46 protein-coding genes and 1 pseudogene (2 of these 47 cut by a window edge) are annotated in these 57671 nt (G+C 72.1%); 23 read left to right on the plus strand and 24 right to left on the minus strand.

Features of this window, described 5'->3' with window-relative positions; all coding sequences use genetic code 11:
- From ACFYMP_RS11660 to ACFYMP_RS11675, 4 genes are all read left to right on the plus strand, one after another.
- Positions 1-88 carry the 3' portion of a tyrosine-type recombinase/integrase gene (locus tag ACFYMP_RS11660; RefSeq protein ID WP_388854436.1) on the plus strand. Its footprint begins 545 nt before the window's first position, so 88 of the gene's 633 nt are visible here — the last part of the coding sequence; its start codon lies off the left edge, out of view; the stop codon is at positions 86-88.
- A 233-nt stretch (positions 89-321) separates the two neighbouring features.
- Entirely contained in the window at positions 322-528 is a 207-nt protein-coding gene (locus tag ACFYMP_RS11665) for a helix-turn-helix domain-containing protein (RefSeq protein WP_097873668.1), read from the plus strand.
- Between the two features lie 61 nt (positions 529-589).
- The gene (locus ACFYMP_RS11670) at positions 590-1678 is read left to right on the plus strand and encodes a tyrosine-type recombinase/integrase (RefSeq protein WP_388854440.1); all 1089 of its coding nucleotides are present in this window, start codon (positions 590-592) and stop codon (positions 1676-1678) included.
- A 178-nt stretch (positions 1679-1856) separates the two neighbouring features.
- On the plus strand, positions 1857-2999 hold the full coding sequence (locus ACFYMP_RS11675) for a hypothetical protein (RefSeq protein WP_388854443.1): 1143 nt from the start codon (positions 1857-1859) through the stop codon (positions 2997-2999).
- Between the two features lie 884 nt (positions 3000-3883).
- Here the strand turns inward: ACFYMP_RS11675 and ACFYMP_RS11680 are convergent.
- From ACFYMP_RS11680 to ACFYMP_RS11710, 7 genes are all read right to left on the minus strand, one after another.
- Positions 3884-4693, minus strand: coding sequence for an ABC transporter permease (locus tag ACFYMP_RS11680; RefSeq protein WP_388854446.1), 810 nt, complete (start codon positions 4691-4693; stop codon positions 3884-3886).
- Entirely contained in the window at positions 4690-5667 is a 978-nt protein-coding gene (locus tag ACFYMP_RS11685; RefSeq protein WP_388854449.1) for an ATP-binding cassette domain-containing protein, read from the minus strand. Before ACFYMP_RS11685 ends, ACFYMP_RS11680 begins: the two co-directional genes overlap by 4 nt.
- A gap of 288 nt (positions 5668-5955) precedes the next feature.
- Positions 5956-6702: an SDR family oxidoreductase gene (locus ACFYMP_RS11690; protein WP_388854452.1), complete on the minus strand. Its 747-nt coding sequence runs from the start codon at positions 6700-6702 to the stop codon at positions 5956-5958.
- An 843-nt stretch (positions 6703-7545) separates the two neighbouring features.
- Positions 7546-8451 carry a hypothetical protein gene (locus ACFYMP_RS11695; protein WP_388854455.1) on the minus strand — a complete coding sequence of 302 codons (906 nt, stop codon included), beginning with the start codon at positions 8449-8451 and terminating at the stop codon, positions 7546-7548.
- Complete coding sequence (locus ACFYMP_RS11700) at positions 8448-9269, minus strand: hypothetical protein (RefSeq protein ID WP_388854457.1); 822 nt, start codon at positions 9267-9269, stop codon at positions 8448-8450. The genes ACFYMP_RS11695 and ACFYMP_RS11700 overlap by 4 nt, the downstream gene beginning before the upstream one ends.
- Positions 9269-10585: a putative T7SS-secreted protein gene (locus tag ACFYMP_RS11705; protein ID WP_388854460.1), complete on the minus strand. Its 1317-nt coding sequence runs from the start codon at positions 10583-10585 to the stop codon at positions 9269-9271. Before ACFYMP_RS11705 ends, ACFYMP_RS11700 begins: the two co-directional genes overlap by 1 nt.
- Positions 10586-10587: 2 nt before the next feature.
- On the minus strand, positions 10588-10905 hold the full coding sequence (locus ACFYMP_RS11710) for a hypothetical protein (protein ID WP_388854463.1): 318 nt from the start codon (positions 10903-10905) through the stop codon (positions 10588-10590).
- Positions 10906-11419: 514 nt separating this feature from the next.
- Here ACFYMP_RS11710 and ACFYMP_RS11715 point away from each other — a divergent pair.
- The 4 genes from ACFYMP_RS11715 to ACFYMP_RS11730 all read left to right on the plus strand — a co-directional run bounded on the left by ACFYMP_RS11715 (position 11420) and on the right by ACFYMP_RS11730 (position 16078).
- Positions 11420-11764 (plus strand): DUF3140 domain-containing protein, encoded by a 345-nt coding sequence (locus ACFYMP_RS11715; protein ID WP_388854466.1) that lies wholly within the window; start codon positions 11420-11422, stop codon positions 11762-11764.
- 143 nt (positions 11765-11907) lie between these two features.
- Positions 11908-13158 carry a spore photoproduct lyase family protein gene (locus ACFYMP_RS11720; RefSeq protein WP_388854469.1) on the plus strand — a complete coding sequence of 417 codons (1251 nt, stop codon included), beginning with the start codon at positions 11908-11910 and terminating at the stop codon, positions 13156-13158.
- A 233-nt stretch (positions 13159-13391) separates the two neighbouring features.
- Positions 13392-14660 carry a ricin-type beta-trefoil lectin domain protein gene (locus tag ACFYMP_RS11725; RefSeq protein WP_388854472.1) on the plus strand — a complete coding sequence of 423 codons (1269 nt, stop codon included), beginning with the start codon at positions 13392-13394 and terminating at the stop codon, positions 14658-14660.
- Positions 14657-16078, plus strand: a complete 1422-nt coding sequence (locus ACFYMP_RS11730; RefSeq protein WP_388854475.1) for a lectin — start codon at positions 14657-14659, stop codon at positions 16076-16078. Before ACFYMP_RS11725 ends, ACFYMP_RS11730 begins: the two co-directional genes overlap by 4 nt.
- 91 nt (positions 16079-16169) lie before the next feature.
- Here the strand turns inward: ACFYMP_RS11730 and ACFYMP_RS11735 are convergent, their stop codons facing one another.
- Positions 16170-17258: an alanine racemase gene (locus ACFYMP_RS11735; protein WP_388854478.1), complete on the minus strand. Its 1089-nt coding sequence runs from the start codon at positions 17256-17258 to the stop codon at positions 16170-16172.
- Between the two features lie 442 nt (positions 17259-17700).
- Here ACFYMP_RS11735 and ACFYMP_RS11740 point away from each other — a divergent pair, with 442 nt between their 5' ends.
- Positions 17701-18519, plus strand: a complete 819-nt coding sequence (locus ACFYMP_RS11740; protein ID WP_388854481.1) for an oxidoreductase — start codon at positions 17701-17703, stop codon at positions 18517-18519.
- A gap of 91 nt (positions 18520-18610) precedes the next feature.
- Positions 18611-19300: a TetR family transcriptional regulator gene (locus tag ACFYMP_RS11745; RefSeq protein WP_388854484.1), complete on the plus strand. Its 690-nt coding sequence runs from the start codon at positions 18611-18613 to the stop codon at positions 19298-19300.
- Between the two features lie 78 nt (positions 19301-19378).
- Here the strand turns inward: ACFYMP_RS11745 and ACFYMP_RS11750 are convergent, their stop codons facing one another.
- From ACFYMP_RS11750 to ACFYMP_RS11780, 7 genes are all read right to left on the minus strand, one after another.
- On the minus strand, positions 19379-19963 hold the full coding sequence (locus ACFYMP_RS11750) for a hypothetical protein (protein WP_388854487.1): 585 nt from the start codon (positions 19961-19963) through the stop codon (positions 19379-19381).
- 97 nt (positions 19964-20060) lie between these two features.
- Complete coding sequence (gene htpX, locus ACFYMP_RS11755; RefSeq protein WP_388854490.1) at positions 20061-20972, minus strand: zinc metalloprotease HtpX; 912 nt, start codon at positions 20970-20972, stop codon at positions 20061-20063.
- A 234-nt stretch (positions 20973-21206) separates the two neighbouring features.
- Complete coding sequence (locus ACFYMP_RS11760) at positions 21207-24176, minus strand: GH92 family glycosyl hydrolase (RefSeq protein WP_388854493.1); 2970 nt, start codon at positions 24174-24176, stop codon at positions 21207-21209.
- Between the two features lie 254 nt (positions 24177-24430).
- Positions 24431-24679 (minus strand): hypothetical protein, encoded by a 249-nt coding sequence (locus ACFYMP_RS11765; protein ID WP_388854496.1) that lies wholly within the window; start codon positions 24677-24679, stop codon positions 24431-24433.
- Positions 24680-24974: 295 nt separating this feature from the next.
- Positions 24975-26168 carry an NUDIX domain-containing protein gene (locus tag ACFYMP_RS11770; RefSeq protein ID WP_388854499.1) on the minus strand — a complete coding sequence of 398 codons (1194 nt, stop codon included), beginning with the start codon at positions 26166-26168 and terminating at the stop codon, positions 24975-24977.
- A gap of 250 nt (positions 26169-26418) precedes the next feature.
- On the minus strand, positions 26419-27195 hold the full coding sequence (locus ACFYMP_RS11775; protein WP_388854502.1) for an SDR family oxidoreductase: 777 nt from the start codon (positions 27193-27195) through the stop codon (positions 26419-26421).
- Between the two features lie 445 nt (positions 27196-27640).
- The gene (locus ACFYMP_RS11780; protein ID WP_388855145.1) at positions 27641-28513 is read right to left on the minus strand and encodes a SigB/SigF/SigG family RNA polymerase sigma factor; all 873 of its coding nucleotides are present in this window, start codon (positions 28511-28513) and stop codon (positions 27641-27643) included.
- 933 nt (positions 28514-29446) lie between these two features.
- Here ACFYMP_RS11780 and ACFYMP_RS11785 point away from each other — a divergent pair.
- From ACFYMP_RS11785 to argF, 7 genes and pseudogenes are all read left to right on the plus strand, one after another.
- The gene (locus tag ACFYMP_RS11785) at positions 29447-29851 is read left to right on the plus strand and encodes a cell division protein SepF (protein WP_388854505.1); all 405 of its coding nucleotides are present in this window, start codon (positions 29447-29449) and stop codon (positions 29849-29851) included.
- 139 nt (positions 29852-29990) lie between these two features.
- Positions 29991-31136: pseudogene (locus ACFYMP_RS11790) on the plus strand (hypothetical protein); the annotation flags it as partial.
- 457 nt (positions 31137-31593) lie between these two features.
- On the plus strand, positions 31594-32052 hold the full coding sequence (locus tag ACFYMP_RS11795) for a nucleotide pyrophosphohydrolase (protein WP_388854508.1): 459 nt from the start codon (positions 31594-31596) through the stop codon (positions 32050-32052).
- Between the two features lie 674 nt (positions 32053-32726).
- Positions 32727-33212, plus strand: coding sequence for a DUF6099 family protein (locus ACFYMP_RS11800; protein WP_388854511.1), 486 nt, complete (start codon positions 32727-32729; stop codon positions 33210-33212).
- A gap of 184 nt (positions 33213-33396) precedes the next feature.
- Positions 33397-34320 (plus strand): LLM class F420-dependent oxidoreductase, encoded by a 924-nt coding sequence (locus ACFYMP_RS11805; protein WP_388854514.1) that lies wholly within the window; start codon positions 33397-33399, stop codon positions 34318-34320.
- A 140-nt stretch (positions 34321-34460) separates the two neighbouring features.
- Positions 34461-35693: an arginine deiminase gene (locus ACFYMP_RS11810; protein WP_388854517.1), complete on the plus strand. Its 1233-nt coding sequence runs from the start codon at positions 34461-34463 to the stop codon at positions 35691-35693.
- 306 nt (positions 35694-35999) lie between these two features.
- Complete coding sequence (gene argF, locus ACFYMP_RS11815; protein ID WP_388854520.1) at positions 36000-37043, plus strand: ornithine carbamoyltransferase; 1044 nt, start codon at positions 36000-36002, stop codon at positions 37041-37043.
- A 133-nt stretch (positions 37044-37176) separates the two neighbouring features.
- Here the strand turns inward: argF and ACFYMP_RS11820 are convergent, their stop codons facing one another.
- From ACFYMP_RS11820 to ACFYMP_RS11840, 5 genes are all read right to left on the minus strand, one after another.
- Positions 37177-37650, minus strand: coding sequence for an ATP-binding protein (locus ACFYMP_RS11820; protein WP_388854523.1), 474 nt, complete (start codon positions 37648-37650; stop codon positions 37177-37179).
- A 200-nt stretch (positions 37651-37850) separates the two neighbouring features.
- Positions 37851-38564, minus strand: a complete 714-nt coding sequence (locus ACFYMP_RS11825; protein ID WP_388855149.1) for a DUF4389 domain-containing protein — start codon at positions 38562-38564, stop codon at positions 37851-37853.
- A gap of 265 nt (positions 38565-38829) precedes the next feature.
- Positions 38830-39738, minus strand: a complete 909-nt coding sequence (locus tag ACFYMP_RS11830; RefSeq protein WP_388854526.1) for an NAD(P)H-binding protein — start codon at positions 39736-39738, stop codon at positions 38830-38832.
- A gap of 120 nt (positions 39739-39858) precedes the next feature.
- Entirely contained in the window at positions 39859-40212 is a 354-nt protein-coding gene (locus ACFYMP_RS11835; protein WP_388854529.1) for a hypothetical protein, read from the minus strand.
- Between the two features lie 29 nt (positions 40213-40241).
- Complete coding sequence (locus ACFYMP_RS11840) at positions 40242-42005, minus strand: high frequency lysogenization protein HflD (RefSeq protein WP_388854531.1); 1764 nt, start codon at positions 42003-42005, stop codon at positions 40242-40244.
- A 459-nt stretch (positions 42006-42464) separates the two neighbouring features.
- On the opposite strand from ACFYMP_RS11840, the gene ACFYMP_RS11845 reads away from it, so the two are divergent.
- From ACFYMP_RS11845 to ACFYMP_RS11865, 5 genes are all read left to right on the plus strand, one after another.
- Positions 42465-44204, plus strand: a complete 1740-nt coding sequence (locus tag ACFYMP_RS11845; RefSeq protein WP_388854533.1) for a DUF4331 domain-containing protein — start codon at positions 42465-42467, stop codon at positions 44202-44204.
- 146 nt (positions 44205-44350) lie between these two features.
- The gene (locus ACFYMP_RS11850; RefSeq protein ID WP_388854536.1) at positions 44351-44989 is read left to right on the plus strand and encodes a class F sortase; all 639 of its coding nucleotides are present in this window, start codon (positions 44351-44353) and stop codon (positions 44987-44989) included.
- Between the two features lie 58 nt (positions 44990-45047).
- Positions 45048-46400, plus strand: a complete 1353-nt coding sequence (locus ACFYMP_RS11855; RefSeq protein ID WP_388854539.1) for a hypothetical protein — start codon at positions 45048-45050, stop codon at positions 46398-46400.
- Positions 46401-46464: 64 nt separating this feature from the next.
- Positions 46465-47163 (plus strand): hypothetical protein, encoded by a 699-nt coding sequence (locus ACFYMP_RS11860; protein WP_388854542.1) that lies wholly within the window; start codon positions 46465-46467, stop codon positions 47161-47163.
- Between the two features lie 178 nt (positions 47164-47341).
- Positions 47342-48142, plus strand: coding sequence for an SAM-dependent methyltransferase (locus tag ACFYMP_RS11865; RefSeq protein WP_388854545.1), 801 nt, complete (start codon positions 47342-47344; stop codon positions 48140-48142).
- 70 nt (positions 48143-48212) lie between these two features.
- On the opposite strand, the gene ACFYMP_RS11870 is transcribed toward ACFYMP_RS11865, so the two are convergent.
- Entirely contained in the window at positions 48213-49214 is a 1002-nt protein-coding gene (locus tag ACFYMP_RS11870; protein WP_388854548.1) for a GlxA family transcriptional regulator, read from the minus strand.
- A gap of 147 nt (positions 49215-49361) precedes the next feature.
- Here ACFYMP_RS11870 and ACFYMP_RS11875 point away from each other — a divergent pair, with 147 nt between their 5' ends.
- The gene (locus ACFYMP_RS11875; protein WP_388854551.1) at positions 49362-49946 is read left to right on the plus strand and encodes a cysteine hydrolase family protein; all 585 of its coding nucleotides are present in this window, start codon (positions 49362-49364) and stop codon (positions 49944-49946) included.
- Positions 49947-50164: 218 nt separating this feature from the next.
- Here ACFYMP_RS11875 and ACFYMP_RS11880 read toward each other — a convergent pair whose 3' ends face one another.
- The 3 genes from ACFYMP_RS11880 to ACFYMP_RS11890 form a co-directional block, all read right to left on the minus strand.
- Entirely contained in the window at positions 50165-50611 is a 447-nt protein-coding gene (locus ACFYMP_RS11880) for a hypothetical protein (RefSeq protein ID WP_388854554.1), read from the minus strand.
- A gap of 69 nt (positions 50612-50680) precedes the next feature.
- Entirely contained in the window at positions 50681-57241 is a 6561-nt protein-coding gene (locus ACFYMP_RS11885; RefSeq protein ID WP_388854557.1) for an RHS repeat-associated core domain-containing protein, read from the minus strand.
- A 93-nt stretch (positions 57242-57334) separates the two neighbouring features.
- Positions 57335-57671 carry the 3' portion of a LamG-like jellyroll fold domain-containing protein gene (locus tag ACFYMP_RS11890; RefSeq protein ID WP_388855152.1) on the minus strand. Its footprint extends 3305 nt past the window's final position, so the window shows 337 of its 3642 coding nt (coding positions 3306-3642); the start codon falls outside the window, past its right edge; it ends in the stop codon at positions 57335-57337.

Consider the following 57671-nt stretch of genomic DNA (forward strand, 5'->3'; position numbering starts at 1 on the left):
GTACTGCTTCCGTCTCGAAGCGACAGAGATCGACTGGGAGCGCCTTGCTCAGGTGACTCGCCTGCAAAAAGAGCCGACTGACCGATGAACCGGGCGGCGCTTCGGCAGATCAGCGGAGCGCCGCCATCCGCGACCCATTTCCCCACGCCCTCCGGTTCGCCGCCGAGAGAGTTCTGCCTGGCTCCTGTGCGCAGGAGCCCTGCCGTCCCGCGACGTGCTACGCCCCGCCCTGACCGGGCTTGCGGCCTTCGCCACGGACTGGACTGGCTTGGCGGCAGCCTCGCCGCCGCATCCCTTTGCGCCCCCGTCAAGGACTCACCCATGCCTGCACGCCTGCTGTCCATCCCTGCCGTCGCCGCCGTTCTGGACGTCGACCGCCGTACGGTCTACCGCTTCATCGCCGTAGGTGACCTTCCAGTCGTCGATCTGCGCACCGGCACAGGCCGCTCGCGAATCCGCGTCCCCGCCGCCGGACTCGACGAGTTCATCTCCAGCCGCGTCGTCGCCGCACCGAGACCGCGCCGCTGATCCCGGCCCGCGAGAGGGGCCTTCCATACTGACATGAGGAGTTGGGCTGTACCTACGCAAGTTGAAGACCGGCAACTGGCAGGCGACGGTTCGCAATCGGCTCGGTGACCGGTTCAGCGAATCGTTTCCCCTCAAGACGCAGGCGCGTGCCTGGGGACTGGAGATGGAGACCCAGTTCGCCCGAGGGGGACTGCGCGACCCACGGGTCGGCGAAACGTCCTTCCGTGACTGGCACGACCGGTGGTGGGACGCCCGCGTCGTCGAGCCTCACACCCTCCGGGGAGACGGGTCGAGTATCAAGAACCACGTCATGCCCTACTGGGCCGACTGGGAGATGCGAGCCATCACCCGCATGGATGTACAGAGCTGGATCCGTTCCCTGATTGACAAGGGCGCTGGGGCCGCGGCCATCAAGCGGGCCTACAACCTGACGTCCTCCATCATGCGCGCGGCCGTCGACGACGACGTCATCGCGGTGAGCCCCTGCCGCAGCATCGACCTGCCCCAGATCGCCGTCAAACCGCCGCAGTGGTTCACGCTCGACCAAGCGCAGAGCCTGCTAGACGAGCTCCCCATCGTGTGGCGGACGATGTGCCTGCTCGGCTTCTACACCGGGCTGCGCTGGGGCGAGCTCTCCGGGCTGCACCGCCACCGCATCGACCAGCGTCGCTCCCGCCTGTTCGTCGTCGAGGTCAACACCAAGAGCGGCATCAAGGAGTACCCCAAGAGCTCCAAGAGCCGCCGCGAGGTACCGCTCTCGCCACACGTCCTGGAGGCGCTGGAGCGCCACATCCACCGCCTCGACCGTGACGCGGTAGTTTTCACCACCCTCACCAAGGGCCGGGCCGGCCGCCTCCTCAACGACGGCAACTGGAGACGGCAGACATGGTGGCCGACCGTCGACAGCGCCTACTACTTCAACGATGACGGCGAGCAGCAGCTCGTCCCGCACTACCCGCCGCACTCCATGCGCCACACCTGCGCCTCATGGCTCGTACAGCAGGGCGTCTCCCTCTACGAGGTCCAACACCTCCTCGGCCACGAGAGCTTCCAGACCACCCAGCGCTACGCCCATCTCCAGCCAGACGCCCACAAGGCCGTGCTCGGCGCCTGGGAACGCATGGAGTCCCCGCTCACCATCGCTGCATGAGTTTTCTTCGCCCCGTCCACAGTGGACGGGGCGAAGGCGTACGCGGGTGCACGGGTGAGCGGCCGGAATGGCACCGTCGCATGAGGCTCCCCGAGGGTTCCGCTGTCGACGAGACCGTTCGACGCTTGTGTCAAGCGGCTGGCATTCGACCGCTGTAATGCGGGATCGTTGCTTCCTGATGATCGACGACAACTCTGTGGTTGCTGACGGCGGTGAGCCGACGAAGCTTGCGCAGCCTCGGTCGCCCTATAGCGAGCGGCCCGTCGCGCGTGCCAGGCGGAAGAAGGCGCAAGAGCTGATCGAGCGGCTCGTCACCGAGGGGCGCGTGCGGATCTCTGAGCCGGATCACGACGAGGTCGCGGAGTGGCGGCGCGTCATCAATTACGCGAAGCGCCACGGCATGGAGCCGGCGGGCCGACGTATCGAGAAGGTCCCTTACAGTGGGCCGGGACTGGAGCTTTTCCTTGCTGACGGCCCGCATCCCAACGCGCGGAGCCAGCGGCCGAAGGCAGCCGGAGAACCAATACCAGTCCCCGCACGTCTGGGAAATCTACATCCGGCGGTGGCGAAGCTCAAAGACGATGAAAGTCGGCTGGCGATGCCACCTTCGTTGCGCCGCAGGTCGCTTCTGCTGCTGCAGGGGCTCGCGGCTGAGGCAGTACGGCGAGGGTACGAGGTGTGGAAGGCGAGGTCCGCTTTTCACCCGCGCGAGGGGGGAGTGGACGTCGCTGTCGACGGCTTCGCGTACACCGTCTCCGCTAGGCAGGAGTTCCCAGAGTCCACGAATCCGGAGCGCTCTGCCCGTCTCGTCTTGGAGCTCGCCCATGGTCTCGGAGACAGGCTCGGTCGCTGGCGGGATAGGAAGAGCAGGACACTCGAAGAAGCCCTGGGTTCGATCCTCGGGGAGATTGAAACGCGAGCCGCCGAGGACACTCAGCGTCGGCAGGATGAACAGCAGGCCAAGGCAGAACGTGAGGTTCGCTGGGAGACGGCCTTGGCTGTGGCGAAGCAACAAGCTGTTCGCGAACAGCTTGCCCATGTGCTGGGTGAAGAGGCCAGGGGGTGGCAGGAAGCAGCCGCCCTCAACGCGTACTGCATGGCGTTGGAACGCCGTATCCAGGAACTGGCTGGCACCGCGGACGAGCCGGCACTGGACTCAGCCCGACGCTGGCTGGAGTGGGCAAGGGCATATGCAGAGGCGGTGGACCCTCTGACTGGACTTCCCGGCATGCCCCACACACGTGAACCCACGCCGGAGGAGCTGGAACCACACCTCAGGGGATGGAGCCCCTACGGACCGGAACGGCGTGGCCGAGGGTGACGTGAGCCCGTTCGCCTGCGCCTACGGGCGGTGCGACGGCCACCGGCCGACGCCCTGTCGGCAGACCTGGTCGAAGCCACTACGTGAAGAAGCTTCTCCGGCCTGTAGTGACGCTCATTTGACGCTCACAGCACCCGAAGGCTCCCTTGGCAGGTCGAAAACTGGTACCTGACCTGCAGGTATGCCATGTCCCTCGTGATGTGACGTGTTTCCTATGACGCGGCACGTGGAGTGCGTGGCGATCCTTGAACCCGTCGCGAAGGGTGCCTGACCCGGACTTTTGCGCTTGCGCCTTATGCGCAGTGTGGGCGTTACGGGCGATGTCTTGCCGCTGAGACGACGCCCGTGACGCTCATTCGACGTCTCTCCTGATGGGTGCCAGGGGGGCGTGGCGCAGGTCAGGACCTGCCGAGGTTGATCGACCGACAGCACGGGCTCCCTGGGGCGCCTGCTCGCCGGCCACGTTGACCTGACGGGTTCCTGTCGTACTCACGACAAATCGTGCCCACGACAAACGCCCACGCTTTCCGCGGCGGGCCGTCATCGAGGTATAGCGACTGGCCCCGCCGTGTCGCCCATAAGCCGCGGCCTGGAAGCCCGTATGTCCGAGGAGACGGCCGCGTCCGTCACCGCCGAGATCATCACCCACGTCAACGGGGCGCGTGACCTGCCGCTTTCGCTGTGTACCGACCCCATCCACCGTTCGGCTAGTGTGCCGGACGGGGCTCGTGCGGCGGGGGTATCCGCGGGACACGGGAGTGCGGGTTGGACAGCTCCACGCCGGCCCCCGCCGGCCCCCGTCGGGGCCCGGCGGGAGCGCGGCCGCCTCCGTCACCGCCGGGGCGGGGGAGGAGTGGGGCGTCGGCCGGTGAGGGGGACGGGGGTCAGTGGCTGAGCCGGGCGAAACGGCGCAGGGCCAGCGGGAAGAAGACGGCGAACAGTGCCGTCGGCCAGAGGACGGCCGTCAGGACGTGCCCGGACGCGCCGTCGACGCCGCCGAACAGGTCCCGTACCGCCGTCGCGGTCCGGGACATGGGGCTCCACAGCACCACGGTGCCCAGCCAGTCCGGCATGGACGTGGGGGTCGCGATGGCGTTGGAGAGGAAGCCCACCGGCCAGATCAGGATCTGCACGGCCTGCACCATCTCCGGTTTCCCGGCCAGCAGGGCCAGGTAGATGCCGATCCACAGCATCGCGAACCGGAACAGCAGCAGGAGGCCCAAGGCGCCGAGAAACCCCTCCGCCGTCGTGTGCGCCCGCCAGCCGATCGCGTATCCGACGCCGGTCATCGCGGCGAGACTCACGGCGGACTGCAGCATGTCCGCCGCGGAACGGCCCACCAGCACAGCGCCGTTGGCCATCGGCATGGACCGGAACCGGTCGATCACGCCCTTGTTGAGGTCCTGGGTGAGCGCGAGCACCGTGCTCTCCAGGCCGAAGGCCATGGTCAGCGCGAGGATGCCGGGCACCAGATAGTCGATGTAGTCGCCGCCCACGTCACGGCCGCCGCCGATCAGGTAGCCGAACATCAGCAGGATCATCACGGGGAAGGCCACGCCGACGGCCACCCGCACCGGCTGCCGGCCCCAGTGGGCGAGTTCCCGCCGCGTCATCGTCCAGCAGTCGCTCAGCGCGAGGGCGAGACCGCCGCCGCCGCTCCCGCGCACCTCGTTCGTCGTGCCCACCGCGTTCATACCGCCTCCCCGGCCCGGGGCGCGTCCGGCGCCGGGGCCTTCTCGGAGCGTGCCGTCAGTCGTAGGAACACCTCGTCCAGGGTGGGCCTGCGCACGGCGATGTCCTCCGCCTCGATGCCCGCCGACTCAAGCGCCCGCACCACTTGGGTGAGCGCGCTCATCCGGTCGGTCACGGGCGCGCTGAACCGCCGGCGGTCGGCGTCCACCGTGACGTCGGCGGCGGCGAAGGGCATCAGGGCCACCGCGGCGGTCAACTGGGCCGCGTGGCGCAGGACGACGTCGACGCGGTCGCCGCCGGTACGTGCCTTCAGCTCGTCGGCGGTGCCGTCGGCGATGACGCGCCCGCGGTCGACCACCGAGATCCGGTGGGCGAGTTGGTCGGCCTCCTCCAGGTACTGGGTGGTCAGCAGCACCGTGGTGCCGCCGTCGACCAGTGAGCGCACCGAGGCCCAGACCTCCGCCCGGCCGTGCGGATCGAGCCCGGTGGTCGGCTCGTCGAGGAAGAGCACCTCCGGCCGCGTGATCAGCGAGGTGGCGAGGTCGAGCCGCCGCCGCATGCCGCCGCTGTACCGCTTGACCTGCTTGGCGCCGGTGTCGGTGAGCCCGAACCGTTCCAGCAGTTCTTCGGCGCGGGCGCGGGCCCGCCGGGCGCCGAGGTGGTGGAGTCGGCCGAACATCTCCAGGTTCTGCCGGCCGCCGAGCTCCTCGTCGAGCGCCGCGTGCTGGCCGAGGAGTCCGATGCTTGACCGCACCCGGTCGGCCTGCGTCACCACGTCGTACCCGGCGACCGTCAAGCGGCCCGCGTCCGGCCGCAGCAACGTGGTCAGGACGCGGACCGTCGTCGTCTTGCCCGCGCCGTTCGGGCCGAGCAGGGCGTGCACGGTGCCGTGTCCCACCCGGAGGTCCAGTCCGTCCAGAGCGGCCTTCTCCCCGTATCTCTTCCGTACGCCCTCGGCATCGATCGCGTCGGTCATGCGTCTCCTCCGCTCAAGTGGTCAAGCTTGACTACTGTCCGCCGAGGCAAGGTAATGCGCGTTGGAGCGGTAGTCAAACTTGATTACATGGGGAGGTGCGGTGCCCCACTCCACCCGGGGCGCTGTACTGCGACAGCGCGCCGGAGTCGGCCAAGTGGTCGACGTGTCGCGGGAGGCCGGGGGCCCGGGACCCGGGGCGCGGTGGCTCGTCGGCCGTCGAGCCGGTGGGGACGGCCAGGTGACGGGGTGTCCGCCGCCCACCGGGCCTGCTTGTGGTGGCGGCAGGTGTCAGAGGCCCGGGTTGACGGCGGCGACCATCTGGTCGTAGGCGCCGTTGACCTCGGCGAACCGCATCGGTTTGACGGCCTCGACGAGGATCTCGGTCGGGTCCGGCTGCGCCCGCAGTAGCGCGATGACCTCGTCGGCGAACGCGTCCAGCGGGAGGAAGCCCTCGAACTCGGTCTGTCCCGGGGTGAGTTCCGTGCGGACGCCCGGCGGGACGAGCTCCACGACCCTTACGGAGGACCCGGCGAACTGCAGGCGGATGGTCTCGGTGAACTGGTGGATGAACGCCTTGGACCCGTTGTAGCTCGGGAAGGCCGCCAGGGGGGTGTGCGCGAGCCCGGACGAGACGGTGACGATCGCCGCCTCGGGCCGGGTCTGCAGGTGCTCGGTGAAGGCCGCGACGAGCCGGATCGGGCCGAGCACGTTGGTGATGACGGTGTCCTCCGCCGTGGCGAGGAACTCCGGGGTGCGGATGTCCTCGGCGACCATGATCCCGGCCATCGCGATGAGTGTGTCGAGCTCCGGGTGCCGGGCGATCACCTGATCGCGGGCGGTGCGGACGGACGCCGGGTCGGCGGTGTCGATACGGACGGTGGCGAAGCCGTGCTCCTCGGCCAGCTGATCGAGCAACGCGGTACGACGCCCCCCGATCACGACCGTACTGCCCGCCGCTTGCAGCCGCTGGGCGAGCGCCAGACCGATACCCGAGGTGGCGCCGGGGATGAAGACCGTTCGGGTGGAGATGTCCATGGGGACTTCCTTCGTCCTTGGGGGGTTGGCCCTGGGTGGCTCCAGCTTCAGTCACCGATCCCGGCACCGGGAGAGGAGCGCCTGTTGGAGGACTCGTACTCCCCCTTTCGGAGCTGCCGACGGTGTACCGCGGAGGCGGGGGACCGCCGTAGGCTCGCCGGTTTCCCCGGCAGGGACGAAACGCTCCGCGTGCGGGGTGGCGTCGAAGGCGTACCGCGCCCGGACCGCCCCTCTCAGGGTTCCCTTCCGCGTTCCCTCTCGCGCGCTCCGCGTCGTTTCCTTCCGCGCGCTCCGCGTCACGGGATCTCGGTATCTCGGGATCTCGGGCGATGAGGGTGGCGGGGAGACGGCCGGGGACCGGGACCACCGTCCGGGTTCACACCGGCGGTCCACGGAACCGGCCTAGCGTCGGCCGATGGTCTTCCCGTCGCGTTCGCCGTCGTCGGGTTCGCCGTCGCTGGATTCGCCGTCGCCGTATTCGCCCGCCCACCGGCTGACCCGCGCGCGCGTCGCGAAGTCGCGCGGGGAGGCCCTGGGTACGTGAACGTCCGCCCCCTCATGCCGCTGCGCGAGCGCTCGTACCGTGAGCTGCTGAGCTGCTGAGCTGCTGAGCTGCTGAGCAGCTGAGCTGCAACCGAGTACCTCAGCGAATGAGCACCGGCGTCCCAGCCGCCCCGCCGGACGGGTCGCCTCGCGACGAGAGGCTCCATGAGTGACCCGACCGGGAGGTGCGCGCCGCCCGGCCTCCGGTGCCGGGGCGGGCCGTGACCGGTCCGGCCTCGCCGGGCACAGGCGAGGCGCCGGGGCGGACGGCTGTGCGGCCCCCGTCCACAGCGAGGCCGCTCAGTCGTGCGGGACCTCCTCGATCACGGTCTCCCCGAAGCGCCAGGAGCCCCGGTCGCCCGTCGCCTCCGCGCGCAGGCCCGTTTCCCAGGCGATCCGGGCGGCGCGCCGCTGGGTCAGGTCGGGGTGGTCCTCGGGTCGCACCTTGATGTAGCCGTGGCGGTCGGCGGGGTGGGTGCGCAGGGCCTCGCGGAGCTTGTCCTCCTGTTCCTCCCGGGAGGGGCGTCCTCCGGTGACGGCCGCGTTCGCCTCGCGTGTGCCGGCCGAGGGCTTCGCGGTGCGGCGGCGGCGCCTCGCGGTGTCCGAGCCGCGCCAGGTCATCCAGCCGACCGCGCCGAGGGCGGCGAGGGCGAAGGCGCCCGATCCGAGCGCCTCGCCCCTCGCGTCCGCCTGGCCCGGGGTGCGGGGGCGCAGCGCGCCTCGCGGGTCCTCGATCACCGTCACCTCCCCGCCGAGGCCGTAGCGGTCGGACGGTGTCTTCAGGGCCGGGCCCGGTACCCGGGTGCCGTCCTGGTGCTCCAGCGTGTAGTTGTAGTCGCGGGCCTTGCGTCCCTCGGCGGGGTCGCGCCACTTCTTGACCACCGTGGCCGTGACCCTCTCCCCGCGCTGCTGGAGCGTGAGATCGTCGCGGGCCATCGCGGCGACGTACACGGACATCAGCGAGGCGGCGACGACGAACAGCGCCGCGTACGTGCTGGACTCCCGGGCGCCGAGCTTCCGGATCAGCAGGACGAGGAGTACGCCGTGCGCGATCCACAGGGGCACCAGCGCAGCGGGCCCGAGCCGGTCGGCCAGGAGGAACAGGCCCACGATCGCGGCGAGTACGTAGCAGCCGGTGAGCACCGCGAGCGGGACGGGGTGGCGCGCGCGGGTCCTTCGCGCCTCGTCCTCGGCAGCACCGTTCATTCCCGCTTCTCCGTTCTTCCCTCGGTCGGGCCGTCTCTTCTGCCGGCCGGACCGTCCCCACTGGCAGCCGGACCGTCCCCACTGGCAGCCGGACCGTCCCCACCGGCGGCCGGACCGTCCGGGTCCGGTTCGTCGTCCCCGCGTCCCCGCGGTTCGTCCGCCGCGAGCGACTTCATGACGCCGATGAGCACCTCCAGGTGCTCGGGCCAGTGCGCGACGTCCTCGGTCGTGAAGACGAGGAGGGCCGATCCGGGGCCGGTCCGCAGCGGGAGGCACAGTTGCAGCTGCCGGACCGTGGCCGGGACGGGGTCGTCCAGGCCGAACAGCGCGCCGGGTACGCGCAGTTCCTGGTCCCGTATGCAGAGGGCGGCGATACCGTACGGAAGCATGACCAGCCCGGTCTCGGCGTCCGGGTGCAGTTCGCGCCAGCGCCCGGCGGTGCGCCGGGCCGTTCCCTGCCGGTCCTGGCTCCGCGGTCCGCCGTCCGGGCTCTCGACGAGTACGCACAGCGTGCCCTGGGACAGCTCCCCGTCATCCATGCGCAGGAAGCAACTGGAGACGTGCTCGGCGCCCGCCTCGACCATCGTCCGCAGGATGTACTCGCCCGACACGACGAGGCTGAACCTCTGCTCGGGCGTGGCGGTGGCGAAGAGGGCGGCGGTCGCGTCAGCCATCCTCAGCATGCGCGCCTCCGCTTCCTCGGCGAGGTCGAACTCCATGTAGCCGGGCGGTAGTTCGAACCAGAGGTCGGGCTGGACGGTGACGCGGGCGGCGGCCCGGGGGGAGTCCTGCGCCGTCGGCGCGGGGGAGGGGCTCATCAGTCCGTCAGCTCCCAGGCGCCCAGGCCCACGGCGCTGCCGATGGCGACGAGCCCGCCGAACCTGCCGCCGCCGGTGCCGGTGGCGACGTTGGCCACGCCGGTGCCCCAGGTGGCGGCGTCGTACCGGCCGGTGCTCGTGGCGTAGGCGTTGAGCGCGGTGGGGGCGGTCCAGGCGAGCGAGGCGGCGGCCTGGATTCCCTCGGTGGCGGTCAGGGCGGCGCCGCGCGACACGCCCAGTCTCGTGGCCACGGCCATCACCGGCTTGTCGATCACCGCGGCGACGGGGTCGGCGCTCTTGATGACGTTCTTCGTCACCGTACCGGCTGTCCTGATACCGACTCTGGTGCCCGCGACGGCGCCTTCGGTCGCCCGTCCGGCCTTGAACCCCGCCGTGATCCCGGACTTCGCGGCACCGACCCCGGGCACCATGCCGAGCGCGTCGCCGCCCAGGGTGAGCCAGTTGCCGATGCGTTCACCGGTGGGCGGGAACAGTCCGCTCACCCCGTAGGAGGAGGCGTGCGCCAGGAAGGCGACGGCGCTCAGCCCGATGGCCAGCGGGGCCAGCACCGGGCAGAAGACGGCGATGACGCCCACGACGGAGGCGGCGACGGTGATCCAGTCGGCGTGGGCCTTGATCCAGCCGCCGACGTCGGCCAGCAGGTCGCCTACCCGTCCGGGCAGATCGGCCAGAGCCTCACCGAGACCCTCGATGGCGCTGCCGAGCCTGTCCCACAGGCCGGGCTCGTCCGGAGCGATGTCCATGGCGGTCTTGAGGCGTGCGGCGACGTCCTTGCCGTACTCCTGGTAGCTCTTGGCCATCCGGTGGCCTTCGCGTCGGATCTCCTCCAGCTCCAGTTCCCGGGAGTTCACCGCCCGGTTCGCGTCCTGGACCTCGTCCCGGTGGTCCTCGGCCTTCTTGGTGTCCTGGCCGGCGTGGCCGAGCCTGTCGGCCTTCTCGTACGCCCTGCCCAGCCGCGCGTTGGCCTCGGCCGCCCGGACCTCCAGCTTCGCGGCCTCCTTCTGCTTGCGCTCCATGTACGACGCCCAGTCCTCCAGGGCGGTGGCGGCCTTGGCGAAGGAGTCGCGGGCGTCGTCCATGCGTGGCCGGAACTCGTCGTCGAACTTCTCCCGGAAGGCTTCCGCGGCCTTCCCGCTCCAGTCGCCCGCCCCGGTGCCGTGCAGCACCTGGCAGATCTCGTTCAGCGCCTTCGCCGTCCTGCGGACCGTCCGGGCCACGTCGTCGGCTGTCGTGGAGTCACCGGGGCAGGGGACGAAGCCCAGGCCCGGGAACTTCTCCAGCTCCGCTTCGGCCATGGCTACTTCCCGGCCCTCTCGGCGTCGCCCTTGCCCTGGCCCCTGTTCGCCTCGGCGAGTTCGTGGTCCAGCTTCTCGAAGGACTCCTTGATCTTCAGCAGCGCCTGGGAAGCCTTCCCGGAGAACTTCGTGAGCTGCTTGATCCCGTACGACCACTCGTCACCGAAGTCGTCCATGCGTCCGGCGAGTTCGGGCACCCCCATCGAGTCGCCGTTGACCTGCTCCATCTCCCGGCCGGGCCTCTTCATCAGCTCGGCTATGTGCTCCAGGTTGTTTCGCACGCGGTTCAGCACCGCGTAGTCGACCGACAGGTCGCTCACTGTTCCCCCGCTCCCCGTTCCCTTTCCTGTCCCCCGCTCCCCTTCCTCTGCCGGTGGCGTCCGGTCGTGTCCTCGTCGGCGGCCCAAGCGCGCGAACGCGGTACGGGAGGCCCTCAACGGGCCGGGCGGCGCACCCGGAGTCCCCCGCGAGGGGCGACTCGGTCGAGGCGGGAAACAGCTCAACCGGATCAACGCTATCCAAGGGACGTGTGGGGACACCAGGGTGGATTGCGGAGCGGCCGAGCCCGCCGCTGGAGGACGTCGCTCTGACCGGGGCTGTCGCCGCGTCCGGAGCGCGACCGACCGCGTACACATCGTGGCTGGAGGACTCGGGGGAGGCGGGAGGGGTCCTCCGGCCGGAATGCGTGGAGCCCTCAGGGGCGGGACGATGGGGAGCGGCGTGATCTCCCGGGCCGGAGAGACCCCCGTGATCCCCCCGGCCGGAGCGGAGGGACGCCGTGCGGATCACGGCGAAGGGGGAGTCCGGTGGGGGTGACCAGGAGGGTGGCGGCTCATGAGCGGGAAAAACGACGGGACCGGTGAGGACACGGTCGGGGAGTTCCACGAGGCCGTCAACATGAGTCCGAAGGAGCTGAGGGAATGGCTGGCCACGGACGCGTCACGGAGTGTGGGGCAGTCCGACGGTTCGGGTGAGAGCGTGGGGCACGCGTCAGGGCGCCGCATAGTGGAGCTGCTGGCGAAGAAGAAGGGTGAGCTGACCGAGGACGACCTCGCGCACATGCGCAAGGTGGTCGGCTACGTACACCGGCACCTCGGGCAGCGGCCCTCCGGTGACATCACGGAGAGCCGGTGGCGGTACTCCCTCATGAACTGGGGGCACGACCCGGCCTCGTCGTGAGGTGAGCCGGAGGGCGCGTGCTCCGCGGCGGGCGCGTACGGCCGCCGGTACGACCTCGCCGGCATCGGTACGCGGCGAAGGCCGGTCCCGAAGGCCGGGCCCGCAAGCCGGGTGAGAGAAAGGCAGAGCGTGTGGAGGAGCCGGTGACCGGACCCGTGCCGGAGGGGACCACGCCCGGCCCGGACGGAACCGCACCCGCCCCGGACGGAACCGGACCCGCCCCGGACGGAACCGCGCCCGCCCCGGAGGGGACCGGGCAGCAGGCGCTCTTCGAGTGGCCGGACAGCCCCTCGGCCGGAGGCGCGTCGCACGGGGCGTTCCGGGACAGCCCGCAGGCGCGCCGGCTGCTCGACGTGCGTGAGGTGTACGCGGAGCCCGCGGCCCTCGACTCCCCGCGCGGCAGGCAGATCATGGCCCGGCTGCCAGGGGTGCGCGTGACCGAGGTCGCCGGCCACTGGGGCATTCCCTCTCTCCACGGCAACGACGGCAACATCGCCCGCTGGGTCCGTGTCAAGACCGAGACGCTCGTCCTCGGGGTCAAGCACACGCTCGTGACACGCCCGAACGGCAGATCCGCGGACTGGATCGCCCCCGGCGCCTCGAACGGCTGCGCGATGGCCTGTGCCTACTGCTACGTCCCCCGCCGTAAGGGCTACGCCAACCCCATCACGCTGTTCACCAACATCGAGGCGATCGTCGCCCACGTGAAGCGCCACGTCCGGGCTCAGGGGCCCAAGCCGGCCCCCAACCAGTGCGATCCGCGGGCGTGGGTCTACGACATCGGTGAGAACGGCGACTGCTCCGTCGACGCCCTGGTCTGCGACAACACGGCCGACCTCGTCGCCGCCTTCCGCGGGCTGCCGACGGCGAAGGCGTCCTTCGCGACCAAGTTCGTCAACCCCGACCTGCTCGCCCTCGACCCGCGGGGCCGTACCCGGGTGCGCTTCTCCCTCATGCCGCCCGAGGAGTCGCGGCTCCTGGACATCCGTACCAGCCCGGTCGGCGAACGGATCGCCGCGGCCGCCGACTTCCTCGACGCCGGATACGAGGTCCACTTCAACCTCTCACCCGTCGTGCTGCGCCCGGGGTGGCAGCGGGACTGGGCCGAACTGCTCACCCACCTCGACGACGTCCTGCCCGCGCGTGTCAAGGCCCAGGCGGCCGCGGAGATCATCATGCTGACCCACAACCAGTCGCTGCACGAGGTGAACCTGGGCTGGCACCCCCGCGCGGAGGAGGTGTTGTGGCAGCCGGCCGCCCAGGAGACCAAGCGCTCCGGGAACGGGGCCCTGAACGTGCGCTACCGCCGTGAGATCAAGCGCCAGTCCCTCGCGCGCCTGCGGCAGTTGATGGCCGAGCTCACCCCGTGGCTGCGCGTCAGGTACGCCTTCTGACCGGTTCTCCTCCGGTCGGGCCCCTCGTGGTGGCGGCCCCGCCGGGCCGCGCGTCCGCCTGCCCGCCCCGAATTGGTCCAGACGAATGTCTTGACGGGCACATGCGCTCGCTCTTGAATCAGGACTGCGTCAACAGTTGAACGAAGCGTGCCCCCCGGTTTCCGTCGTGGCTTCACTTCATGGTGCGTTCTGTCATGAGCATGCCACCCCCCACGAAAGCGATGTGATGCTCCATGCACACGTCCTGGCGGCGCAGGCCGCTGACCTGGCTGGCTGCCGCCGCCTGTCTCGGTGCCGCCGCGCTCACCCCGGTGGCCGCCGAAGCCGCCCAGGCTCCGGTGGCCGCGCCTTCCGCCGCCGCTGCCGCGACCTTCACCGAGGACTTCGACGGGCCCGCGGGGTCCGCTGTCAACGGCTCCCGGTGGCAGGTCGAGACCGGTGACAACGTCAACAACCACGAGCGGCAGTACTACACCGCGGGCAACAACAACGCGGCCCTCGACGGGCAGGGACACCTCGTCATCACCGCCCGCAAGGAGAACCCGAACAACTACCAGTGCTGGTACGGGAGGTGTGAGTACACCTCGGCCCGGCTCAACACGGCGGGCAAGTTCACCACGCAGTACGGGCACGTCGAGGCCAGGATGAAGCTCCCGCGCGGACAGGGCATGTGGCCCGCGTTCTGGATGCTCGGCAACGACCTCGGCTCGGTCGGCTGGCCCAACTCCGGCGAGATCGACATCATGGAGAACGTCGGCTTCGAGCCCTCCAGCGTGCACGGGACGATCCACGGACCGGGTTACTCCGGCTCGGGAGGCATCGGCGCCGGCTACAGCCTGCCCGGTGGTGCCGCCTTCGCCGACGCCTTCCACACCTTCGCGATCGACTGGAGCCCCAACTCCATCAGCTGGTCCGTGGACGGCAACGTCTACCAGCGGCGCACCCCCGCCGACCTCGGTGGCAAGCAGTGGGTCTTCAACAAGCCCTTCTTCGTCATCCTGAACCTGGCCGTCGGCGGCTACTGGCCCGGCGACCCGAACAGCTCCACCACCTTCCCGCAGCAACTGGTGGTCGACTACGTGCACGTCACCACCGACGGCGGCGGCTCCGACCCCGGCAGTGGCGCCAAGACCATCAAGGGCCTCGGCGGCAAGTGTCTCGACGTCGCGGGGGCCAGCTCCGCGAACGGCTCGGCCGTGCAGCTCTACGACTGCAACGGGACGGCCGCGCAGCAGTGGAACGTCAACAGTGACGGGACCCTGCGGGCGCTCGGCAAGTGCCTGGACGTGACCGGCAACAGCACGGCGAACGGCGCCAAGCTCCAGCTGTGGGACTGCGGGGGCGGGGCCAACCAGAAGTGGACGGTCACCGCCGCCAAGGACATCGTCAACCCCCAGGCGGACAAGTGCGTGGACGTCACCGACAACTCCTCTGCCAACGGCAGTCGCGCCCAGCTGTGGACGTGCACCGGTGGCGCCAACCAGAAGTGGACCGTCTCATGACCTCCGTACCCCCCACCGGCCTCCGGTCCCGCCTCAGACGCGCGGGCGGCTCCCGCCTGGTCCGGCTGCTGCCCGTGGCCCTCGCCCCCGTCCTCGCCCTCGGAGTGCTCCAGGCTCCCGGCGCCTCGGCCGAGACCGGGACCATCAAGGGCCTCGGCGGCAAGTGTCTCGACGTCGCGGGGGCCAGCTCCGCGAACGGTACGGCCGTGCAGCTCTACGACTGCAACGGGACGAGCGCGCAGCAGTGGAACGTGGGCGCCGACGGTACGGTGCGGGCGCTCGGCAAGTGCCTGGACGTGACCGGCAACAGCACGGCGAACGGAGCCAGGCTCCAGCTGTGGGACTGCGCGGGCGGGGCCAACCAGAAGTGGACCGTGTCCGCCGCCGGTGACATCGTCAACCCGCAGGCCGACAAGTGCCTCGACGTCGTCGACCGCAGCACCGCCAACGGCGCGCGTGTCCAGCTGTGGACCTGCACCGGCGCGAGCAACCAGAAGTGGACCGCGCCGGCCGCGGGCGGCGGCAACCCCGGCAACCCGGGCACCGGAGCGCCCGCCGCCGTCGCGCCGTACCTCTACAACGGCTGGGGCAGCCCGCCCAACCCCACCACGGTCATGAACGCCACCGGCGTCAAGTGGTTCACCCTCGCCTTCGTCCTCAGCAACGGCACCTGCAACCCCCAGTGGGACGGCAGCCGCCCGCTGACCGGGGGAGTGGACCAGCAGACGATCAACACCGTGCGCGGGGCCGGCGGCGACGTCGTGCCCTCCTTCGGCGGCTGGAGCGGCAACAAGCTGGAGAGCTCCTGCACCAGCGCGAGCGCGCTCGCCGGCGCCTACCAGAAGGTCGTCGACGCCTACGGGCTCAAGGCCATCGACATCGACATCGAGGCCGCCGCCTACGACAGCGCCACCGTCCAGCAGCGCACCGTCGACGCCCTGCGCACCGTCAAGGCCAACAACCCGGGCCTCAAGGTGTACGTCACCTTCGGCACCGGCCAGAACGGTCCCGACACGAGCCTCATCAACCGTGCCGCGCAGTCCGGTCTCACCGTCGACGCCTGGACCATCATGCCGTTCAACTTCGGCGGCAACGGACAGAACATGGGGACCCTCACCACCCGGGCCGCCGAGGGACTCAAGACGGCCGTGAAGAACGCCTACGGCTACAGCGACGACCAGGCGTACCAGCGCATGGGGATCTCCTCGATGAACGGGATCACCGACGTCGGCGAGACCATCACCGTCGCCGACTTCCGCACCATGACCGCCTACGCCCAGCAGCACCACCTCGCCCGGCTGACCTTCTGGTCGGTCAACCGGGACCGCCCCTGCACCGGTGGCGGCGCGGACACCTGCTCGGGAGTCTCCCAGGGCAACTGGGACTTCACCCGCGCCCTCGCGGCGTACACCGGCTGACCCCCGGCGAAGCACCGGGCCGCCCCGGGCGGGAGAGCACGGCCCCGGCCGTGCGCCGTCTCCCGCCCGGGGCGGCCGTCGTTCCCGGCCCTCACTCCCGAGTACGGCTTCGCGCCGCCCCGCCCGTGTCCGCCACCGGGGCGATGCCCGGTTCCTCCACCACCCGGTCCGGCCGGGTGGTGGTGTACCGCAGCTGTACGGCCAGTTCGGCGCCCGCCCGTGGCGGCCGGGCGGTCACGGGGATCTCCAGGACGGAGTGCTGGAGCTCGGGCGGCCGGGCGAACCTGCGGCGCTCCCCGTCCCACACGAACGGCGACAGGTGCCGGTTGAGCGCGGTGTAGCCGAGGCCCGCGAGGTGCCGTTTCCGTGCCCGGAAGCCGCTCAGCAGGGCGGGGGCACGCAGCCCGATGCCGTGCGAGGTGCCGCCCGAGACGAGGACGTGGTACCGGTCGGAGGCGACCCGCCGTCCGCCCCCGCCCGGACGATCCCCCCGGCGCAGGTGGACGACGTCCAGCACCTCACTGCGGTAGCGCGTGGCCCCCGGGTCGCCGAGCCACAGCTTCGTACCCGTGCGCAGCCGGAAGACGCTGCGCGGGAACTCCGCGCGCAGGGCCTCCAGTTCGCCGGGCGAGAGGTGGCTGACGAAGATCTGGCCGGTCGGCAGCCGGGCCTCGCGCAGGCACCGTACCCAGGCCGCCACCTCCTCGGCCCCGCCGAGACCGTCCACCCGCTTCAGGGGGAGATGCAGGGTGAAGCCCTCGAACCGCCACGCGCCCATCGCCTCGCGCAGCAGCGGCAGGTGGTCCCGCGTGAGCCCGTGCCGCTTCATGGAGGTCATGAGTTCCACCACGACCCTGCGGCCGTCCAGCCCCGTGAGGTCGTGCGGCGAGGAGACGACGCGGATGGTCCGGTCCGACAGGGCGACGGGGGCCTCCCAGGTCCGGTAGGGCGTCAGGACCAGCAGGTCTCCCGCGTGGAGGTCTTCCGCGCGGGCGGCTTCCTGCACGGTGCCGACCGCCACGAGGTCCATGCCGAGCCGGCTCGCCTGGCGCATCAGCCGCTCATGGCCGAAGCCGTAACCGTTTCCCTTGCAGACCGGCACGAGGCCCGGGAACTGGGCGTGGACACGGCGCTGGTGCTCCTCCCAGCGGACGGTGTCGACGGCGAGCGTGAGTGTCACGGGGCATCCCTTCCGCGGAATCTTCCGCTGTGCTGCACCGCGAGCCTGCCAGGCGCCGCCCCCGGCCCCGGCACCGGCTCCGTTCCCGAGCGTGTCACCTGCCGGTGCGGGGGCGATCCGTCGCGGCTTGAGGCGGTCCGCCGACACCGCGCGGAAAGCCGCCGGGCGTCCAGCCGTCGGTGCCTCGCGGAAGCCGCCCGGACCGTGACCCGCCCATTAAGAGGCCAGTGGTCTGTTATCGTGGGAGCCGTAAAGGTCCAGTGGCCTCTAAGTCAGTCCGCTGCGTCCTCGGCCACGAGGGGGAGGTCTTTCACGGACGGGGAAGCGGTGAGGCCGAACCGGGGCAGGACGCCCGGCGCGGCGGCTCGGCTGTTCCGGGCTCTCCGTACGGCTTGCCGCCCCCCAGGAAATCCGCAGGAAACCCACAGGAAGAGGAACCATCATGAGCAGGACCTGGCTGATCACGGGGACCTCGCGCGGTCTGGGCCGCGCCCTCGCCGAGACCGTCCTGGCGGCGGGCCACCACGTGGTGGCCACCGCCCGGCGCACCGACACCCTGAGCGATCTCGTGGCGCGGTACGGGGACCGGGTCCGGGTCGTGCCGCTCGACGTGACCGATCCCGGGGCGGCCCGGGAGGCGGTCGGCGCGGCGGTCGCGGCCTTCGGACGGCTGGACGTCCTCGTGAACAACGCCGGCTACGCGGACCTCGCCGCGATCGAGGACATGCCCGAGGAGACCTTCCGCGCGCAGATCGACGCGAACTTCTACGGGGTGGTCAACGTGACCCGGGCGGCCCTGCCCGTCCTGCGGGAACAGGGCTCCGGCCACATCCTCCAGATCTCCTCGGTCGGCGGCCGGGTGGGCGGCCCCGGACTGGGCGCGTACCAGGCGGCCAAGTGGGCGGTGGGCGGCTTCTCGGAGGTGCTCGCCAAGGAGGTGGCGCCGCTCGGCATCAAGGTCACCGTCGCCGAACCCGGGGCGATGCGCACCGACTGGGCCGGTTCCTCGATGAGCACACCCCCGGTCAGCGAGCCCTACCGGCAGGTCATCGAGCCCGTCGTGGAGCGCATGCGCCAGGCGGACGGCAAGCAGCCCGGCGACCCGGCCGTGATCGCCCAAATCCTCCTGGAGGTCACGGAGGCCGAGAACCCGCCGGTACGACTGCTGCTCGGCCAGGACGCCGTGAGCGTCGCGCGGTCTGCCGCCGAGAGCCTCGCCGCCACCGACGCCCAGTGGCGGGAGGTCAGCGAGTCGGTGTGACGGCTGCCCGTGCGCGCGTCCCCACGATCGGCGTAGGGTCGTCCGAGGGGGCGCGGCACGTGCGCCACGACAGTGTGCAGAGGTACCAGCCATGACCAGCGGCCCGCAGGTGGACTTCCGGCGTGCGCGCAGCGCCGAGCAGCGAGAGGCACGCAAGCAGGCCATTCTCGCGGTCGCCGCGCGACTGCTGGACGAGTTGCCGCTGAGCGAGATCAGCCTGCGCGAGCTGAGCCGGCGGGTCGGCCTGTCGAAGACGAACGTCGTGCGCTACTTCGAGACGCGCGAGGCGGTCTACTTCGAACTGCTCAACCGGGAGTTCGACTCCTGGCTGGCCGGGCTGCCGGGGGAGCTGCGGTCCGCCGCGCCCGCCTCGGCGGCGGAGGTCGTGGACGTGTGGGCCCGTTCGCTCGCCGCCCGCCGGTCGCTGTGCGAACTGCTCAGTTCGCTGGGCACCGAACTGGAACGGAACATCTCGGCCGAGGCGGTGCGCTCCTTCAAGCTCGCCCATCAGGACGCCCAGCTCAGGCTCGCCAGGCTGGTGCGGCGGCACATACCGGACCTCACGGAGCCCGCCGCACGGGAACTCGTCGCCCACTCGATCGTGTGCACGGCCGGCCTCTGGCCCTTCGCCCACCCCTCCCCGGCCGTGGCCGAGGCCGTCCGGTCCCCAGACCTGGCCCACCACCGCGTCGACTTCGCGCAGCGCCTCAGCCGCAGCCTGTGCGTGGCCGTCACCGGGCTGGTGGCGCTGTCCTCCGACGGGCCCACCCCTGACAGCTGAGCCGCGGTACCGCCGCGACCGCGACGGGGGTCACGGCGGCTGGGGCCGGGAGGCGCCCACGCCGGCCCCCGCCGGGGCTCACAGCCCGGGGGCACCCCACACCGGGAACCAGCGGGTCAGGTCCTTCTCGATCCGCAGGTCGTCCCCGAGCGCGGCCCTGACCTGGAGTTCCAGCGAGTTGTCCCGTTTCTCGCGAGCCCCCGGCGCGGGCGCGAACGGGTAGAAGCTGCCGCGCTTGTAGAGGTACACGAGGGCGAGCGGGCGCTGCCGCTCGTCCTCGAAGCCGACCAGTGAGCACAGGAGCTGGGGGCCGAAGCCACCGTCCTGGAGGAGCGTGTTGACCGCGTGCAGGTCGTTGACCAGCCCGGCCGTCTCCCCGGGAGGCTGCCGGGCCAGCAGCCAGGTGTACCCGTACCCGTCCTGGCTGAACTCGACGGGGACGCCGCCCCGCCCGGTGTCGGCGTCCAGGAGTTCCCGTACGTCCTGCTGGAGACGGGCGAAGGTGCCGCCCTCGACCCCCGCGAAACACACCGAGCCCCGCCCGGTCGGCCGGAAGCCGGTGGCGGCCTCCAGGGTGAGAGCGGCCGAGGGCACCGCGAAGAGCTGGTCGAGGTCGGGACGGACCGGCTTGCTGCGGCCCAGGATCGTGTCCAGGAAGCCCACGGGACTCCTTCCGAGCGTCACACGACCCGGCGCACCGCCTCCGTCACGGGGTGGCCTCCCCACAGGGCCGCCCGTTCGTCGCGGGTACCGGGTCCGGTCAGGGGCGGGACAGGTCGGCCGCTATGCGCCCGAGCTGGTCGAGGCGCTGCTCCAGGGTCGGGTGCGAGGAGAACAGCCGGCCCAGGCTCTGCTTCGAGGCGAACGCGGGCACGAAGTAGAAGGCGTTGTACGGCTCCGCCTTGCGCAGGTCCTCGGTCGGGATGCGCGCCATCTGTCCGCTGACCTTGGTCAGGGCCGAGGCGAGCGCCGAGGGACGGCCGGTGAGCAGAGCGGCCGTGCGGTCGGCGGACAGCTCCCGGTAGCGGGACAGGAGCCGCGTCAGCAGGAAGCCGACCGCGTATACCACCGCGCTGACCAGGGGAATCAGCAAAAGCGCGACCCCGATCGGGTCGTTGCTCCGGTTGTTGCGGCTCAGCCCGCCCCACAGGGCTATCCGGGTGATGAGGCCGGCCAGGACACCGAGGAAGGACGCGATGGTCATCACCGCCACGTCCCGGTGGGCCACATGGGACATCTCGTGGGCGAGGACCCCCTCCAGCTCCTCGGGCTCCAGCCGGCGCAGCAGGCCCGAGGTGGCGCACACGAGGGCCGTGCGCTCGCTGCGGCCGGTCGCGAAGGCGTTGGGCACGTCGCTGCGCGCGACGGCCACCCGGGGCTTGGGCATGTCCGCGAGGGCGCAGATCCGGTCGATCGCCCCGTGCAGTTCGGGGGCCTCCTCGGGGGAGACCTCGCGGGCGCCCATCGAGAAGGCGGCGATGCGGTCGCTGAACCAGAACTGCGCGACGAACATCGCGCCCGCGACGATCAGGATGATCGGCCAGGCGCCGTGCAGCACCGCCACGAGGACGCCGACGAGCACCACGTAGAGCAGACCGATCAGGAACATCGTCGTCACCATGCGGGTGGTGAGTCCCCGGTCGGACGCGTACCTCGTACCGCCTCGGCTCATGGTCGCCTCCTGTCAGCCCCCGCCGGGCACGCCGGACGGCCCGGCCCTCGCCGACGCACGTCTTTGGTCCCTCGTCGCTGCTTCCATAGTGCCCCTTTCCTTGTCGAACGTGCATAAACGGATGTTCGAACGTGCTCCGGTGGCCGCCCGTTCGCCGCGGCCGGCCGGGTCACCCGCCCGCACCGCGCCACACCGTCCCGGGCCCGGTGCGTACCGGGCCCGGGACGGTCCCGCTCACGCTCCGGGAACCCCCGCCAGCGCGACGTCGAACAGGTGCATGACGCCCCGGTCGGTGCCCTCGGGCAGCACCACCGAACGCACCCGCTTCGACGGGTCGAGCGGCTGGACGGCCGTCGCGAGCACGACGGTCCGGGTGGAGTCGGCCGTACCGTCCGCGAGGTTGCGCCCCTCCGTGGTGACCAGCGGGACGTTGCCGAACCGGTAGTCCGTCCCGGGCGTCCAGTCCGTGAGCCGTACGTCCACCCTCTGGCTGGTCCCGTCGGCGTACTCGACGAGCGCCGTGCCCTGCGCGGGGCCGTTGGTCGCCAGGCCGAGGAAGGAGATCCCGCTCGCCCGCGCGCCCCGCGGGTCACCGCCCGACAGGTCGACCCGCTGACCGTGCGGCACCCAGTTGTCCGGTTCGCCGGGCGCCGCCTTCGGCCATGTGAACGTCACACCGGTGTCCTTGAACGGGAGGCGCGCCCCCGGGGAGGCCCCGGCCGCCGCGAGCTTCTCCCGGGACAGGGAGTGGCCGCTCATGTCGAGCGAGCCGAGCCCGCCCTTCCCGTCCGGCGTGGTGCCGGTCTCGTTGCGGCTGTCGGAACCCTCGGTGTACGAGGGCGGGACATCGCCGGCACCGGTGCCCCAGGAGCCCGGAGTGGTGCCCATACGGAAGTCGAGGGTGCCGCCGCGCCGCGCGAAGTCCTCGCCCACCCAGGACTTCGTGCTCGCCCGGCCGCCGACCTTCAGACCCGCCACGTACCGCCTGTCCCCGCTCGCCCCGGGGGCCGTGACACGGATGGTCCGCGCGCTGCCCGCGCTGTCGATCGTGATCCGGTCGAACAGCGGCGTGCTGAGCACGAGGTTCGCGGTGCCGTAGACCGACGGGCTCATCCCCAGGTTCGCCCACACGTACCACGCGCTGAGCGCCCCGAGGTCGTCGTTGCCCGGCAGCCCCTTCGGCGAGGTGCCGTACATCTCGTCCACGGCGCGGCGCAGCACCTCGCCCGTCTTCCACGGCTGCCGCAGCCAGTTGTAGACGTACGGCATGGAGAAGCTGGGCTGGTTGCTCAGGTAAGCGCCCTCAGTGTCGTACACCCCGGCGTCCAGCGACCGCGTGTGGCGGTCCAGTTCCCCGGCGACGGTCTCGCGGCCGCCCCGCTTCTCCACCAGGGTGGCCACGTTGTGCGGCACCATCCAGCCGTACTGGTAGCCGGTCGCCTGGTCGAACTGGTTGCCTCGCTCACCCAGGTTGAAGCCGCGGTCGAAACCGTTGCGGTCACGCGGACGGATCTGCCGGCTGTCCGCGTCGAACACGTTCTGCCAGTTCTGGGCCCGCACCATGAACTTCTCGCGGTCGGCGGTGTCCCCGAGCCGGTCCGCGAGCCGGGCGATCGCGAAGTCGTCGATCGCGTACTCCAGCGTCTTCGAGGTCGCCGAGTCGCCCGTGGAACTCTCCACGAAACCCGTGCTGAAGTACTGCTGGGCGTTGGTGCGCCTACTGGAGCCGGCGGGCAGCGACTGGGTGCGCACCATCGAGTCGAGGGCGGCCCTCCGGTCGTAGTCCGTACTGCCGAACGCGTCGACGGCGGAGAGCAGAGCCTGCAGCGAGTCGCCCGTCATCTTCTGCTGGGACTGGTTCAGGTGCGGCCAGTTGGGCCACTTTCCGGTCTGCTTCACGAGGTCCACGAGGGACTGGTTGATATCGCTGCCGACCTTCGGGAACAGCAGCGCGATCAGTTGCGCCTGGCCCCGGTAGGTGTCCCACCCCGAGTAGGTCGCGTAGACGTGCCGCCCCGGCTCCGCCCGGTGCACCACGCCGTCGTAGCCCGGGTACCGGCCGTCCACGTCGTCCATGACGCCCGGGTGCAGCAGGGCGTGGTAGAGCGCGGTGTAGAACTTCACCCGCCGCTCCCGGGTGCCGCCGCCCGCGTCGACCGTGGCGAGGGCGTCCTTCCAGGTCCGGGCGGCCCCGGCCCGCACCGCGTCGAAGGAGCGCCCCGCCGTCTCCCGCGCCGCGTTGCGTGCCGCGTTGTCCACGCTCACGTAGCTCAGCCCGGTCCTGGCCGTGACCTCGGCGCCCTTGGGGAAGACCAGATAGGCGCCCGCGCCGTGCCGAGCCTCGCCGCTGCTCGCGTGCGCGGCGCCGGCCGTGACCCGCGCGCCCTCCCACGTCCCGTACGCCGTGAACGGCCGGTCGAAGGTGGAGGAGAAGTAGGCCCGGTAGTGGCCGCCGCCCTCGCACACCGAGGCCGCCTCGACCCACCCGCTGACGGTGCGGCCCTCGACGGTGACCTCGCTGTCGTACACGCGGTTGTTCGACCCCGCCACGTCCACGAGCAGGGAGGAACTGCCGCGGTCGGCGGGGAAGGAGTAGTGGTTGACCGCGGTACGGGTGGTCGCCGTCAGGGAGGCGCGCACCCCGTTCCTCAGGCCGACCGAGTAATAACCGGGCTGCGCCGACTCGTCCGCGTGGTCGAAGTCCAGGTAGTAGGACGTGATGTCGGAGGCCGGGCTGCGCGGCAGCGCTCCGTCCGGCAGCTCGCCGGTGTACGGCAGGACGGGGAAGTCGAAGCCGCTGAACCGGCCCTCGCAGCCGGTCCCGGACAGCCGGGTCATACCGAAGCCGCGCAGGCGGTCGGCGGTGTACTCGTAGCCGCCCTTCTGGTCCCCGTCGCTCGTGCGGTACGTCGTCGGGCTGGACTGCACCATGCCGAAGGGCACGGTCGCTCCCGGATAGGTGTTCCCGTAGGCGCTGTTCCCCTTGTTCTGCGTGGTGTCCAACTCCGTGCCGATGAACGGGTCCACGGCGTCGAAGGCGCTCACCTCCTTCGCGGCGCCGTGGAGCGCGGGGCCGGCGCCGAGCGCCGGGACCGAACCGGCCAGGAGCGCCCCGGCGGTCAGGGCGACCAGCGCCAGGGTGCCGCGCCGGCCGTGCCGGGGGCTGCGCCACCGGGAGGACGGTACGGAAAAGGGGTCACGCATCGCGGGTCCCTTCGGGAAGTCGACTGGGCCTGCGTGACTGACAACGTTGTCGGACCGTGTTCGGAGACTGTCGTCGGCCGCGCGTGGTCAGTCTGGTGCCTCGCGGTGCGCTTGAGGAGACGTCGTGCCGAACATTCGGCCAACACGGGCGAGTGGGGCGGTGTGCTCCGGGCGGGCCGAAGCCCCGGCCGGGCGCGCGGCCCGGCCGGGGCTTCGAGGGGTGCTGGGGAACCGCCGGCGGATGCCGGCCGGTCTCAGCGGGCCAGGAACTCGGCGTACTCGAACTCGCCCTCGGTGTGGGTGCCGGCGATGGAGCCCTTGGTGATGCCGTAGGGGCCACCGAGGTTCAGGTAGTCGGCACGGGCGGCCGTGTGCGAGAACTCGCCCTCGGCGGCGACGCCGTGGACTTCGTGCGGGCCCTCGCCCGCGGCTGCCAGGCCGGCGCCGCCCATCACGGCGGTGGCGGCGAGGGCGGCGGCGGCGAACGCGGTGCGGATGCGCATACGGAACTCCTGTGGTGAGGGGGGTTGTTCACCGCATCCGTGCCCGTGGTCGCCGCTTGTATCCCCTTTCTTCCTCTCATTCCTCCGAATGGAGGTACAGGTGTGTCTTGTGGGGTTTCGTCCTGTGGGGATTCGGCGCGTTGGTTGACAATCGAACGACATGCGGCAGGGGCCTTGGGGCGAGCCTTGTTCGGCGTCGGCGTCGGCGTCGGCGTCGGCATCCGTCGTGTCGGCCTCGTCGTCCGTCGGTCTCGCGGGTCTCGTCGGCTCGCTGTCTGTTCCGCGCAAGCGGGGGCTACGGGCCGTCAGGCTCCTCGGGGACGACCAGCCGCCGGTCCACCGGAGGCAGGCCGGGCAGCAGGCCGGGCCACACGGACTCCAGGACCTGCGCGCTGGGTGTGAACAACGGCTCCGGGAGATGCGCCAGTTCGGCCGGCTCGTGCCACTCCCAGCGGCGGATGTGGTGCGGCTCCAGTACCGAGGGGCTGCCACGGTACCGAAGGACGCGGACGGCGGCGGTGACACGGGTCGCGCCGTGGGCGCTGTCGGTGAGGAACGCGTGCACCCGCGCGTTCCTCGTCACGGCCCGCAGCCCGGTCTCCTCGGCCAGTTCCCGTACGGCCGCCTGCTCCCAGCTCTCGCCCTCCTCGCGCTTGCCGCCGGGACACTCCCAGACGCCACCGGTCGTCCGGCCCAGCAGGACGCGGCCGTGGTCGTCGGTCACGATCACGCCGGCTCCCGCCATCGCCCACGGGGCGGGCGCGCCCTTCTCCCCGTAGCGCACCGGACCGGGATCGGGGCCGCGCAGGACCAGGAAGGCGAGTCCCTCCGCGTCGTACAGGGCGGTCCGGGACCAGCCCGCGCGCAGCGCCTCGATCTCCTCGGCGTCCAAGGCGGTGTGCCGCCGCCCGGCCGGGGCGGACTCCGCGCGCGGGGCGACGACGCACACCGCTCCGCCCGGCCGCAGCAGCCGCGCCAGGCGGTTGACGAGCCGTGTCCGGTCGGGCAGGAAGGCGATACTGAGCCGCAGTACGACGAGGTCGTACGCGCCGTGGGGCAGTGGCCCCGCTTCCGTCCCGCCCTCTTTCCCGGCGCCCGTGATGTCGTACCGGAGGTAGTGGACGGGGACGCGAGCCGGGGTTCCGGGCGGGTGCGGGCCAGCCGTCCGCGACCGCCGCGCTGATTCCGGTTCTGGCCCTGGCTCCGGCTCCGACTCCGGTGCGCGTTCCGGTCCCGGTCCTGGTTCCGGTTCCGGTTCCGCCGAGCGGGCCTCGGCGAGGGCGGTCGCGGAGAGGTCCACGGCGTCCACCGTCCACCCGGTGTCGGCGAGGTGGCGGGCGAGCTCTCCCGTGCCGCATCCGACGTCCAGCGCGAGACCGCCGGGCGGTGTGGGCACGTGCTCGGCGATCAGGCGGCGTTCGGAGCCGGTGAGGGGGCGAAAGCGCCCGCCGGCCGTGTAGTGCGCGTCCCAGGCGCCCGCGTCGGTCACGCGCGGACCCTACCCGGACACGCGATCCGCCATGCCCGACCGGTCCCGGGCCGGGGTGCTACGTGCGCGGTCGCGTGCGGTTCCGCTGCGCGCCGCGGCGTGCGTACTCGTGCGGGCGGTCGAGCGCGAGCACGCACGCCGGGTCACGGGCCCTCCGTCCGCGTCCTGTTGCCCGGTCCGCCCGGACCGTTCAGGTGGGCCGGTGGGCCGGTGGGCGGTGGGCCGTCGGGTCGGTGAGGGCGCGGTCGGATCAGTGCTCCTGTGCCGTCGGGCGCAGCAGCAGTTCGTTGACGGCGGCGTGGGGCGGCTGCGTCACCATGAAGACGATCGCGCGTGCCACGTCCCGCGCGTGCAACCAGTCCTGCGGAGGCATGCCCCGGCCGGCGGTCGACTGCCCGCCGCGGGTCATCTCCGTCTCCGTCATACCGGGCTCCACCAGACCCACCCGGACCCGGCGCGTGGTGACCTCTTGGCGCAGGGACTCACTGAACGAGACCACGGCGTGCTTGGTCGCCGAGTAGACGCTGTTGTTCTTGCGGGGGACCCGGCCCGCGACGGAGGCGATGTTCACGAGGTCGGCCACACCGCGCGGACCCGACTCGGCGGCCCGCAGGAGGTGGGGGAGCGCGGCGCGCGAGACGTGCAGGACGGCCCCCAGATTGAGGGCGATCATCTTCTCCCAGTCGGCCGGGTCGGATTCCTCGACCGCACGGCGGGCTCCGTAACCGGCGTTGTTCACGACGAGGTCCAGCGCGCCGAAGTGTTCCGTGGCCCGGGTCACGGCCCCCGCCGCCCCCTCGGGATCGCTCAGGTCGGCCGGGATCGCGAGCGCCGCCCCGCCGTCCCCCTCGATGCGGGTCACGAGGTCCGCGAGCCGGTCCGCGCGGCGCGCCACGAGGGCCACCCGGGCGCCCCGGTCCGCGAGTGCCCGCGCGGTCACCTCGCCGATCCCGCTGGAGGCGCCCGTCACGAGAGCGGTGCTCCCGGCGAGTTCCCGCCCCGGACTCCCGTCGTGCCGTTCACTCATCCTCGTCAGCTCCCCGGTCCAGGTGTCCGCGCCTCGACGCGGGCGCTGCCGTGACCTGTACCCGGACCGGGCGGGACATCACGCCGCACTGCTCCGCACGGGCGCTCTCGGGGGGTGCCGCCCCACGTGCCACCGCCCCCTTTCACGGGAACGGCCCCCGCGAAGCGGCGGGGGCCGGGAGTAGGCGTTCGGAGGCGTGGGAGGTGTGGTCCGGAGGCGGTGGTCCAGTGCTGCGGGTGCGGGTGCGGGTGTTGGGGCACGGGCCGGGTGCTGGGGGACGAGGGTGGGTGCCCGGAACCTCGATCCGGTGCCCGCCCGCACCGTCGCAGTGTCTCGACTGTGCGTCCCGTGCGCGTCCCGTGTGCGTCCCGACGTCTTGGCCAGGCGCCTCGACCGGTTCTCGGTCGGTGCTCAGCGTCCGTCGCGGTAGCGTCTCAGTCGCTTCTCAGCGCTCGGAGAGCATTCCCGTCCGCAGCTTGCCCAGGGTGCGGCTCAGCAGCCGCGACACGTGCATCTGGGAGACGCCCAGCTCCGCGCCGATCTGCGACTGCGTCATCTCGGCACCGAACCGCAGCTCCAGGATGTGGCGTTCGCGGTCGTCCAGGTCCTCCAGCAGCGGGGCGAGCGACGTGAAGTCCTCGACGAGTTCCATCGCCGGGTCGCAGGAGCCCAGGAAGTCGGCGTACGTCGTCGCGTTCTTCTGGTCGGGCTTGGTGCCCGTGCTGTTGTCGGCCGGCAGGTCCAGGGAGTCCGACATGTAGCCGTTGGCCGCGATGAGGCCGTCGATGACCTCGTCCTCGCTGAGCTTGAGGTCCTCAGCCAGTTCCTTGATCGTCGGGTCGCGGTCCAGGTCGGTCGCGAGGCGCTCCTTGGCCCGCGCCAGCTCGACCCGCAGCTCCTGGAGGCGGCGCGGCACGTGCACGGCCCACGTGCTGTCCCGGAAATACCGCTTGATCTCGCCGACGATGTACGGAATGGCGAACGACGTGAACTCCGCCTCACGGGACAGGTCGAAGCGGTCGATCGCCTTGATGAGCCCGATCGTGCCGACCTGGAAGATGTCCTCCATCTCGCCGTTCCCGCGGTTGCGGAAGCGCCTGGCGGCGAAACGGACCAGCGACTGGTTCATCTCGATCAGCGTGTTCCGCGCGTACTGGTACTCGCGGGTGCCCTCCTCCAGAGTCTGGAGTTGGTCGAAGAACAATTTCGACAAGGCTCGGGCATCCTTCGGCGCGATCTTTCCCGCGTCCTCGATCCACGGCAGATCCGCTGTCTCCTCCGGGGCGCTGTGAGCCGGTGCGACCGCGACGGCGGACATGGCGGCGGAACGCTGTCCCGCCTTGCCACTCCCCGGGATTCCCGGGTGGCGGGCCTCGCTGACACCGGTGGCCCCGGCCGCCGACCGGCCGGACGTTCCTGCGGAGTGCGTGGGGATCGTCACGTGAAGCACCTTTGCAGTCGAATGCGGTCGTACACCTTGGCTACGGGCCCGCCTGCCCGTGGACGGCGCGCTCACACACATCGAATGACAAAGAATTTCCCCACGGGCCGACCACTGCTGATCGCCCGTCAATTCACGGCATTGGCACGCAGGGGAAGGCGGGGAAATGTGCCTGCGACGTGGAGGCGTTGGACGCGGGCGACGGCAGGCGAATTATCGAAGAAATAACGGAGAACTCCTGTGATTGGCCGTGAATTAAACGGGAACACGGGTACTGGGGCTTTTCCGGGATACGACAAGAGGGCCCCTCCCGGCTCCGCGATGCGGCGCCGGGCATCCGTCGCCCGGTGCGGTGCGGTGCGGTGCGGTGCGGTGCGGTGCGGTGCGGCACCGGTGCCGGTGTCCGCGCCCGCTCCCGCGTCTCCGTCCGCCTCTCCTCCTGCTTCTCCTTCTACGGATACGGATACGGATACTTCTACGGATAGGCTACGGAGGCGGCGAAGGGTGACGGGGACGGGCGGCGCCCCGGTTCCCGGCGTTCGATACCGTTTGGCCGGGGAAACCGCACGGCGGCCTCCAGGCCGTCGACTCGCGGCGTGGACGACACCGTGATCACGCCCCCGCACTGGACGGCCTGGACGGCTTGGCGCCGTCCGGCAGCGCACGACCGGCGGTCTCCGTCGGCACCTGCGAGGGGGCACAGGTGGAACGGCGGCGACGGGGCAGGCGTGTCGCTGGTAGGCCGAACGGGCGAACCAGGCGAGAATTGACCGATGCAGACAATCGTACGAGCCCGGACGGGGTGGGGCAGTGAACAGCCACGACGTCACCGATGAACAGTGGGAAGGGCTCGCCCAGGTCGTGCCGCTGCGCAGCAGCGACGCCTGGCCCTCCTGGACGGGGCACCGCTCCCTCCCTCCCGAAGCCGAGCGGGGGGCCGAGGCCAGACGCCGTTTCGTCGTCCTGCGCGTCAACGTCTTCGCCGACGCCCGCGAGGTGGCCGAGACCCTCATGACCCAGGTCCCCGTCCTCCTCGACCTGAGCGGAGCGGAGACCGAGGTCGCCAAACGCGTCCTCGACTTCAGTAGCGGAGTGGTCTTCGGCCTCGGCAGCGGCATGCACCGGGTCGACCGCAACGTGTTCCTCCTCGCCCCGCCCGGAACCGAGGTCAAGAGCCTCGTCGAAGGAGTCAGGGGCAGCGCGGGGAGCGTGTGAGGGCGTCCACACCCCCCGGCGGGCTCATCCTTCTCCGCGTTGCCCGGACGGAAGCCCCGCACTCCGAAAGTCCCCCGATGGTGGGAAGAAGTCGGCGGCAAAACGGTTCCGCTGCTCGGACGGCCCCTATGTTCCGGGCATGTTCCCCCCACCACCGGCTCCCGCCCGGCCGCCCCGGCGGCCGATGCGTCCCGAGCTGACCGAACTGCGTCTGTCCGCGTACGCGGGTCACCGCTCCGCCGTCCACCCGCTGGGCCCCGCGACCCTGTTCACCGGGCCCAGCGGCAGCGGCAAGTCCACAGCGCTCGCCGCCTGCTCCGCCCTGGCCGCCCTCGGCGCGGGGGCGACGCTTGAGGAAGTGTTCCCCGAACCCCTCGACGCCGTGCCCGAGAGCGCCCGCCCCGACGCCCAGGGCCGCAGGGGCTTCCGGATCGGCTGCACGGCGGACGGCCCAGTCGGGCCCGTCCGCCTCGACCTCGCCGTCCAGGCCGAGCCGGAACTGCGCATCGTCGGGGAACGCCTGAGCGGCGAGGGCATCACCTATCTCGAAACCGCGCTGCGCGACCCCGGACGGCCCTCCGTGCAGGCCGCCTGGCACACCGCCGGTTCCACCCCCGTCACCCGGGCCCCGCTGCCCGACGACCAACTCGGCACCGCCCTGCTCCCGCTGCGGGTCTCCGGCCGGACGGAAGGACAGCGTCAGGTCCTGGCCGCCGCCGAACAGATGGTGCTCGCCCTGCGCTCCACCTTCCGTTGCGATCCCGACCCGTCCGCCATGCGGCCCCCGGCCACCCCCCGGGGCGGCCGGCTGCTCAGCGGCTGCGACAACCTCGCCGAGATCGTGCTGCGCGCCGCCTCGGAATGCCCGCACCGCTACGGCCTGCTGGAGGCCGCGGCCCGCGAGGGCTGCGCGGGGCCGGTCAACGCCCTCGGCGCCCGGCGCCTGGAGGACGGCAGGGTCCTCGCCCACCTGGAACGCGAGGAAGGACGGACCACTCCGCTCAGCCGCCTCGCCGACGGCGAACTGCGCCACCTGGCGCTCTGCCTGGTCCTGCTCACCGGCCCCGGCATCCTCGACGTGGACCCGGTTGTCGAAGTCCCCGGCGCCCTCCAGGCGCTCACTGTCCTCGCCGACGGAATCGACCGCGGCCTCGACACCCACCAGAGCCGGCACCTGCTGTCCCTGGCCGCCCGCATGTGCGCCCGCGGGCACGTCCGCGTGCTCGCGACGGCGAGCGACGCGCAGTGGGCCTCGGCCGTCGACGGCCTCACGGTCGTGGACCTCGGCCTCAACGGGACCGGGCCCGGCGATCCCGCCGATGCCGGCCAGACGAGGCACACGACTCCGGCGTACGGACCGGGACCGGGGCCGGTGCCGGCGACTGGTTCCGAGGAAGGAGCGGATACGGCGGTACGGCCAGGGCCTGACGTACCGCCGGGTCCCGAGGCGCGCACGGGCGCCCCGGAGCGGCCGGCCCCTGAGGGCCGGTCACGCCCTGGAGGGCGGACGGGTTCGGCGGAGGCGGCCCAGCGGTCCGGGCCCGACCGGCGCGACGCAGCCCCGGGTACCGAGTGCGAACGCGTGCCGGCGCCTCGTCCGAGCGCGGACAGCGAGTCCTTGGGACGGCGTGGTGGCGAGGGCGGGCCGGGCGGGAGACCGAGCCGTGATCCTGGTTCCTTCGGGTGCGCTGAGCGGTGAGGGGTGTCGCGTCCGTCCTCGCGCACGGTGATAGACCTGCCGGGTGACTGACGCGAACGAAGCCGCATCCACGACGCCCGCAGCCCCTTCCGGACCGTCCGGGGGCGGTGGAGCGGCGCCGGAAGCGGCTTCGGTCCCGGAGGGGCCCGCCGCTCCCGGCCTCGACGAGCTGCGGGAGCGGCTCGTGGACTTCGCGGCGGCCCGGGACTGGGGCCGGTTCCACACCCCGAAGAACCTGGCCGCCGCGCTCAGTGTCGAGGCGTCGGAGTTGCTGGAGATCTTCCAGTGGCTGACACCCGAGCAGTCCACCGACGTCATGACCTCCCCGGAGTCCGCCCACCGGGTGCGCGACGAGGTGGCCGACGTCCTCGCCTATCTCCTCCAGTTCTGCGCGGTCCTCGGCATCGACCCGCTGGCCGCGCTCAGCGCCAAGATCGACCGCAACGAACGACGATTCCCCGCGAACCCTCCCGACCCGGCTGGCAAGGACGACTCTGCGTGACGGGGGCCGGTTTTGGCGAGGACGGACGGAGTACGGGTGGGCGAGGTACCCGGACGCCCGGGGGCAAGGGCCGTACTGGTGGCCGGCTGGGTCGGCCACCACGCCCTCGCACGAGCGAGGAGAACCGCCCCTCGCGTCATCTCGCGGTGCCGCCTGACGGCGCACTTCGCCCCGCGCGGCCGAACGCTTGATCAGGCGTCGTTCAGCCACTGTCAGCCACTGAAGGATTTTGGGGAACTCCTGTCCTCCACCGGTCCGGTGCGGGTGTCGCCGGTCGGCACTTGGTTTCAACCGAGATCCTCCGAGATCCTCAGCCGTGCTGCCGTGCTGCCGTGCTGCCGTGCTGCCGTGCTGCCGTGCTGCCGTGCTGCCGTGCTGCCGTGCTGCCGTGCTGCCGTGCTGGCCGTCGCTGGGGTCAGGGCCGGGCGGCTGTAGTCGCGGGAGCCAGGACCGAGAATCCGCCCACCGCGTTCCGCTCCACCCCTAGAAGTCACTCTATGGAGTGGCGTGCGTGGGTAACTTCTCCGGGTTATCCACAGATTTGCCGGTCCCTCTGGTCATCTCCCGACGATTCGGTCACTCTGAGTATCGGGACGCAGGGTGCGTGAACGACGAGGCCGACGGGGTGGGAGAGATGAACGGAAGCGGGAACGGGGGCGGGGGCGATGGAGGCGGTGCGGCTCATCGAGCTGACGGCGCGGGCGCTCTCCCGGGCCGAGGACGAGACACGCATCATGACCGAGTCCTGGCAGGCGCAGACGCTCGCCCGTGCCATCGGGGGAAGGCTGACGGCACACGGACCTCCGGGCCTGCGCGGGGAGACGCTGCCCTGGTCCGAAGCCGCCGCCGGTGGGGACGACGGGGCACCGCCGGGCCCGCCCGGGGTGCCCGAGGGGGTGCGGGCGGCGCGCCTGACGACGGTCACCGATCCGTCCGCCGCACTCGAAGCGCTGGAGCGACTCCTGGATCAGGTCGCGGCCGCCCTGGTGGCGGTGGCCTCCTCGGCGCAGGAAGGGACCGCCTACGGGCAGTGCATGGAGATGGTCGACGCGACGGACGAACTGCGCGACCGGGTGCTGGACCTGCGGCGGACACTGCGCGGGCCGACCGCGGGGGAAGAGGCGGGCCCCCCGCCCGGGTCCCGGGCGGGGCAGTCGTGAGACCGGCGCGGCCGCCCCTCGCGCCCCCGGCCGGACGGGGGCAGGCCGGCCCTGGTGTTCCGGAGTGGGTGCGGGTGCGTGCGCGGGCCACCGTCCGGGTGCGCGAGATCCCACCGGGCCGGGGCGGCGACACCGCGCGGCGAGCGATGCGGGCCGTGGCGGTACGACCGTGCAGGATGGACCCATGGATCTTCGCATCTTCACAGAGCCCCAGCAGGGGGCCACCTATGACACGCTGCTGACCGTCGCCAAGGCAACGGAGGACCTCGGCTTCGACGCCTTCTTCCGCTCCGATCATTACCTGAAGATGGGATCGGTGGACGGACTGCCCGGCCCCACCGACGCCTGGATCACCCTGGCGGGACTGGCCCGCGAGACGAAGCGCATCCGTCTCGGCACCCTGATGACGGCCGGGACCTTCCGGCTGCCCGGTGTGCTCGCCATCGAGGTCGCGCAGGTGGACCAGATGTCCGGAGGGCGGGTCGAACTCGGCCTCGGGGCGGGCTGGTTCGAGGAGGAGCACAAGGCGTACGGCATCCCCTTCCCGAAGGAGAAGTTCGGGCGTCTGGAGGAGCAGCTCGCCATCGTCACCGGCCTGTGGAAGACGGAGGTCGGCAAGACCTTCGACTTCGACGGCACCTACTACCAGCTGTCCGACTCGCCGGCCCTGCCGAAGCCCGCCCAGTCCCGGGTGCCGATCCTCGTCGGCGGACACGGCGCGACCAGGACGCCGAGGATGGCCGCCCGCTACGCCGACGAGTTCAACATCCCCTTCGCCTCGATCGAGGACAGCGAGCGGCAGTTCGCCCGCGTCAAGGCGGCAGCGGTGGAGGCCGGACGCAAGGCGGACGATCTGGTGTACTCCAACGCCCTGGTCGTGTGCGTGGGGAAGGACGACGCGGAGGTCGCCCGCAGGGCCGCCGTGATCGGACGCGACGCCGAGGAGCTGAAGGCCAACGGCCTGGCCGGCACCCCGGCCGAGGTCGTCGACCGCATCGGCCAGTTCGCCGCGGTCGGGTCCCAGCGGATCTACCTGCAAGTGCTCGACCTGGACGACCTCGATCACCTGGAGCTGATCTCCTCCCAGGTGCAGTCCCAGCTGTCCTGAGCGGAGGCCCCGCGGGCCCTGAGAGGGGCCGGCCGTTCGTCTCGCGCGGTCCCTTCGCGAGTCCGGCCGCCGCCGTCCCGCTTCGGTCGTCCGGGTGGGAAAACGGGTGAAGGTGCGGCCGTCCGGAGAAGATGGTCGACATGGGCTTCCATGTCGACTCCGAGACCGGGCGGCTGCGCCGCGTCATACTCCACCGACCCGGGCTGGAACTGAAGCGGCTCACGCCGAGCAACAAGGACGCGCTCCTCTTCGACGACGTGCTGTGGGTGCGCCGCGCGAAGCAGGAACACGACGGCTTCGCCGACGTGCTGCGCGGGCGCGGCGTGGCCGTCCACCTCTTCGACGAACTGCTGCGGGAGACGCTGGAGCTGCCCGTGGCGCGCGGGCTGGTGCTCGACCGGGTCTTCGACGAGAAGGAGTACGGTCCGCTCGCCACCGACGGGCTGCGCGCGGTCTTCGACGAGCTGAGCGCGGCGGAGCTGGCCGAGGCGCTCATCGGGGGCATGACGAAACGCGAGTACCTGGAGCGCGGCCCGGAACCGGTCTCGGTGCGCTTCCACGTCATGGAGCCCGACGACTTCCTGCTCGGTCCGCTGCCCAACCACCTGTTCACCCGGGACACCTCGGCGTGGATCTACGACGGGGTGTCGATCAACGCGATGCGCTGGCCTGCCCGGCAGCGCGAGACCGTCCACTTCGAGGCGATCTACCGCCACCATCCGCTGTTCCACGGCGAGCCCGCCGAGCCCTTCCACATCTGGTCGGAGGGGCAGGACGACTACCCGTCGACGATCGAGGGCGGCGACGTCCTGGTCCTCGGCAACGGGGCGGTCCTCATCGGGATGAGCGAGCGCACCACTCCGCAGGCTGTGGAGATGCTGGCCACGAAACTGTTCGCGGCCGGCTCGGCGCGCACCATCGTCGCGCTCGACATGCCCAAGCGCCGCGCCTTCATGCACCTCGACACGGTGATGACCATGGTCGACGGGGACGCGTTCACGCAGTACGCGGGCCTTGGCATGCTCCGCTCCTACACCATCGAACCGGGGGCGGGGGTGCGCGACCTGAAGGTGACCGATCACCCGCCGGAGCACATGCACCGGGCAATCGCCGCGGCGCTCGGCCTGGACTCGGTCCGGGTGCTCACCGCGACGCAGGACGTGCACGCCGCCGAACGGGAGCAGTGGGACGACGGCTGCAACGTACTGGCCGTCGAACCGGGGGTCGTGATCGCCTACGAACGCAACGCCACGACCAACGCGTACTTGCGCCGACAGGGCATCGAGGTCATCGAGATCCGCGGCAGCGAACTCGGCCGGGGACGCGGCGGACCGCGCTGCATGAGCTGCCCCGTCGAACGCGACCCGGTCTGAGGACGACCTCACGCGCCCCGGGGGCCGGGGCTCGGGACCCGGAGCTCCCGCGGCCCCGGCCCCGGCCCGGCCCCGGGCCCCCAGCAGTGGCCCCCCAGTACTGGTCCTCTCGGCGGCTCGTGCCGTCGTGTCCCCCAGGCCCGGCACAGGCGGCGGTTCCCGGTGGGGTGGACGGGAACTCACCCGGCGGGCCCTCGCCTCATCCGTGAAAGATCACCCTGTGGGCGTATAGAAATTCCTGATACCGTATACACTTCCATTCTTCTTGGATGACCGTATCCGTACCAGGAGCCCAGGAGCGCCCTCATGGCGACAGACGCGACAGACCTCACCGGCCGCCACTTCCTCAAGGAGCTGGACTTCAGCGCGGACGAGTTCCGCGCGCTGGTCGATCTGGCCGCGCGCCTCAAGGCCGCGAAGCGCGCCGGTACCGAGGTGCCGCGTCTCAAGGGCCGCAACATCGCCCTGATCTTCGAGAAGACCTCGACCCGGACCCGCTGCGCCTTCGAGGTGGCCGCCGCCGACCAGGGCGCCGCGACGACCTACCTCGACCCCTCGGGCTCCCAGATCGGGCACAAGGAGTCGCCGCGCGACACCGCGCGCGTCCTCGGCCGCATGTTCGACGCCATCGAGTACCGGGGCGACGCCCAGTCCACCGTCGAGGAGCTGGCCCGCTACGGCGGTGTGCCCGTCTACAACGGGCTGACGGACGACTGGCACCCCACGCAGATGCTCGCCGACGTGCTCACGATGACGGAGCACAGCGCGAAGCCGCTCACCGGTATCGCCTTCGCCTACCTCGGCGACGCCCGCTTCAACATGGGCAACTCCTATCTGGTCACCGGAGCGCTGCTCGGTATGGACGTACGCATCGTCGCCCCCAAGGCGTACTGGCCGGCCGAGGAGATCGTGAGCCGCGCCAGGGAGCTGGCCGCCGTCAGTGGTGCGCGTGTCACCCTCACCGAGGACGTCGCGGAGGGCGTCCGGGACGCCGACTTCGTCGCGACCGACGTATGGGTGTCGATGGGGGAGCCGAAGGAGATCTGGGGCGAGCGCATCCAGGCGCTCACGCCGTACGCGGTCACGATGGACGTCCTGCGCGCCACCGGGAACCCTGAGGTCAGGTTCCTGCACTGCCTGCCGGCCTTCCACGACCTGGGCACCGCCGTGGGCCGGCAGATCCACGACCAGTACGGGCTCAGCTCGCTGGAGGTCACCGACGAGGTGTTCGAGTCCGCCTACTCCGTGGTCTTCGACGAGGCGGAGAACCGGCTGCACACCATCAAGGCGGTCCTCGTCGCGACCCTCGCCGGTCCGGGCCGCGTCGCCGCCGACGAACCGCGCGACTGAACCCAGCGCTCCGCGCGCGACCGGACGCACCAGCCTCCACGACCCGGTGGCCTCACCCAGTGGTCGCCGCGCGCCTGGGCCCAGTCGGCCTCCGTCGAGGGCCGGTCCTGGGCGGGCGGCGGCCCGGAATCTCTCAGACCTCCGGGTCGGCCCCCGCGCGGCGCCGCGCGGGGAGGGTGAACCACACGGCCTTGCCCGAGTCGGTCGTACGGTGCCCGCAGTCGGCGCTCAGCGCGCGGATCAGCAGGAGCCCCCGGCCACCCTCGTCGAGCGGGTCGGGCGGGGTGATCGGGCCGGGTTCGCTCAGCCCGCCGGGCGGGGCCGGATCGCTGTCGCGCACCTCGACCTGGCAGTACGAGGGCAGCAGCTCCACCACGAGCTCTATGGGGTCGCCGCCGGTCGTGTGCTCGACGGCGTTGGCGACGAGTTCCGCGGTGAGCAGTTCCGCCGTGTCGCCGTCGGTTCCCGAACCGATGCCGGCCAGGGCGTCGCGCACCATGGCGCGGGCGATCGGTACGGCGTGGACACTGTGCGGCAGCGTGAGCCGTCGGCTGCAACCGAGGGGGACGGGGGATTCGAGCACGGGGCGGATCCGTTCGAACGGCAAGGGGACTTCCCCCAGCCTACGGAGCCGCGCGGCGAACCCTTGGGGGCGCGTGATCCGCCCCCGCCGTCCGTCCGGCCCGCGCACGCTGGGCACTTCGCCCCGGTCCACCCCGGAACGCTCCGGCCTCCCCGCCCCCGCGAGTGACACGACTCACACCGGCCGTCGGCACGGTACGGGACCGGTCACCGGTGGTGCCCCGGTCACCCGGAGGTGCCGGCGGGAAGCGGCTCGCGCACCTCGTGCGGACGCCGGGCACCGCTGTCGGTCCCGTTCGGGGAGGTGTGCGTCGAGCCGGTGCCCCCGCTGAACAGGCCGATGACCAGGAACAGCACCAGCAGCACCTTGCCGCCGGTGCCGACCACGAGGGGCCGGCTCGCGGAGTGCCGCACGCCGTCACCGTCCTCCGGCTCGTCGCCGAAGAAGCGCTTCGGGTACTCCGGGGTGAGCAGCAGCCAGTAGGCGTGCGTCCGCAGCGCGTACCGCAGCGTCGCGGCCGTCGCCTCGAACAGGGGACGCGGCATCCGGCCGAGGACCAGCGTGACCAGCCACCACACGAGGCTCAGCGCCCACCAGCCCGCCGTCGCGAGCGACTCGACGATCGCCGCCGGGATCACCAGGACGACGCGGAACAGGACGGCGAGCCGGTTGAGGTGGGTGGGCCGTGTCGCGAAGCGCACCGGGTACTCCACGGGCCGCCACGCGAAGGGCGGGTAGCGGTCCACGAGCAGCATGGCGCTCGCCCGCACCCGCGCCTCGTAGGAGAGGTAAGCGGCCAGGTAGGCGTAGCAGCCGCGCGGGAGCCGGCCCAGCACGAGCGCCGCGCACCAGCCGGCCAGTACGACGAAGAACGCCCCGACGGACAGGAACACCAGGATCACGGCGTGCGGGACGAGCAGCGGCAGGCGCAGCAGCACGGTCAGCCGGCGCTGCCGCCCCGGCCCGGGTACGTCGAGCGCGGGCGGCCACTTCCGCTCGCCGGGCGGCGAGGCCGAGACGTCCGGCGGTACTCCTCGCGCCTCAGCCATGGTCGCCTCCTCGCCCGGGACCGGCCCGCGGTACCCGCGGACCGCCCACCGCGGCCCCGGTCCCCCCACGCTCGGCGCGCACCCGGACACCCGCAAACGCGACGGCGCATACGGGTGGGGCGGGGCGGCCGGGGGCCGTCCCGCCCCTACACGCTCACCCCTGCCGCTCGGGCGGTCCCGCGTGCGCGTCGAGGGCCGGACGCAGGTGTGCGTACGCCCAGCCGGCGAGCGTGCCGGGTGTCGTGGTGATCAGGTCGCGCGGCGGATCAGGCGCGAGGCCGCGCGTACCGGCCGTCATACCGGCGATGCCCTCCACGGCGCCGGGCGGCAGTCCCGCCGCGCGCAGGGTCCCGCGCACGTCGTCGTCGCTCACCGTCTCCAGCCGCACCGTCCGGCCCAGCGCGGCCGTCAGGAGCGTGGCGGCCTCCCGGAAGGACAGGTCCTCGGGACCGTGCACCCCCTGCACCGTGCGCCCGGCGCCGCGCCACGACCCGCTCAGCAGCCGGGCGGCGACGACCTCGCCGATATCGCGCGGATCGACCCACGGTATGGGCTGGTCCGGGTCGGCCGAGGTGGTCAGGACGCCCCGGGCCAGCCCGTCCAGGTCGAGCAGGAGGTTGGTGAAGAAGTAACCGGCCCGCAGATGCAGCACGTCCGCGCCGCTCGCGTCGAGCGCCTCCTCGATCCGGGCGAGACCGTCGATGTGCCCGACGCCGTTCCGTCGTTCCGCCCCGACGCTGCTCAGCAGGAGGACCCGGGCCACGTCGCCCGCGCGTGCCGCCTCCGCGACGGCCGCCCCGGTGCGTTCCGAGTCGCCGACCGGGTCCGCCGAGGTGTGCGGTGTCGGGTCGACCCAGAAGACGGAGTCCGCCCCGGCCGTCGCCTCCCGTACGAAAGCGGCGTCCGTCAGATCGCCCCGGCGCACGTCCACCCGGTCCCGGGTCGCGGCGTCCAGCCGCGCGGGGTCACGGACGAGCACCCGGGGGCGTACCCCCGCCTGAAGCAGCAGACGGACCACTCGCGATCCGACATGCCCGGTCGGTGTGGTGACGACCACGGTCATGACTCGCTCCTCTCCTCGGGAGTACGCGTACCCGTCGCACGTTCCGTCCTCCCCGGGCGGGGACACCGTTTCCGCCGCCCGGGGGAGACCCGGCCGCCCGGCGGCGGCCGGCGCCCCCGCTCACCGCGCCGTCACATGGGCCCGCTCACCGCCGAGCCGCGCGTACAGGTCCGTCCATTCGCGGTCGGTGGCGGTCGGCCCCCTGCCGTCGCAGAAGCGCTTCGTCCCGTGGGCGGTGTAGTAGCGCATCATCTCCAGCACCGCGCCGGTGTCGGCCCGCGGTCCGCCGGTGTACCGCCGGCCCGGCTCCGTCTTCTGGTGGACCCGGCAGGTCGGCGAGGGCGAGGCGCTCTGCGCGTCGAACCGGCCGTCATCGGACGGCGCCGAGCAGCCGGCCATCGCGAGCGCGGACAGCAGGACGAGGACGGCACCGGGAGAGGGGGTGCGCAGGCGGCGGCGGATGGCAGGGGACACGGGGGCTCCTTGGGAGGTCGGGGACGTCATCACAGGACGGAGGGCAGGCCGCGGGCCATCAGGCCGAGGCCCACGAGCAGGACGAGCAGCGCCGTCAGCAGCGCGGTGTAGGGGGCGCAGCGGCCCAGCAGGGCGAAGCCGGGCCGGGCGGCGAGCTTCCCGGCGCGGTCGCCGAGGCGGACGAGCAACAGGCCCACGGCGGTGAGCGTTCCGGCCATCCCGACGCCGTACGCGACGACGAGCCCCGCCCCGAAGGCGGTACGGCCCAGGGCCACCGCCCCCAGCAGCACCACGAGCGCGGAGGGGCTCGGCACCAGACCGCCTGCGATCCCCAGCCCGATCAGCCCCCGCTTCGAGAACGGCGCGGGACCGCCCTCCTCCGCCGGGTCCTGACCGCCCCGACCCGGGGCGTGCGCATGCCCGTGCCCGTGCGAGTGGCCGTGGTCGTGCGAGTGCCCGTGGCCGTGCTCGTGCGAGTGCCCGTGGCTGTGGGCGGGCCCGTGGTGGTGGTGACCGAACAGGCCGTGCCGGTGGGGCCGGTGAGGGTGCGTGTGCGCGGGGGAGTGCGCGTGCGGAACGGCTTCCCCCACGCCCGTGCCCGGCCCGGGGTCCTCGCCCGCAGCCGCGCCGCTGTCACCGCCCACCCCCACCAGGACGCCGTCAGCGGCCGGAGCGGGGACGGGAACGCGCCCCGTGGACCGCCGCGCGCGGCGTACCGCGTCGGTGAGCAGGCCCGCGCCGACCAGGGCCACGAGGGCGCCGCTGACGACGCCGAGCGTGTTCAGCACCGTGTCGCCGGCGAGGGAGGAGAACGCCGTGAGACACAACCCGACGACCATCACCCCGGCGGTGTGCGTCACCGTCACCGTGGCGCCGACCGTGACCGCGTCGCGCACACTGCCGCGCCGGCCCGCGAGGTAGGCCGCCATGACCGTCTTCCCGTGTCCGGGCAGCAGCGCGTGGCCCGCGCCCAGGACCAGGGAGAGCGCCACGGCCAGCAGCCCGATCGGCAGCGTCAGGTCCTTGGTCCCGGTGAGCGAGGTCAGCCGCTGGGAGAGCGCCTCGACGCGGGCGGTCACGCCCCCGCCGTCCGCCGTGCCGGGCGCCGCGCCCGCCGCTCCGGACGCCGCCGCGCCCCGGCTCGCGGTGAAGGTGGCCCCGGTGTCCCCCCGCGGCGTGGCCAGCAGGTCCCGGGGATAGTCGCGCAGTTCGCGGCTCGGGGAGACGGCGGGGGCGGTGGAGTCGTCCAGGCGCGCGCCGTCCGTGCCCTTCACGGTGATCTCGCGCCACCCGACGCGGTGCGGATCGGCGCCGGTGTCCACGCGCACGGCGACGGGGCCGTGCGTCAGGTCGAGCGGAGCCCGCAGCCGGCACTCCAGCCGCGAGGTGCGCAGGCCCCCCTGGCCGGGCCGGTACGCGAACGAGGAGGAGGCCACCGTCCACGACAGCCGGCGGGGCGCGGTGACGGCGAGCCGGCCCGCCGTGCGGGCGCACGCGGAGCCGGCCCACGCGGCGCGTTCCCCGTCGTTCGCGGTGCCGTCCCCGTCCCGGTCCACGGAGGGGGCGGCCTGGAGGGTGGGGATCTCCGCCCGGTCCGTGACCGCGAGGACCTCCACCCGGTCGGGGCGGACCACGAGGCCCGCGTACTCGTTGACCGAGAAGTTGCCGAGCGGATGCGCGTGCGCCGCGGGCACCGCCGTACCGCCCAGCCACAGCAGCGCGCCCGCCACGAAGGCCAGGCGCCGCAGGGTGGGCGGCGCCGCGAGCGCGCGGTGCCCGAGAGGGGTGTTCATCCTGTTCGCCTCCGGCGAGGACAGCGGCGCCGCCCGGGTGTCGGCGCGGCGCCCGGTGAGCAGAGCGACCTGCGCCCACGGCGGGGGAGGGGGTGGCCGCGAGGACACGGCCTCCGGGGCGGTGGCAGGTGACCTGAGCCGTACCCGCTCCCGCCCGCCGCGCCCCGCGGCCGGCGCCGCGTCACCCGCACGGGCCTGGGGCCGCGCGAGAGGAACGATCCGCGCGCCGACCGGTGTGGAGGCCACGCAGTGTCCGTTCGGCGCACCACCCTTGCGGGCCCCGGCAGCCCGTGGTGCTCTGGCGTTGGCTCAAAGTCACATACCGGACAAAACGCACGTCGCATCCCTCGTTGAGAGCGGGGAGCCCTTGTCCGGCATGGGCGCCCAGAGCTTCGCAGTCCCCCAGCCGCCCGCCTTCACGTCAGGAGGGCTGCGGCTCTCACCCGGAACGGATGGCCCATGCAGTCCTCCCCCCAGCCCCGCCCCCCGCACCGGCCACGGCGCTCCCCCGCCGCCCGGCGCACGGAGCGCGGGCTCGCCGTGCTCGGCACGCTGTCCCTCGCGACGGCCGCCGCCCTCACCGGGCTCGCGCCCACCGACAGTGCCGCCTCCAGCCACCGCGAGGCGCCCCTGACCGCGGGCGACCCGAAGGCCGACAACACCGACGTGTACGCCTTCACCAGCCCGGACAAGCCGGACACCGTGACCCTGGTGTCGAACTGGATTCCCTTCCAGGAGCCGAACGGCGGACCGAACTTCTACCCGTTCGCCAACGACGCCAAGTACCACATCAAGATCGACGCCAACGGCGACGGCAAGCCCGACACCACGTACACGTGGAAGTTCACCGACCACGTCCGGGACTCCGCGAACCAGTTCCTGTACAACACGGGCGTCGTGAAGAACCTCGACGACGAGACGCTGAACTTCCGTCAGACCTACGACCTGACGGTCACCGACGCGCAGGGGAAGACCCGGACCCTGCTCGACGACGCCCCCGCGGCGCCCTCCAACGTCGGCAAGGCGTCCATGCCCGACTACGCCTCGCTGCGCCGGCAGGCCGTCCGCCCCCTCCCCGAGGACGGCGGCCAGACCTACGCGGGCCAGGCGGCCGACCCCTTCTTCCTCGACCTGCGCATCTTCGACCTCCTCTACGGGGGCAACCTGAAGGAGCGCGGCAACAACACGCTGGCCGGCTACAACATCAACACCCTCGCCATCCAGGTGCCCAAGAAGTCCGTGGCCCTCCACCACGACGCGGGCCGCAACCCGGTCATCGGCGTGTGGTCCACGACCGAGCGCAAGGGCGTCGAGGTCGCCGGCTCCACCGGCAAGGGCAGCCTCGGCAAGCCCGCCGGCAAGGGCGCCGCCGAGGACGGCAAGGGCGCACCCGCGAAGGAGGCGCCCGCCGGGGTCGAGGACCGCAAGGACGGCATGGGCCACCACGGCGACACCGGCTGGCGCCAGGTCTCGCGCCTCGGCAACCCGCTGGTCAACGAGGTCGTCGTCCCGCTCAAGTACAAGGACGCCTTCAACTCCATCAGCCCCGACAAGGACCACGACGTCACCCCGGTCGTGGACAAGGTCAAGGACCCGATCGTCCCCAAGCTGATCGAGAGCGTCTACGGGGTCCCCGCCCCGGCGACGCCCCGCAACGACCTCGTCGAGATCTTCCTGACCGGCATCTGCAAGGCGTGCGGACCGATCAAGGCCGACCTCAACTCGCAGCTGCTCAACGCCGACACCGACAAGACGGCGTTCCTGCCCGCCGAGGAACTGCGCCTCAACATGTCGGTACCGCCGAGCAAGAACCCCAACCGCCTCGGCGTGCTCGCCAACGACCTCGCCGGGTTCCCCAACGGCCGCCGGCTCAACGACGACGTCGTCGACATCGAGCTCCAGGCCCTCGAAGGCGCGGCCCAGACCGGCAAGATCGTGCCCGCCCTCGCCGCCGGTGACGCGGTGGACACCCCCTACCGCCAGCCCGGTTCCACCTTCCCGTACGTCGCGCTGCCCAACACGGCCGCCGTCAACCAGGCGTACCGGGAGCACCCCGAGGGCGGCGTCGGCGCCGGCCTCGGCGGCACCTCGCTGAGCGAAGGCTTCCCCGTCGTCCCCGTCACCGCCGTCGGCGGCGGAGCGCTGCTGGCCTGCGCCGGCGTCCTCGTCCTGCGCCGTCGTCGCGCCGAGCGGGCATGACCGACCTCCCCGGCACCGGGCGCCCGTCCCCCCTACCGGAGGACGGGCGCCCCGGGCAGCAAGCACCCGCGCCGCGCCCCGCGAACCGTGCGGGGCGCGGCGGGCGCCGTGTCCGGCGCCCCCGGCGCCCCGGCGCGCGGCTGCACGTGGCCGCCACCCTCGCCCTGTGCCTCGGCTTCTCGCTGAGCGCGGCGGCCCTCGCGGCGACGCTGCTGCCGCCGGAACGGGTGCCCAGGCCGGCCGTCAACCGCGGCGCCCTCCCGGTCGCCCCCGCCCGCGCCCCCGACCACCACGCGCCCCCCGCGGCGGCGCCGACCCGGCTGCGCGTGCCCGCCATCGGCCTCGACAAGTCGCTGTCGGGACTGAGCGTCCAGCAGGACGGCCGCCTCGCCGTGCCCGCCGACCCCGCCGACGTCGGCTGGTGGCGCGAGGGCCCCGCGCCCGGCGATCCCGGCGCCGCGATCCTGGTCGGCCACGTCGACTCGGCCACCGGGCCCGGCGCCTTCTACGGGCTGTCCGCCCTGCGCCCCGGCGACGTCGTCACCCTCGACCGCGAGGACGGCAGCAGCGCCCGGTTCACCGTCCAGGCGCTGCGCCAGTACGAGAAGGACGCCGTGCCCGACCATCAGGTCTACGCGAGCGGCGGGCCCCCGGCGCTGCGCCTGATCACCTGCGGCGGCGCCTTCGACGAGAAGAGCGGGTACCACGACAACCTCGTCGTCTACGCGGGCCTGGCACCGCCCCCCACCCGCACACCCCCCACGGGACACCCGCCGACCCGCTGACCCGGCCCCCCACGACAGGCCCCGTCCTCATCCACACCACCTCTCACTGGAGCGGGAATTGAGCACGCCAGCCCACCGGAGCGCCCCGCGCCGGCGCACCCTGCTGTCCGCCGCCGTCGCCACCGTCCTCGGCGTCGGGCTCTTCGCCGCCGGCGGGATCGGTCTCGCCCCCTGGTCCGCCTCCCACGGCGACGACGGGGCCGCGAGCAGCACAGCGGTGGCCGGGGCACCGCCGGCCGTGGACCCGGCCGCGGCCGGCGGCGTCACGGCGCTCCAGCAGCGGCTGCGCGCCAACCCCCGCGACCCCCTCGCGCTCGGCACGCTCGGGCTCGCCTACGTCCAGCAGGCCCGCACCAGCGGCGACCCGACGTACTACCCCAAGGCCGAGGCCGTACTGAAGAGGTCCCTGGCCCTGGAGAAGAAGGACAACTACACCGCGCTGGGCGGCATGGCCGCGCTGGAGGCGGCCCGCCACAACTTCTCCCGGGCCCTGGACTGGGCGCGCCGCGCCACCGCCGCCAACCCCTACAACGCGACCCTGCAAGGCACCCTCGCCGACGCCTGCACCCAGCTCGGCCGCTACACCGAGGCCGCCGACGCGACCCAGCGCATGGTCGACCTCAAACCCGGCACCCCCTCCTTCGCACGCGCCTCCTACGCGGCCGAACTGCGCGGCGACACCACGGCCGCCCGCGCCGACATGCGGCGCGCCCTGCGGGCGGCGGCCGGCCCCGAGGACCGCGCCTTCGCCCGCTACTACCTCAGCGAACTCGCCTTCGACAGCGGCGACGCGGCCACCGCGCTGACCGAGGCGGAGGCCGGACTGCGCGCCGCCCCCTCGTACACCGCCCTGCTCCAGGCCAAGGCCAGGGCCGAGGCGGCGCTCGGCCGCGACCGGGCCGCGCTCACCGACCTCGGCCGCGCCGTCGAACGCCTGCCGCTGCCCGAGTACGTCCTCCAGCTCGGTGAACTGCACGCCTCCCTCGGCCACCGCGAGGAGGCCCGGAGGCAGTACGAGGTCTTCCGCGCCGAGCAGCGCGTCTTCGCCGCCAACGGCGTCGCCCTCGACTCCGACGCCGCCCTGTACGAGGCCGACCACGGCACCCCCGCCCGCGCCGTCACGATCGCCCGCAAGGGCCTGGCCTCACGGCCCTTCCTCGACTCGCACGACGCCCTCGCCTGGGCCCTGCACGCCGCGGGCCGCGACCGGGAGGCACTCGCCGAGTCCGACTTGGCCCTCTCCCTGGGCACCCGCAACGCCCTCTTCCACTACCACCGCGCGATGATCCAGCGCTCCCTCGGCGACCACGCGAAGGCCCGCGCCGGCCTCCGCCGGGCCCTGGAGATCAACCCGCACTTCCACCCGCTGCACGCCGCCGAGGCGAGGAAGGCGCTCGCCGCCCTGAGCTGAGCCCCGGCCGCCCGGTAGAGTTCCGCGCGTCCGCGGACGACCGAGGACGAGGGGGAGGGCGCGCGTGGGCACGGTGCGACTGGAGTGGACCGGGCACAAGGACCCGGACGGCGAACCGCCCTACGGCGTGCGGACCGGACCCCCGGGCCCCTGGGACGCCAAGGAGCCCCCCGACGCCCGCCTGGAGCGGCACCTCGAACCCGGGCAGAGCCCCGAGGAGTACGGGAAGGCCCGCTCCACGGGGTACCGCTCCTTCGACCTGTGGGCCGACCCGGACCGCGAAGAACCGCTGGCCCGGGTGCGCACCGTGCGCACCGACCGCTACGAGGCCCGCTACGAGGTGCGGGACGCCGACGACGAACTGCTCGCGCTCGTCGTACGCCGTCCGAGGATGCGCGGCGGCAACGTCCGCACCCGCTGGGACGTCGAACAGACCGGCCGGCCGGCGGCCGTCGGCTACCGGGGTGCCGTCCCCGCCTGGCTGCTGTGGTGGCTGACCTGCCCGCTCTACGTGGTCTGGGCCGTGTTCCTCGTCGCCGCGGCGGTTCTCGGAGACGGTGGCGCCGACGTTCCGCGCCCGCCCCGGCGCATCACCTGGCGCCTCCACCGCCGCAAGGTCCTGGAGGCCAGGACCTCCGGGCCCGGCGAGTACGCCCTACGGCCGCGCGCCGACTGGTGGGACGAGCGGGTACTCATGGCCACCGCCGCCCTGGTGAGCAGCTGGGGAGGCGGGCTCGGCCACAGCTGGGACGAGCCCCGCTGAGCCCGCCCCCTCACCCGCGGCGCGCCCGCCCGCGGCCGGGCGACCGGAGTGCGGTGAGGTGATCGTCAGGAAGGCGGCCCCCGGGTACGGTGGCGGCAGCCGACTCGCACCCACCCGGTCCCGTCGGCCCCATCCGTTCCCGCCGGCCGGGCCGGTTCCGCGCACGAGGTGACCGCACATGAACGACCGCTTCCCGCCCGCCACGGCCCCCGCGACCGCGCACCCCGCGCGCGTCTACAACGTGTGGCTGGGCGGCAAGGACCACTACCCCGTCGACCAGGAGGCCGCCGAACTCGCGGCCGAAGCCAACCCGGCGATCGTCGCCTCGGTCCGCGCGAACCGGGCCTTCCTCGGCCGCGCCGTCACCCACCTGTCCGCCGCCGGAGTGCGCCAGTTCCTCGACATCGGCACCGGCATACCCGCCGCGGACAACACGCACGAGGTGGCGCAGCGGGCGGCCCCCGACTCGCGGATCGTGTACGTCGACAACGACCCGATCGTCCTCGCCCACGCCCGCGCCCTCCTCGTCAGCAGCCCCGAAGGCCGTACCGACTACGTGCAGGCCGACGCCCGCGAGGTCGACGCCATCCTCGACGAGGCCGCCCGCACCCTGGACCTGTCCCGGCCGGTGGGCCTGATGCTGGTCGCCGTACTCCAGTACATCCGCGACGAGGAGGACCCCTGGGACCTGACCCGGCGTCTGCTGGAGCGCCTCGCCCCGGGCAGCTTCCTCGTCCTGTCGCACCCCGCCAGTGACATCGCCGCCACCGAGGTCGCCGAGTCGATGCGCATCTACAACGAGCGCGCGGCCGAACACGCCTCCGCGACCCCCCGCACCCAGGACCGCGTCCGCGCCTTCTGCGAGGGTCTCGACATCCTGGAGCCCGGCGTCGTCCCCCTGACCCGCTGGCGCCCCCGCCCCGAGGACACCCCCGACGACACCCTGCCCATGTGGTGCGTGGTGGCCCGCAAGCCCTGAGACGACGGACCGGGACGCCCCGGCGCCCGCCCGGGTGCCGGGGCGTCCCGGTCCGCCGGCGGCGTCCTCGTCAGCCGCCCGCCGGGGCCCTGAACCTGCGGCGGTAGTCCGTCGGTGTCGTGTCCAGCCGTCGGCGGAAGGCCCGTACGAGGGTGTCCGTCGTGCCGAACCCGCAGGCCGAGGCGATGCGTTCGAGAGTGGCGTCGGAGGTCTCCAGCGCGTGGCGGGCCTGCTCGACGCGCAGGGACTCGACGTAGGCGTGCGGGGTCATGCCGAGTTCGGCCCTGAACAGCCGGGTCAGATGCCGCTCGCTGACGTGGGCGTACTCCGCGAGTGCGGCGATCGTCAGCGGCCGGGCGATCTGGCGCAGTATGTGGTGGCGCAGGTCCTCGATCCGCCGGGTCGTGGCGACCTGCTCCAGGGGGACGCTGAACTGGCTCTGCCCGCCCGGCCGTTTCAGGTACATCACCAGCTCCCGCGCGACGCGCAGCGCGAGAGCCTCGCCGAGGTCGTCGGCGACCAGGGCCAGCGACAGGTCCAGGCAGGCGCTGATACCGGCGCCCGTCCACACCTCGCCCTGGCGGATGAAGACCGGATCGGCGTCGACCTCCACGGCCGGGTGCTGAGCGGCCAGTTGGGCCGCCGTCGACCAGTGGGTGGTGGCCCGCTTGCCGTCCAGGAGACCGGCTGCGGCCAGGATGTGGGCCCCGACGCACACGGAGGCGACCCGGCGGGCGCGGGCGGCGAGGGCCTTCACCCAGTCCACCAGCACCGGATCGGCGAGCGCGTACGCGCGGCGCTCCGCGTCGAGTTCGACCGAACCGGGCACGACGAGGGTGTCGATCCCGCCCGCGGCGACGGCCTCCGGGAAGGTCAGGTCCGGCAGGACGCGGACCCCGGCCGCGGTAGTGACGGGGTCCGTGGTCTCGGCGGCGAGCACGACGCGGTAGCCCGCCGCGCCGTCGCTCTGACGCTGGGCCAGCGAGAACACCTCGGGCGGCCCGGTGACGTCGAGCAGGTCGACTCCTTCGAACAGGACGATGACGACGAGTCGTCGGACGGTGTCCGGCACGGGCCTCTCCCAGGGGTGAAGGGCATGTCTGGAACTGCGGGTCAGGTGTCATTGTGGCCATGACGGCGGCGGCATAGCGTTCTGGACACAGCCCGCCGCGCACGCGGCGGACGGCTCTCCCCCCTCCCACCGGAAGGCGGCACCACCATGTCCAGAACGACGCTGCGCGAACTCAACGGCCTCGACCAGACCCCCGCGAAGCTCGCCTCGTCCACGCTCGTCCTGATCGACTTCCAGAACACCTACACGCGGGGGGTGATGGAACTCGACGGCTGGGAGGACTCGTTGGACGCCGCCGTTCACCTGCTGGCGCGCGCCCGGCGGGAGGGCACGAGGATCGTGCACGTCATCCACGACGGCGGGGCGGGCACACCGTACGACATCCGCGAGGAGACCGGGCGGATACACCCCCGTCTCGCCCCGCTCGACGGCGAGCCCGTCGTCGTGAAGGAGGCCCCGGACTCCTTTCACGGCACGGACCTCGGCACGCACGTCCCGGAAGGCCAGGACGTGGTGCTCGCCGGATGGATGACCCACATGTGCGTGGCCTTCACGGCGCAGGGCGCCTTCCTGCGCGGCAACCGTCCCACGGTCGTCGCCGAAGCCACCGCGACCCGCTCGCTCCCGGTGGCGGGCACCGACCTCGACGCCCGCCAGGTGCACCTCGGCGCCCTCGCGACCATCGCCGATCTCTACGGGGTCGTCGTCGCCACACACGAGGACCTGCTCTGAGAGGTACGGGGGCGGGACGGCGGCGGCCCCGGGTGCCGGAAACGGACACGGTCCGCTCCTCGCCGCCCCAGCTCATCGGGACACTGTGCGGTGCGGGTGCCGACCGTGTGCACCTCGTGTCAGCGGGAACCGGGGCCGGCGTCACGCGCGGGCGGTGCCCCGCGTGGTGAGGTCACCGGAGTGCCCACGGGCCGGACGGCGGCCGGCGCCACCCACTCTCAGGACCGGCGGGTGAACTTCACGTCCAGGGCGCACGGGAAGTCCAGATCGTCCGAGGCGCAGAGGCCCTTGCCGCCGTCGACCACGGACAGTTCGAGGTGGCAGTTCTCGGCGGGGCCGTGAAAGGCGAAGGAGAGAGCGATCCACGAGCCGGAGCGGGCGCTCTCGTCCGACTCCAGGGCCCCCCCGCCCTTCGCGGCCAAGAAGGACCAACTGCCTTTGGACGGGCGGTCGACGCAGTCGGTCGCGGCGAGTTTCTCCGTACCGAGCCCCGCTGTGGCGACAGTCCGGTCGGCGCCGAGAGTGACCCTCTCCCCGTCCGGCCCCACCCAGGTGCCGGTCAGGCGGCCGGCCGTGACCTCGGTGGTCGGCACGCTGCCCGCGCAGGCGGTGAGCAGGAGGAACGGCGTTATGACCGCGAGGGTTCTGAGAGTCGACCGGTGCACGGCCTCATCATAGCGAGGGGGTGCGGAGCCAGAACCGGCTCCGCACCCCCTCAGGTCAGCGGCTGGTCACTACTCCAGCCACTCCGATGTGTTGACGCACTGACCCACCGGCCACTTCTCCTCCCAGTTGAAGTCCTCCCGTACCGCGGCTCCGAAGGTGTCCGCGAACCTCGGGTTCCAGGAGCGCGGGACCGCGTGGGTGGCGGACTGCCAGTCGGAGGTGTTGTACGCGTGGAACTTCAGCGTCACCGTGCCGGTCTTCTTGTTGATCGACTTGATGCCGGCGGTACCGGACCACGTGCCCAGGAACGCGTCGGCCCGGTTCTTCGTACCGATGGCGCCGTTGGTGGCGATGCCGGCCACGTCGTTGAAGATGCCGCGCGCCGTGTTCATGTGCCAGAAGGACGAGCCCGGGTCCGGGCCCCTGTCCTGATAGCCCATGAACAGCGAGTGCTTGGCCGCCGGGGCGTCCATGCCCTGTTCCATGGCCTGACCGAGCAGCTTGGCACGCATCTTGCTCACCGACCCGTCGACCGCCAGCACGGAGGTGAACGCGTCCCCGCCCCGGAACTGCTGGTGCTCGCCGAGCGGGTAGCCGCCGCCCCACAGCCAGCCGATGAACAACGAGCGGTTCTCCCAGCCGTTGTCCGCCTTGTCGTCGTGGACGATGCCCCAGTCCGGCATGGCCGCGATCATCTCCTGGAGCGACATGCCGCCCCGGTTCATGAACGGGGTGTCCCACGACTTCGTGATGAAGTTGTAGGTCGCGCCCGGCTGCCAGCGGTTGGTGGAGCCTCCGGTGGTCCCGAAGCTGCTGGTGGCGGCGGTCCCTCCGGTGTTTCCGGTGCTGCTGCCCGAGCCAGTGCCGACCGCGTCGAGGACGGCCCCGACCATGGTGATCACCGCACCGATCACTCCACCGATGAGCGCCCCGATCGCCGAGAAGATGTCGCTGTAGGACAGGCCGGTCGGGTCGGTGAAGGTCGCCGGGTTGTTGTTGGCGTAGGCGTACCCGTTGAGCGACTGCGGCTTCTGTGCCTCAAGGACCGGGTCGCTGCTCAGGAAGCGCGCGGTGACCGGGTCGTACTGCCGGGCCCCCAGCTGGGTCAGGCCGGTGGTGTCGTCGGCAGGCTTGCCGAGGAACCCCTTGTCGTCCGGCCAGCTGGTCACCTTGGTACCGCGCGGGGCACCGAACGGCGACGTGTAGCGCTTGGTGCACGCCAGGGTCGTGGCGTCGAACACGAGGCTGGAGGTGCCGTGGTGGTCGCCCGCGAGGAAGAACAGCTTGCTGCCGGAAATTCCGGCGGTGGCCGTGCGCACCGCGACGGTCTGGTCGCCCGCCTTGTAGGAGCGCGAGCCCGACAGCGTCTTGGTGCCGCCGGCCGTCTTCAGGTGCACCTCGGTGGCGCCGAGGTACAGCACCGTCTCCCCGTTGGCCGTGGTGTTGCGGCGGATCAGGAGCTCACCACTGGCGTCGTAGACGTAGCCGGTCCCGGTGGCCGCACGGCCGTCGGCCGCCGGCTCGCTCGCCGTCGCCAGCGCGCCCTCGGCGTCCCAGGTCAGCGTCTGCGCGGCCTGGGTGCCCGGACGGGTGGTGGTGTTACCGGTGTTGTCGTAGCCGTAGTCGCTGGTCTTGCCTCCCGTGACGGTCGAGGACAGCGCGTGCGGCTGGCCCTTGGCCGTGCCGTACTTGTAGTCGGTGACGGTGTCACCACCGGCGGCGTGCTCGGTCTGCTGGGTGCGCAGACCGCCGTCGTTGTACTGGTAGCTGGTCCAGTACGGGGCGGCTCCGCCCAGGTTCGCCGTGGTCCGTCCGGAAGCGGCACAGTCGGCGGTCTTGGGCGTCCACGCCTGGCTCAGCCGGCGCTGACCGTCGTAGACGAAGCACTGGTTGTCGGCCTTGCCGGTGCCGCCCATCGTGGTGGCGTCGAAGATCGACGTGATGTTGCCGGCGTCGTCCTGCGCGAACTTCAGCTCCTGGAGCATGTAGCCGTGGACGTCGTCGGTGACGTACGACCGGGTGAGGCGGCGCGTGCCCGCCTCGTAGTCGTGGTTCACGTAGATCTTCTTGGCGGCCGTCGGGTCGGTGGCCAGCGTCAGCTGGCGGGCGTCGCCGAGAGGCGAGTACGCGGCCGCCTGGAGGTAGCCGGTGGTGCCCTTGGAGGTCAGCACCTGCCCCAGGTCGTCGTAGGTGTACGAGACGGTCTCCGCCGAGAGCCCGGCCACCGCGGGAGCGGACGCCTGCTTGACCGTGCCGTCCAGGTTGTACCCCGTGGAGTAGGACAGGGTGCTCGGCACCCCCGCGGCGACCAGAGGGTCGTCGGCGGGCAGGATCAGCTGACTCCCGGTGGCCTTGTACAGCGCGTCGTACGCGGTGACCTTCTGGGTGTACGCCTTTCCGGTCGTCCCGCCGACATAGCGGACGGCGGTGTCCTGCTGGCCCTTGGCCAGCGAGTCGAAGGTCCAGGCGGCCAGCTTGTTGGCGTCCGTCTTCGACGTCTGCCACTCGCCGGTCTTGCGGGACAGCTCGTCGTAGGAGAACAGGAGCACCTGATTGCGGCTGTCGGTGGACTTCACGGCCTGGTCGAGTTCGTCGAACGCCGTCACCGTGGCGCCCTTGTCGGGATCGGTCGCCTTCACCTGCCGCCCGAACAGGTCGTAGTCGTAGCTCCACACCGCCTTGTCCGGGCCGGTCACCGTCTTCTGCTGCTCGCCCGGGGCGTACGTGAACTTGGTGCTGGTGTACGTACCGGTCGGCTGCGTCCCGTCGTAGTCGCGGCGCTCGACGGTCTGGCCGAGGGCGTTGGTGACCTCCGCCGTGGCCTGTCCGCCCGCCGGGGCACTGGTGCTGGTCATGTCGCCCTGGTAAGTGGTGTTCACCGTCCAGCGCGCCACCCCGTAGTTCTTGGTGACCGCCTTGACCGCCCGTCCCGCGCCGTCGAACGTGGTGTCCGTCTGCATCGGGGCCTGGCCGCCGTCGATCTGCACCAGAGTGCCGTTCGGCGCCGAGGTGTTGTCCCAGATGTCGGACTGCGCGGTGACCGCCATCCCCCGTGAGTCGTACAGGGTCTGGGCGATGATCCGCCCCCCGGCCGACGAGGGTGCCTGCACCTGACGGGTGCGCAGCAGCGAGTCGAAGATCTCGAAGCTGGTGTTGTAACCCGAGCCGTCGCCCTTGAGCGTGGCGCTCGACGTCCACGGCAGGGTCGAGGCCGTCATGCTGTACGCGTAGACGTAGTTGGGCGTCTTGCCCAGCGCCTTGGAACGGTTGGGCAGCCACACCTTCGTGATCCGGCCGAGGCTGTCGTACTCGGTCTCGGTGATCTTGCCGTTCGGGTCGGTGATCTTCAGGTCCGCACCGCGTGCGAAGTCCTTCACCGTGACCGTCTTCGACTTCTTGGCGTCCGTCACGGTCAGGGAGGTCAGCGGCCCGGCAGCCTTCGGGACGTAGTCGGTCGTGGAGGTGACCAGTCCGTTGGTGTTGGCCAGGACGGTGGGCCGGCCCAGGGTGTCGAACTCCGAGGTGCCGGTCTTCTGCCAGACGGGGCTGCCGTCACTGCCGTACCCCTTGGCGCGCCCGGTCCAGCGGGCGTCGCCCTTGGTGGGCGTCTGCGTGGCGGACCAGATGGTGGTGTCGAAGGCGGTCGCCTTGTCCGAGATCACGTCGCCGGGACGGGTCGAGTCGGCGGGCAGGTCGAGGTCCGCGTCCTTGACCGAGCAGGCCCTGGCGACGATGCGGGTACGCGAGACCGGCGCGCTGATGCCGGCCGCGGCGTTGCGGGCGTACCACGTGCGGGTGCACTTCTCGTCGCCGCTGACCGCGTCGTCGCCCCGGTCCTCGACGGTCACGGGCATGCCGAGGTCGTCGAAGGTGGTGGCGGTCGTGCGGACCCGGTCGGAGGGGGCGCCCTTGCTGGTCACGACGGTGTACGCGTGCGAGGCGCCGGTACGGGTGAAGTACGCCTCGGTGTCCGCGTACGACTTGTGCTGCGTGGCGGTCCTGAGCGACCAGGGGTCGTTGACGGTGCTGGACACCTCGCTGGTCCCGTCGTACGTGACGACCTCGCGGGTGAATCCGGCGTACACCTCGGAGTCGGTGATCTCCGCGGCCTTGACGCCGGTCACCTTGGCCGTCCTGCGGGCGTCCGGCGCCGGGGTCTTGCCGTCCGGGCCGAGTACCCGGTCGCCGTTCATGCCGCGCAGGAAGACGCTGACCGTCTTGGACCGCGTGTGGTCCGAGGCGCCGACCAGATGGGTGACCCGCTCGTAACCGCGCCAGATCGACCACGTGCGCTCCTTGGTGGGAGTCATCGGGTCGTCGTTGTAGGCCCAGGCGCCGCCTCCGGAGTAGCTGTAGGTGTGCTGGACCGCCTCCGAGCCGCCGTAGGGGTCGGTGGTGCGCACGGCGCTGACCGGGTACTTCTGGAACCAGTCCAGGACGGGCGTCTTCTCACCGTTCGGCGACCGGTACACGGGATAGCAGCGGCCGGTGTTCTTGTCCACGGCCGGCCTCGGCCGGCCGGCCACGCAGTCCGCCGGCAGGTAGTCGACGACGGTCTGCGCGCCGGTCTCCGAGGTGATCGTCTTCAGCCGGGGACGGTTGAACGGGAGGATGTCGTCGGCGCCGCCGTCCACCCGGTTGGGGAGGAACTCGTGCGCGAACTTCACCGGGTCCAGGGAGAGATCGGCGCCCCGCTTGCCGGTGTGCTTGATCTCGGCCAGCCACAGCGACTGGTCACCCGTGTCACCCGTGTCACCGGGATCGAGGTACTGCTGCTTCAGCGTCCAGCCGTCGACCGCGGCGAACCCGGGCGTGGCCGCGGCGGCGTCCCAGGCGTAGGAGGTGACGCCGGTCAGCCGCTTGCGCGTGAAGAACGAGGGACTGACGTTGTAGGTGCACTTGTCGCCCTCCTTGCAGACCGCGTCGAAGGGCACGTCCGGCCAGTTGTCCCGGTGGTTCTTGTCCAGGCTGTCGCAGCCCGTGCCGGTCGCGGTGCAGCGCTCCGCGTACGAGAGGACCAGCTTGTCGGAGGCCGCGGGAGAGGCGGAGAAGAGGGCCCCGGCGCGCTGGCCGTAGCGGATCTCCTTGAGGTAGCCGCCGCGGGTGTAGCCGGTGCCGGTGTTGTCGTCGCCGAGCTTGTCGTAGTGGTTGGTCTCGGCGGCGTACCAGTAGCTCATGGCGTTCTTGTGCAGGTCCTCGACGTAGTCGAGGTTCCAGCGCCACGCCTGCTTCCTGTCACGGCCGGAGAAGGAACTGCCGTCCGTGTAGCCCGGTTCGCCCTCGTCGTCACCGAAGACGGGGACGGTCCACACCGAGTCGGTGCGGTCGTCGGCGCCGGCTCCGTCGAGCTTGTTGAGGCCGAAGACGTACGTGGCGCCGTCACCGGTCACGACGGTCCAGTACTCACCGTTGTCGTCGCCGTTCTCCGCGCCCGTGGAGTGGGTGACGGTGGAGGCGTCGTCGTTCTTCAGGTGCCAGGTGCCGGTGGTGTCGTCCTTGACCAGCTCGGTGGCCTTGCCGTTGAGCACCAGAGAGGCGTTGTCGTACTTCCAGCACAGGTCGTACTTGCCGTCCTGGCCGTCGTCGTCGCAGGAACCGTACTTGCGCTCGATGTACGACTCGGTGAGGTCGAAGCCGTCACCGATCAGGGAGCCCTGGTTGTTGGTGGTGGCGGTGCGGCCGTCCACCGCCCCGGAGTCGTAGGAGATCTTGAGATCGGGTTTGGGGCCCGCGGCGGGCGCGGGGGTGTTCAGCGGGTACGACCACGTGAAGGTGCCCGCGGAGCTGCCCGCCTCCCACGTGGAGGAGGCGGCCAGCGGGGTCGCCTTGTAGTCGCCCCCACTGGACTGGGTGCCCGCGGCGAGGGCCAGCACCATCGTCCGGCCGGCTGCCGCGCCCGTCGTGGTGGGCGCGGCCCCGCCGAAGGAGAGCGGTGCCGTCAGCTTCTGGTCACGGCGCTCGTTGGTGCTGTCGAGCGGGGTCGCCCGGTGGCACTCGGCGGCCTCCGGCGTCCTCAGCGCGCAGTCCGGGAGCCGGAGAAGCTGGAGCCTGCCGGCCCAGTCGCCACCGTAGGCCGAGGCGAAGGTGCCGTAGTCGACGGTGAGTTGAGCGTCCCCGCCGTCGCGCGGTCCGGTCACGGTCAGGGCGACGCCCTTGACGCCCAGCCGGCTCGTCGCCTTCTGGTCGAGGACCTTCACCTCGACCGAGCCGGCCGCCCTCGCCGCCTTGCGGCCCTTGGCCGCCTTCGGCGCGCCGAGCGTCACCGGCAGCGCACCGGGCGCCGCTGACCCGGTCAGGTCCACGGTGGCGGATCCGGCCCCGGGCCAGCGGACGCCGGCCGCACGGTCGTGCTGGGCGCGGAGTGTCGCGTCGCGGCCGGCCGCCGCGGCCTCACGCATCGCCGCCCGGGTCTTCGGGTCGGACTTCCCCGTGAACGGGGAGACGTGCTGCGGCTTCTCGGCCCGCAGCTTCGGCCTGCCCAGCCCGTGGTCGTCGGCGGCGAAGGAGACCGGGGTCAACAGCCCCGGCACCAGGGTGAAGCCGACGACCGCGGCGACCCGGCGCAGTGTCCTCGTCCGTGATCTTCGTGTCCTGCCCGGCAGCAGCCGGACGGAGCGTATGTGTCTCATCGATTCCTCGGAATACGTGCATGAAGGACTGCATGAAGGACTGGTGGCCCGGACGGACGCGCTGCCGTCCGGGCCACCAGAGGAAAGGGGGAATTACAGGGCGTCGGCGGCGAGGATCTGCGAGCGGACCTGATCGGCGCTCATCGCACCCGTCCAGATCCTCAGGTTCTCGACCGAACCGGGCAGATAGTTACCGGTCGTGCCGCCCTTGGTGCCACGGCCGACGGCCAGCTCGCCGCTGCCGGTCTGGCTTGCCGTGAAGCCGGACCTGTCCTCGGACGGCTGGTCGAACTCACCGACGTACAGGTGGAGTTTGCCGTAGCGGTTCTCGGTCCTGGAGGCGTCGGCCGGGTCGGTCCACTCCCAGCCCTCCTGGGCGTCGAACACACCGGTCACCTGCACCAGGGTGTCGGTCTCGGCGACTTCGCCG

Origin of the sequence: Streptomyces sp. NPDC007088, assembly GCF_042869355.1 — a bacterium.
In the GTDB taxonomy this organism is placed as follows: Bacteria; Actinomycetota; Actinomycetes; order Streptomycetales; family Streptomycetaceae; genus Streptomyces.

Bases quoted from the DNA above. Each gene is read 5' to 3' on its own strand.
- ACFYMP_RS11665 (WP_097873668.1), top strand. From the start codon at position 322: ATGCCTGCACGCCTGCTGTCCATCCCTGCCGTCGCCGCCGTTCTGGAC.
- ACFYMP_RS11675 (WP_388854443.1), top strand. From the start codon at position 1,857: ATGATCGACGACAACTCTGTGGTTGCTGACGGCGGTGAGCCGACGAAG.
- ACFYMP_RS11680 (WP_388854446.1), bottom strand. From the start codon at position 4,693: ATGAACGCGGTGGGCACGACGAACGAGGTGCGCGGGAGCGGCGGCGGC.
- ACFYMP_RS11685 (WP_388854449.1), bottom strand. From the start codon at position 5,667: ATGACCGACGCGATCGATGCCGAGGGCGTACGGAAGAGATACGGGGAG.
- ACFYMP_RS11690 (WP_388854452.1), bottom strand. From the start codon at position 6,702: ATGGACATCTCCACCCGAACGGTCTTCATCCCCGGCGCCACCTCGGGT.
- ACFYMP_RS11695 (WP_388854455.1), bottom strand. From the start codon at position 8,451: ATGAACGGTGCTGCCGAGGACGAGGCGCGAAGGACCCGCGCGCGCCAC.
- ACFYMP_RS11700 (WP_388854457.1), bottom strand. From the start codon at position 9,269: ATGAGCCCCTCCCCCGCGCCGACGGCGCAGGACTCCCCCCGGGCCGCC.
- ACFYMP_RS11705 (WP_388854460.1), bottom strand. From the start codon at position 10,585: ATGGCCGAAGCGGAGCTGGAGAAGTTCCCGGGCCTGGGCTTCGTCCCC.
- ACFYMP_RS11715 (WP_388854466.1), top strand. From the start codon at position 11,420: ATGAGCGGGAAAAACGACGGGACCGGTGAGGACACGGTCGGGGAGTTC.
- ACFYMP_RS11725 (WP_388854472.1), top strand. From the start codon at position 13,392: ATGCACACGTCCTGGCGGCGCAGGCCGCTGACCTGGCTGGCTGCCGCC.
- ACFYMP_RS11730 (WP_388854475.1), top strand. From the start codon at position 14,657: ATGACCTCCGTACCCCCCACCGGCCTCCGGTCCCGCCTCAGACGCGCG.
- ACFYMP_RS11740 (WP_388854481.1), top strand. From the start codon at position 17,701: ATGAGCAGGACCTGGCTGATCACGGGGACCTCGCGCGGTCTGGGCCGC.
- ACFYMP_RS11745 (WP_388854484.1), top strand. From the start codon at position 18,611: ATGACCAGCGGCCCGCAGGTGGACTTCCGGCGTGCGCGCAGCGCCGAG.
- htpX (WP_388854490.1), bottom strand. From the start codon at position 20,972: ATGAGCCGAGGCGGTACGAGGTACGCGTCCGACCGGGGACTCACCACC.
- ACFYMP_RS11760 (WP_388854493.1), bottom strand. From the start codon at position 24,176: ATGCGTGACCCCTTTTCCGTACCGTCCTCCCGGTGGCGCAGCCCCCGG.
- ACFYMP_RS11765 (WP_388854496.1), bottom strand. From the start codon at position 24,679: ATGCGCATCCGCACCGCGTTCGCCGCCGCCGCCCTCGCCGCCACCGCC.
- ACFYMP_RS11775 (WP_388854502.1), bottom strand. From the start codon at position 27,195: ATGAGTGAACGGCACGACGGGAGTCCGGGGCGGGAACTCGCCGGGAGC.
- ACFYMP_RS11780 (WP_388855145.1), bottom strand. From the start codon at position 28,513: ATGTCCGCCGTCGCGGTCGCACCGGCTCACAGCGCCCCGGAGGAGACA.
- ACFYMP_RS11805 (WP_388854514.1), top strand. From the start codon at position 33,397: ATGGATCTTCGCATCTTCACAGAGCCCCAGCAGGGGGCCACCTATGAC.
- ACFYMP_RS11810 (WP_388854517.1), top strand. From the start codon at position 34,461: ATGGGCTTCCATGTCGACTCCGAGACCGGGCGGCTGCGCCGCGTCATA.
- argF (WP_388854520.1), top strand. From the start codon at position 36,000: ATGGCGACAGACGCGACAGACCTCACCGGCCGCCACTTCCTCAAGGAG.
- ACFYMP_RS11830 (WP_388854526.1), bottom strand. From the start codon at position 39,738: ATGACCGTGGTCGTCACCACACCGACCGGGCATGTCGGATCGCGAGTG.
- ACFYMP_RS11840 (WP_388854531.1), bottom strand. From the start codon at position 42,005: ATGAACACCCCTCTCGGGCACCGCGCGCTCGCGGCGCCGCCCACCCTG.
- ACFYMP_RS11845 (WP_388854533.1), top strand. From the start codon at position 42,465: ATGCAGTCCTCCCCCCAGCCCCGCCCCCCGCACCGGCCACGGCGCTCC.
- ACFYMP_RS11865 (WP_388854545.1), top strand. From the start codon at position 47,342: ATGAACGACCGCTTCCCGCCCGCCACGGCCCCCGCGACCGCGCACCCC.
- ACFYMP_RS11875 (WP_388854551.1), top strand. From the start codon at position 49,362: ATGTCCAGAACGACGCTGCGCGAACTCAACGGCCTCGACCAGACCCCC.
- ACFYMP_RS11885 (WP_388854557.1), bottom strand. From the start codon at position 57,241: ATGAGACACATACGCTCCGTCCGGCTGCTGCCGGGCAGGACACGAAGA.